Raw genomic sequence first — 56,712 nt, forward strand, 5'->3', positions numbered from 1 at the left:
AGGGCAACTATGAGGGGCCTCGTCGAAAATGCCTCTGCCCGGAGTTCCGTGAAGGATCTTGAGCTCGGTGTAATGCCAGGGCCATGCTGAGCACCGGGAAACGGCGCGGCTCGGCGTGTGGATGGGCGGCAGCCGCAGGTTCTGGTGAGTGTCCCCCGTCGAGTACCCGGGATCGTTTACGGCTGGCGACGCCACAAGCGTAGCCACGCTCGCCGGGCTGGTGTCTCATCGTAGGTGCCAACCTTGAGAGAGGTTCTGGCTGCCTTCAGGAACAGGGCATGCTGGCCGTGGTAGGTCCCGGACAGCCTGGTCCGAGCCGCCATCTGTGGTCCCAGTTCTCTTCGTACCGTGCCAAGCCCGACGGGTTCGGGAGCGTGGTCGTACAGGAGGGACTGCTGAAGCGCAGTGGCCGTCTCGACTACGTCCACCGGAGCGCGAAGTTCGAGTGCAGCGAAGGCCCGTTTCAACCGCTGTGGATCGAACTCCCGGGCCCGGCGCTCCATGTCGTCCCAACGCCCCTGGAACGCATCCTCGTACATGGCCTGAAAGTCCTGGTAGACCTGCTCGGCTTGGAGGAGAAACTCTGCGCAGAGGGAGGGCAGGAGGTCTCTGATCCAGGGGGCATCTGCTTGGTAGCGGGCTGCACTTGCCTGGCTGCGTCCGGCTATGACTGCCCCACCGGCACCAAGGAGAGCTCCGCCGAACGCCGCTCCCGCAGCGATCAGTCCGAGCAGAAACTCGCTGTTCACGGGCCCCCTAACTCGTCATGACGGAGCGGAAGTGACCACGGACGGCAGTGCTGATCATTTGGGTTTCGGGCAGATGCGGTTTGCCGCAGTAGACCGACAACGGATCAGGCGATGCCGAACGCATGCGCCCGTGTCCTGTCTCAACGAACCCAGTCGTTCTGGCTTTCGTACCAGCGAACCTTCGTCTCCGCCCTCATCGCCGGCGGAGCAAGCGTCAAGCAGGTCCAGCTGGTCCTCGGCCACGCGTCCGCCGTCATCGCGCTGCGGATCTACGCGCACCTTTGGCCGGGCGAAGAAGACCGCACCCGGACCGTCATGGACGCCGTTCTCGGCGGCCTGCGGGCCGGGTGCGGACGGGTAGGCGATGCGACCCGCGAAACCGCAGGTCAGACGGCCTAGCCATAGATCAAGCCTTCTTCGTCTCCCAGAAGATCTTGTCGATCTGGGCGATGTAGTCCAGGGCCTTCTGGCCCGTGGCCGGGTCCTTCGAGCCCTTCGCGGTCGACAGCGCCTTCAGGGTGTCGTTGACCAACTGGTGCAGCTCCGGGTACTTCTCGAAGTGCGGGGGCTTGAAGTAGTCGCTCCAGAGCACCGAGACATGGTGCTTCGCGAGCTCGGCGCGCTGCTCCTTGATGACCGTCGCGCGCGCCTGGAAGTGGGCGTCGTCGTTGCCCTGCATCTTCTCCTGGACGGCCTTGACCGACTCGGCCTCGATGCGGGCCTGGGCCGGGTCGTACACGCCGCAGGGGAGGTCGCAGTGGGCGCTGACCTTCACCTTGGGGGCAAACAGGCGGGAAAGCATGGAGCTGTCCTTCCTCGTGATCGTCTTCTCAGGTGGGACATTACTCCGTGAGAAGCCTGTTTTCGCGGGTGCCCCCTAGGGCTTAGGACAAAAGTCCGGGGTCAGTATGGGACGCGTGGCGGAACGTACCGTGGGACCGGGAGGTGCCGAATGGAGGAGCACGGGCGTGAGCCGAGGGTGTCGTTGGGGATCGCTGAGGTGATGGGTCCGTCCATGTATCCGACGCTCAGGCATGGCGATCAGCTCCTCGTGCACTATCGCGCTCCCCTCAAGCCGGGCGATGTGGCGGTGCTGAAACATCCGCTGCAACAGGACTTGCTGATCGTGAAGCGGCTGGTGGAGCGGCGCGACGGTGGGTGGTGGGTGCTCGGGGACAATCCGGGGGCCGAGGGGGACAGCCGGGTGTTCGGCGCGGTGCCCGAGGAGCTGCTGCTGGGGCGGGTCCGGGCGCGGTACCGGCCGCTGGGGGATCAGCGGTCGGCGCGCGCCGTGGTGTCCTGGCTGGTGTCCGCGGTGCGGCCGGTGCTGGCCGAGCGCTCGGTCTCCAGGCGTTTGCGGGCCCGGTAGGCGGCCACGTTGGCGCGGGTCGCGCAGCGGTCCGAGCAGTAGCGGCGCGAGCGGTTGGTGGACGTGTCCAGATAGGCGTTGCGGCACGGCGCCGCCTGGCACAGGCCGAGCCGGTCGACGCCGTACTCCGTCAGATGGAACGCGAGCCCCATCGCGGCCGTCGCCGCGAAGCCCGCGGTCGCGTTGGAGGGGTGGTCCGCGAGATGCATGTGCCAGCGCGGATGGCCTTCGTCGTCCAGGAAGTCATGGCCGGAGATCTGCGGGCTGACCGGGAATTCGAGCAGCAGTGAGTTGAGCAGGTCCACCGCCTGGGTGGCCTCGCCCTCGTCGGCGGCGGTGAAGACGGCGCGCAGCCGGGCCCTCACCGACCGGAAGCGGGTGACGTCCGCGTCGGTGGCGCGGCGGGCCGCCTGGGAGCTGGGGCCGAAGAGGGCGCGGACGGCCTCGACCGAGGTCAGGGTGTCCGTACCGCGGGCCGGTTCCTCGGTGTTGACCAGTCGTACGGCGGAGTCCGAGTAAGAGGCCAGTTCCACTTGTAGTCCTTACGGAAGCGGTCTAAGGTCTGGAGGGAAATCGGTGTAATGGCTGGTTGTGCTTCTAGGGTATTACAGAGGGGGCTTTCCATGACGGAGACGGGAACCGCTAGTACGGGAACCGCGAGTACGGGGACCGCGAGTACGGGAACCGCGAGTACGGGAACCACCGGTACGGGGACCGCCGAGTCGGCGGCGACCGACTGGCGCGGCTGGCAGGAGAGCTGGGACCGCCAGCAGGAGTGGTACATGCCCGACCGCGAGGAGCGCTTCCGGGTCATGCTGGACATGGTCGAGGCCGCCGTGGGCCCCGAACCGAGGGTGCTCGACCTCGCCTGCGGTACGGGAAGCATCACGGACAGGCTGCTCCGCCGGTTCCCGGGAGCGACCAGTACCGGAGTCGACCTCGATCCCGCGCTTCTCGCCATCGCCCGCGGCTACTTCGCCGGCGACGGGCGCGTGAGCTTCGTGACCGCCGACCTGAAGGACCCGGACTGGACGGCGCTCCTGCCGTACGGCTCGTACGACGCCGTCCTCACCGCGACCGCCCTCCACTGGCTGCGCGCCGAACCGCTCGCGGTGCTGTACGGGCAGCTCGCCGGCGTGGTCAGGGACGGCGGCGTCTTTATGAACGCCGACCATATGACGGACGGGTCCACCCCCAGGATCAACGCGATCGAGCGCGCCCACCGGCACGCCGGAATGGACCGCGCCAAGGCCGCGGGCGCCGTCGACTGGGCGGACTGGTGGGAGCTGGCCGACCGGGACCCGGTCCTCGCGGAACCGACGGCCGAGCGCTTCAGGATCTACGGCGAACACGCGGAAGGCGATACTCCATCCGTGGACTGGCACGCGCGGAAGCTGCGTGACGCGGGCTTCGACGAGGTACGGGCGGTCTGGTCCTCGCCGTCCGACTCCCTCGTCCTCGCGCTCAAGTAGGGGTGAACCGAGGCCGGGTTACGGGTGAGGGCGGTACGGGCGGATCCGTACCGCCCTCACCCGTTCCGCACCACCTTCTACCGCACCTTCTACAGCACCTTCGACAGGAACGACTTCGTCCGGTCGTGCTGAGGATTCGTCAGTACATCGCGCGGATGGCCCGATTCGACGACCACGCCGTCGTCCATGAAGACCAGCGCGTCACCGACCTCGCGCGCGAAACCCATCTCATGGGTGACCACGATCATCGTCATGCCGTCCTGTGCCAGATCGCGCATCACATCGAGCACATCGCCCACCAGCTCCGGGTCGAGCGCCGATGTGGGCTCGTCGAAGAGCATCAGCTTGGGCTCCATCGCCAGCGCGCGGGCGATCGCCACCCGCTGCTGCTGGCCGCCGGAGAGCTGCGAGGGATAGCTGCCCGCCTTGTCGGAGAGCCCGACCCGGTCCAGCAGCCGCTCGGCGCGGGCGCGGGCCACGGCCTTCGCCTCGCCGCGCACCTGGATCGGCGCCTCCATGATGTTCTCGACCGCCGTCATATGCGGAAAGAGGTTGAAGCGCTGGAAGACCATGCCGATGTCCCGGCGCTTCCTGGCGACCTCGCTGTCCTTCAGCTCATACAGCTTGTCGCCCTTCTGGCGGTAGCCGACCAGCTCGCCGTCGACCGACAGCCGGCCCGCGTTGATCTTCTCCAGATGGTTGATGCACCGCAGGAAGGTCGACTTGCCTGAGCCGGACGGGCCGATCAGACAGAAGACCTCGCGCGGGGCGACCTCCAGATCGATGCCCTTGAGGATATGGGCGGCGCCGAAGGACTTGTGTACGCCCTCGGCCTTCACCATCTGGGTCATGCCATGCCTCCCTTGGGCCGGCCGAGGGACAGCAGGTTGACGCGGACGCGCTGGAACGGGGTCATCGGCAGGCTGCGGCTCGAACCACGCGCGTAGTACCGCTCCAGGTAGTACTGGCCGATGCTGAGCACCGAGGTCAGGATCATGTACCAGGCCGCCGCCAGGAACAGCATCTCCACCGTGGCGCCCGAGGTCTGCGCCACGTTCTGGGTCGAGCGCAGCAGCTCGGTGTACTGCACCGCCACCGCCAGCGAGGAGGTCTTCAGCATGTTGATGACCTCGTTGCCCGTGGGCGGCACGATCACGCGCATCGCCTGGGGCACCACGATCCGGCGCAGCGTCTTGAAGTGGCTCATGCCCAGCGCGTGCGCGGCCTCGGTCTGGCCCTCGTCGACCGCCTGGAGGCCCGCCCGGCAGATCTCCGCCATGTACGCCGCCTCATTGAGCCCGAGGCCCAGCAGCGCGCACAGGAACGGCGTCATGAACGAGGACCACTCGTCCTTGTAGATCGGCCCGAGGTTGATGTACTCGAAGACGATGCCCAGGTTGAACCAGACGAGCAGCTGTACGTAGACCGGTGTGCCGCGGAAGAACCAGATGTAGAACCACGCGATGGCGGACGTCACCGGGTTCTTGGAGAGCCGCATCACCGCCAGGACGATGCCGAGGACCACTCCGAGGAGCATCGCGAGCACCGTGATGATCACGGTGTTCTTGACGCCGGTCAGGATCTGGCCGTCGAAGAAGTAGTCCGGGATGGCGCCCCAGTTCACATCCCCCTGGGCGAACGCGTACACGAGCGCGACCAGCACGCCGATCGCGACGACCGCGGACACGTACCGCCCGTAATGCCGCACCGGAATCGCCTTGATGGATTCCGGTGCGGTGGACGACACGGCCCGTGGGCCTTCCTTGGGGTCGTCCGACTTGTCGATGTCAACCGTCACGGATGATGCCTCTGCCTTTCAGAGCCTTCGGAGCGAACGCGAATCAGGAGCCGCCGTTGAGCTTGGCTTCCTTGACCGCGCCGTCCCCGACACCCCACTTGGCGATGACCTTGTCGTACTCGCCGTTCTTGATGATCGCCTCCAGCGCGGACTGGAGCGCCTTCGTCAGCGGGTTGTTCTTGGCGACGGCGATCCCGTACGGTGCCGCCTCGACCTGCTCGCCGACCAGCTGGAAGTCATTGCCGCCGCCCGAGGTCTTCACCGCGTACGCCGCGACCGGGAAGTCACTGGAACCGGCGTCCGCGCCGCCTCCGCGCAGCCGGGTCTGCGCCTCCAGGTCGTTGTCGAAGGCCTCCAGCGTGATCGCGCCCTTGCCGCCGTCCGTGCACTTCTTGCTCTCGGACTTGGCCAGATCGTGCGAGACGGTGCCGCGCTGGACGACCATCTTCTTGCCGCAGAGGTCGGACCAGGTGGTGATTCCCTTGTCGTCGCCCTTCTTGGTGTAGATCGAGACACCCGCGGTGAAGTAGTCGACGAAGTCCACGCCCTCGCCGACCTTCTTGCCGGTGTCGCCGTCCACACCGTTCTGCCGGTCCTTGGTGTCCGTCATGGCCGACATGGCGATGTCGTACCGCTTCGACCGCAGACCGGTCAGCAGCGTGTCGAAGGTGCCGTTCTCGAACTCGAACTTCACGCCGAGCTGCTTACCGAGCGCGTCGGCGAGATCCGGGTCGATGCCGACGGTCTTGCCCGACTTGTCCTTGAATTCCACCGGCGGGTACGCGATGTCCGAGCCGACCTTGATGACGCCCTTGTCCTGGATCGCCTTCGGCAGCTCGTCGAAGAGCGGCGCCTTGGCCTCGCTGGAGGAGCCGCTGTCCTTCTTGGCGCCCTCCGTCTGGTCGCCGCAGGCGGTCAGCAGCAGGGTGCTCGCGACCGCGAGCGCGCCGACCGCGGCGATCCTGGACTTCGCGACGGTCGTCCGGCGGGTGGTGCTTGCGGTCATGATCAGGATCCTCCGGCGGATGAGGGAGCTGCCAAATGGCCGAGCACGCGTCTTCGAGTGTCGCGACCGAGTGTGATTAGGGCATCTTGCCATTCGGACTGGCCCATTCAGGGGACCGGTCATGTCAAAATCGGGTAACGGGAGACCCCCTGACCCCGGCATGGCGGAACATCAAGACCGGACCATCTGCTGGAATACCTTCTTCCGGCCGGACAATCTCCGGTCCGTCTCCTTTTTAGGGCGTGATTCATGCCGCTTACCGGAAGTGTCCGAATATTCGGCTATGAGTCATCTCACCGCGGATATATGGACTCGTGGACGACGCGGTCCGTCCGGTAAGAAGAACGATTACACCCCTCATCCGGGGCTCGGGGCGCGTGTGCGGCGCGCCCGCGCGTACGTATCACCTTCCGGGCCGAGCGGACCAACCGCCGGCGCGGTCGCGTACGCGGTGCCCACCCACCCCTCCTCAACCAGGAGCGGCAACCCTCAACTGATGAAGACTTAAGGGGTCATCCACATGGCAGCGGAGATTTTCAATCCTCGCAGCGACAGCGACAGCGACAGCGCCACCGACAGCGCCACCGACAACGGCAGCGGCACCGAGAGTGCTCCGGACGAGCCCTTCGATCCGGCCTTCGCGCTGCACCGCGGCGGCAAGATGGCCATCCGGGCCACCGTGCCGGTGCGGGACAAGGACGATCTGTCCCTCGCGTACACCCCCGGCGTGGCGAAGGTGTGCAGCGCGATCGCCGAACGGCCCGAGCTGGTCCATGACTACACCTGGAAGTCGCAGGTCGTCGCCGTCGTGACGGACGGTACGGCGGTGCTCGGACTCGGCGACATCGGACCGGAGGCCTCGCTCCCCGTGATGGAGGGCAAGGCGATCCTGTTCAAGCAGTTCGGCGGGGTCGACGCGGTGCCGCTGGCGCTCGCGACCACCGACACGGACGAGATCATCGACACCGTCGTGCGGCTCGCGCCCTCCTTCGGCGGCGTCAACCTCGAAGACATCTCGGCGCCGCGCTGCTTCGAGATCGAGCGCAGGCTCCAGGAACGGCTTGACATCCCCGTCTTCCACGACGACCAGCACGGCACGGCCGTCGTGACGCTCGCCGCCCTGCGCAACGCGGCGAAGCTGACGAAGCGTGAGCTGGGCGACCTGCGCGCCGTCATCTCCGGCGCGGGGGCCGCCGGGGTCGCCATCGCCAAGTTCCTGCTGGAGGCGGGCATCGGCGATGTCGCCGTCGCCGACCGCAGGGGCGTCGTCAGCCGCGACCGCGACGACCTCACCGACGTCAAGCGCGAACTGGCCGAGATCACCAACCGCGCCGGGCTCTCCGGCTCGCTGGAGTCCGCCCTCTCCGGCGCGGACGTCTTCATCGGCGTCTCCGGCGGTACGGTCCCGGAGCCGGCGGTCGCGTCGATGGCGCCGGGCGCGTTCGTCTTCGCGATGGCCAACCCGAACCCGGAGGTCCACCCCGACATCGCGCACCAGTACGCGTCCGTCGTGGCCACCGGGCGCTCCGACTACCCGAACCAGATCAACAACGTGCTCGCCTTCCCCGGCATCTTCGCGGGCGCGCTCCAGGTCCGGGCGTCCCGGATCACGGAGGGCATGAAGATCGCGGCGGCGAACGCGCTGGCCGACGTGGTCGGCGATGAGCTGGCGGCGGACTATGTGATCCCGTCGCCGTTCGACGAGCGGGTGGCGCCGGCGGTGACGGCGGCGGTGGCGTCGGCGGCGCGATCGGAGGGCGTGGCCCGTCGTTAGCCTCCCGGTCGGGGGTCGTGGTCACGGTTCGTCCCGGCCGGGGCCGGTGGTCGTGTGCGGGCTGTCGCCGGGTGGCGCTCCGGGGCCACCCACCGCGCGCCGAACCACGGCCCGAACCACGGCCCGAACCACGGCCCCGCCCGGGAAGTTTGGTCACGGGCCGCCCCTGGTTCACGCCCGCCTGTTGTGATGCCCTGGGACAGCAACCGACACAGGAGGCGCTTGTGAACCTGCTCGTCAACGGTGACGCCGAGCGTGGGCCCGGAGGGAGCGCCGAGCCCGTGCCCGCCGTGCACGGATGGGTCGTACGGGACGGCGCTCCCGCGCTCATCGGGTACGACGTCGGCAACGGCTACCCCACCCCCGCCGACCCGGGCCCCGCCCCCGCGCACCGTGGCAGCCGGTTCTTCTCCGGCGGGAACAGCCCGCGCACCGCGCTCGTCCAGGACGTCACGCTGCCCGTCGGCGGGCCGGTCGGCCACGCCGCCGTGGATGCCGGGCGGGTGCGGTACGCCGTGTCCGGGTGGCTCGGTGGGTATGCCACGCAGGAGGACGGCGCCAGGCTGTCGGTCGAGTTCCGCGACGGCCGGGGCACACCCGTCGCGCTGTCCGTGCTCGGCCCGGTCACCGCGGCCGAACGCGGTGGCCGTACCGCGCTCGTCGAACGCACCGCCGAGGCCGCCGTACCGCCCGGCGCGCGCTCCGCGCGGGTGCTGCTCGTCTTCACCCGGGCCGGCTCCGGGGTCTCCAACGACGGTTACGCCGACGCGATATCGCTGACTCTGGGGACCTCGGGGGGACGGGCATGAAACTGAACCGACGCGATCTGCTCAAGGCCGCCGGAGCCGCCGGAGCGCTCAATGTGGTCTGGCCGCTGAGCGCCGGGCTCTCGCCCGCGCAGGCCCGTGAGGCCGCCGAGGCGCTCGGCTCGTCGTACGACGCCGCGCCGTTCACGCTCGGCGTCGGCTCGGGCGATCCGGGGCCCACGAGCGTCGTGCTGTGGACCCGCCTCGCGCCGGAGCCGTTCGCCGAGCCCGGCGAACAGCCGCTGCCGGAGGTCGTCGAGGTGCGCTGGGTCGTGGCCGAGGACCGGGCGCTGCGCCGGGTCGTCGCCCGGGGCACGGCTCCCGCCTCCGCGACGCTCGGGCACAGCGTGCACGTACCGGTCCATGGCCTGCGTCCGGGCCGCGAGTACTGGTACGCGTTCACCGCGCTGGGCCGTACCAGCAGGCTCGGCAGGACCAGGACCGCGCCCTCGGGCCGCGTACGGAGCGCCCGCTTCGCCACGGCCAACTGCCAGAACTACCCGCAGGGTTACTACGCGGCGCTGCGCGGGATCGCCCGCGAGCGGCTGGACTTCGTCATCCATCTGGGCGACTACATCTACGAGTACGGGCCCGAGGGCGGCGATGTCGTCCGTGACAACAACGGCCCGATGATCTACACGCTCGCCGACTACCGCAAGCGCCACGCGCTCTACAAGGGCGACCCCTCGCTGCGGGAGGCGCACGCCGCCCACCCCTGGTTCCTGACCTGGGACGACCACGAGGTCGCCAACGACTACAGCGGTACGGGCGGCGGGGCACCGTTCCTCCAGCGCCGGGCCGCCGCCTACCAGGCGTGGTACGAGCATCTGCCGCACCGCGACGCCGGGGACTCCGCCCTGCCCGACCCGGACATCCACCGGGTACGCCGCTGGGGCGATCTGCTGGAGCTGGCCGTGCTGGATCTGCGGCAGTACCGCTCGGCGCAGAACCTCCCGGACGGCACGATCCTCGGCGCCGACCAGAAGGCATGGCTCAAGCGGACCGTCGACCGCGCCCCCGACTCCTGGCACATCTGGGCCAACTCGATCATGCTCAGCCAGCTGCGCGGCAGGCCCGGCGGTTCGTATATGTTCACCGACCAGTGGGACGGCTTCCTCACCGAGCGCAGGGAAGTGCTCGAACACGTCCGTACGAGCGGCCTTGAGGACCTCGTCGTCCTCACGGGTGACTGGCACTCCGCGTTCGTGGACGACATCAGGCCGGACTACGACAACACGGAATCGCCCGTCATCGGTACGGAGTTCACGGCGCACTCGGTGACCTCCAGCGCGTACGACCCCGGGTGGAACGCGACCAATGGGCCGCTCATGGGCCAGGCCAATCCGCACCTCCAGTACTTCGAGGGGAACCGTTACGGCTACGACGTGTACGAGGTGACACCGGAGCGCTTCACCACCCATATGCGGGTCATCGAGGACCGCCGGGATCCGGTCTCGGCCGTCTCCACGCTGACCACCTTCCATGTGGACCGGGGGACGGCGGGCGCGTACGAGGACCCGGCGACCAGGAACTCGCCCGCGCAGTACCGCAGGGACTGATCCGGGGCGCGGGACGCGTGTCACACGCGTGTACGGTTCCTCCGCGTCCCGCTCCCGCCCTATCGTCAAGGTCATGTTCGCCGCCTACGCAGCCCGCATTGACCGCGACCACCCCCTCAACGGCCTTGAGCTGGGCGAACGCCCCGCGCCCGAGGTGCGCCCCGGCTGGACCACCGTCAGGGTGAAGGCCGCCTCGCTCAACCACCACGATCTGTGGTCGCTGCGCGGGGTCGGCCTGCCCGAGGGCAACCTGCCGATGATCCTCGGCTGCGACGCCGCCGGTCTGGACCCGGACGGCAACGAGGTCGTGGTGCACGCGGTGATCGGCGGCGGCGATCACGGCACCGAGCCGCGGTCGATCCTCACCGAGCACTACCAGGGCACGTTCGCCGAGCAGGTCACCGTGCCCGTCGGGAACGTACTGCCCAAGCCGCCGCAGCTCACCTTCGAGCAGGCCGCCTGTCTGCCGACCGCCTGGCTGACCGCGTACCGCATGCTCTTCACCAACGCCGGTGTACGGCCAGGTGATTCGGTCCTCGTCCAGGGCGCGGGCGGCGGGGTCGCCACGGCGGCCATCGTGCTCGGCAGCGCCGCGGGTCTGCGGATGTACGCGACCAGTCGCGACGAGGCCAAGCGGGCGCGCGCGGTCGAACTGGGCGCGCTGGAGGCGTACGAGCCGGGCGCGCGGCTGCCGCACCGGGTGGACGCCGTCATCGAGACGGTGGGCGCCGCGACCTGGTCGCACTCCATCAAGTGCCTCCGGCGCGGCGGCACGCTGGTGATCTCGGGCGCGACGAGCGGTGACCGTCCGGCGCACGCCGAGCTGACCCGGATCTTCTTCCTGGAGCTGAGGGTCGTCGGCTCGACGATGGGGTCCAGGGACGAACTGGAGGACCTGCTCGCCTTCTGCGCGGTGAAGGGCGTACGGCCGGTGATCGAAGAGGTGCTTCCGCTGGAGCGGGCGCGGGAGGGCTTCGAGCGGATGGCGGCGGGCGAGCTGTTCGGCAAGGTCGTGCTGACTCCCTGAGACTGTCAACTTCTATTGACATCATCTCCTCTGTCAACGTACGTTGACGTCATGACCGAAGCAACGGATCTCGCCGAGCGGGCGGGTGACCGCGACCCCCGGGTCGGGCTGAGGGCGGTCGCCGCGCTGCGGCGGCTGCTGGAGCGGCTCGAAGCCGTACAGGTACGCGGCGCCCGCGATCAGGGCTGGTCGTGGCAGGAGATCGCGGACGAGCTGGGCGTCAGCCGGCAGGCCGCGCACAAGAAGCACGGGAGGCAGTGATGTTCGAACGGTTCACCAAGGGCGCTCGCGGTGTGGTCACCGGCGCCGTCGGACACTCCGAGCGCACGGGCGCCGACACGGTCACCGACGAGCACCTTCTACTGGCGCTGCTCGACCAGCGGGGCACCCGCGCGTCCTTCGCGCTGGCCGCGCTCGGTGTCACCGGCCGGCGGGAGTCCCTGGAGCGCGCGTTCGCGGAGGCGCGCAGGCGGGGCGGCCTGACGAAGGCGGACGCGGACGCGCTGGCCGGGATCGGGATCGACGTCGGGGAAATCGTCTCGAAGGTCGAGGAGGCGCACGGAGAAGGCGTGATGCGGGTCGGGAGGGGGCCGAAGCGATGGTGGTCGGGGCACCGGGGGTTCGCCCCGACGGCGAAGGCCACGCTGGAGAAGTCGCTGCGGATCGCGATCGGCCGCGGCGACCGGCACATCGGCGATGAACATCTCCTGCTCGCGCTGACGGCCCGGCCGGGGCTGGTGGCGGAGGTCCTGGCGGACCACGGGGCGACATACGCGACGGTGGAACGCGCGATGTTCGGCGGCCTGTCGGAAGCGAGCTGAGGCCCGACCCCGGGCCCCAGCCGAACGCGCCCCGGACACGCACCTCAGACACGCATCTCGGACACGCACCCCGGACGCGCCCCCGCCGGAGGGCGCACGTCAGCCGTCGTGCGTGCGCAACACCTCGCCGATACGCTTCGCCGCCGCCGACAAGTGCCCCCGGGCCTCGGTCAGTTGCGCTTCCGTCACCCCGTTGTCCCGCGCCGCGTCGCGGATGTCGTCGCGGAAGCGGTCCAGCAGCCGGTCCAGATCGCGTGCCGGGTCGCCCGTCCGCGGGGTGTCCTCCGCCCAGACCGGTTCGGGCTCCGGCTGCGGGGCCGGGGCCGGGGCGGGCGGCGGTTTGCGGGTGGACCATGCCGTGCCGGCCAGGCCGCTCAGCTGGTCGGCCAGCTCCGACATGCCCTCGCGCAGACCGCTCGGCCAGTCGCCCCGTACGAAGTGGTCCTGCACCTGGTCCTGGACCTGCTTCGCGATGCGCTGCACCGTCTCACGGGTCTGCTGCGCGTCCTCGCGGGCCCGGCGGGACTCGTCCTTCGCCCGGCGGGCCTGCTCCTTCCACTCCTGCTGGGCGCGCTTGAGCTCTTCCTTGGCCGCGCGCCAGGAGTCATGGTCCCCGAAGGCCGATTCCCAGCCCGTCCGCGTACCGCCCGTGCGGGTCTCGGAGGCAGCCGCGCGCATCTCGCTGCGCAGCCGGCCCGCCGCGCCCTGTACGTCGTCACGTATCTCCGCGGCCAGCTCGGCCACGGACTCACGGATCTCCAGCTCCAGATCGGCCAGCTCGCCGCCTCGTCCCGCCAGTTCGGCGCGGCCCGCGTCGGTGATCGAGTAGACCTTGCGGCCACCCTCGGTGGCATGCGTGACAAGGCCCTCGGCCTCCAGCTTGGCCAGCCGGGGGTAGACCGTGCCGGCGGACGGCGCGTACAGGCCCTGGAAGCGTTCCTCCAGGAGGCGGATCACCTCGTAGCCGTGGCGCGGCGCCTCGTCGAGGAGCTTGAGCAGATAGAGGCGGAGGCGGCCGTGGGCGAAGACCGGAGGCATGGTCAGAACTCCTTCGTGTCGGTCGGCGCCGTGCCGGCCGTGGAGGGGGCGGGGGAGTCGTACGGGCCGTCCTCCGCCGGCGGCCTGCGCAGCAGCGCGATCGAGCCGGACACCGTGGTCGCCTTGAGCGTGCCCGTGCCCGCCCCCAGCGTGCCGGTGATCTTGTGTGCGCCCCAATGGCCGCTGACCCGCAGATCGTCGAAGGCGTTGGAGACGGCGCCGCTCGCCGTGTTCACCTCGACCCGCGCGTCCGCGGGGTGCGGCAGCCGGATCGCGATCTCGCCCGAGACCGAGGTCAGCTTGATGTCGGTGGGCGCGCCCGCCGGGTCGAGGTCCACGACCATGTCCCCGCTGACCGAGTCGGCCCGTACGGAAGATCCCGCGCCCTCGACGACCGTCAGATCGCCCGAGACGGAGTGGAAGCGGAGGCCGCCGGTGACCGCCTGGGCCTCCACATTGCCGGAGACCGTGTCGGCGCGTACCTCGCCCGACAGCCCCACGAGTGTCGTGTCGCCGCTGACGCCCCGTACGTCCGTACGCCCCCGTACCCCCGAGACCACGGCTCCCGCGCCGACCACCCCGACCTCGACCTCGGTCCCGGCGGGGACCGCGACGGAGACGACGGCGCTGCGGTGCCTGCCTTTGGGGTCAAGCCACTTGAGGAAGTCCTTCCAGGGCAGGTCCTCGTAGGCGACCGTGAGCGTGGAACCGCTTCTGGTCACGATCAGCGGCGGGCCCTCGATCCGCGAGATCTCCAGATGGGCGCCGCCCTGTTCGTTCAGTACGGCCTCGTCCGTGCCGACGACGTTCACGGTCCCGTTGACCACGCGCACATTGAGCGAGGTCACCGGGTCGTCGAAGGTGAGCTTTCTCGGCTCGGCGACTTCCCACGTCGACTCTGCCATGGTGCTGACCTCCTGAGGCCCGGCTTAACGCAACATATCGCGTCTCTTGAAGGACACGATATATCGCGGATAACGGAAGTCAAGGCCGGGTGGCCGAACCCGCCCGGCCCCCGATGGTCACAGCGCCCAAATCCGGGCAAAGTGCCCTAGCGTAAGGCTATGAACGCGACTTCCGTGGGGGCTGTGCTGCTCTGCCGGGCCGAGCCGGTGGTGGTACGGCCCGCCGCCCATCTGCTCCGCGAACGGCTGCTGCTCGCCCCGGCCGGTGCGGGCTGGACCGTGCTCGTCCCCGAGGGCAAGCCCTGGCTGCACGGCGGCGAACCGGTCGACCGGGTGGTCGTGAGCTGGGCCACCGCGCTCGCCGTCGGCTCCAACTGGCCCGTTCTCGCCCTGTGGTGGGACGCGGGCCGGGCCGGCTACACCCTGGCGGCCGGCTTCCGGCGCACCGTCGGCTATGTCTGGCTCGCGGACGGCACGCCCGCCGGGGAGGACGAGGCGATGCGTACGTTCGCGGCCCGCCTCGGCCTCGATCCCGTACTGGATCTCCAGGCGCTGGAGCGGCTCACCCACCAGGACCCGGAGGCCGATTCCAGGACCAGACTCCGGGCGCTGGCCGCGTTCCTCGCTCGTACGGGCCTCATGCTTCCGGCCGGTCTCACCCCGGGCGAACCGGCCGACCGGCTGCGCGAGGTCGCGCGCGTCCAGCCGGGCGCCGAGCAGCTCGAATGGGGTGGCTGGCGCGACACCGTACGGGCCGAGCTGGATGTGGTCGAGGACGGGCCGCTGGGCCCCTGGCTGCGCGGCCCCAAGGCCCGGCTGCTCGCCACCGTCCAACTCGCGACGGGCGTACCGCTGGTCCTCTGGGGTGCCCGCCGGCGGAGCGCGGGCTGGGCCTTCGCCGGCACGCTGCTCGTCACACACGGCGTGCTGGGACTCGCGTACGACCGGTTCCGCGCCCAGGAATGAGACCGGGGCCTTACGGGTCCTGGTAGGCCGGGCGAGCCGGGTGGGCCGGGCAGGCCGGGTGAGCCGGGTGAGCCGGGTAAGCCGGGTGGGTCGGCTAACGGGGCGAGAGGGGCGCCGTACGGGCTATTCCTCGCCGTCCTCGTCGTCCAGCCGCGCCAGCCAGGTCGCGAGACGTTCGACCGGAACCTCGAAATCGGGATTGAGGTCGACAAACGTACGCAGCTGTTCGGCCAGCCACTCGAAAGTGACCTCCTCCTCGCCGCGCCGTTTCTCCAGTTCCTCGATACCGCGGTCGGTGAAGTACATGGAATCAGCCTAATGCCTGGTGAGAGGGGTGGGGAGAGCGGGAGCGAGGTCCTCTCCGCCGCCGAGAACCGGCCGGGTGCGCCCTGCCGTCCTTTCCCATGACCCTCGCGCCGGCTCTCTACTGCCGTTAACCTGCGGGGAATTGGGGGAACGGGGGAAGTCATGGGTGATGACGAGGCGAATGTCACGCGCATCGAAATGCCGGACGGTACGCCCGTATGGGCCCGGATCTCCGGGGCCGAGGAACTGCGCCGGCCATCGGGGGGCCTGACGTACGCGGACACCGGGTTCGCGGACCAGGTGCAGGCGCGGGTGGAGAGCCTTCAGTCCGTCGTGACCAGCGTCGCGCGGTCTCTGGCCGGGCCTCTACGCGCGGTGCGTCCCGACGAGGTGAGTGTCGAGTTCGGCATCGAACTCACCGCCAAGTCCGGCAAGGTCGTCGGACTGCTCGCCGACGGTGAGGCCAAGGGGGGCATCAAAGTCACCCTCACCTGGAACGACGGCGGTCCGCCCGCCGATCTCGCCGCGCCACGGCCGACGGTGCCGCCGCAGACCGCGCCGCCGCCACGGCCCACCGCGCCGCCGACCGTCCCGTCCGCCGCGCCATCCGCCGTCCCACCCGCTGTCCCGCCCGCCGTTCCGCCCGCCGGGGGCACGCCCGGCGCATCCACCGGCGCACCGGCGCATCCCGGCGGTCCCACGCCCCCGGCCGGGAGCGGAGCATGATCGACGGGCTCGGCCGGGGTGTGCCCGGGGCCTTCGGCGACGGCGGACTCGCCCTCCGCGACCTCGTCATGGCCGCCACCGTGCGCATCCATGGCCCGGAGGGCGGGTATGACCCTGATGGGCCAGGCGGAAGCTTCCTGGGGAGCGGCTTCTTCATCGCCCCGAGCTGGGTTCTCACATGTGCGCATGTGGCGTTGCAGGGGGAGGGGCGGGACGTGACCGTGGTCTTCGAAACCGGTCCCCGAAGCGGCGAGACGGCGGTCGCGGGGGCCGTCGTGGCGGCGCTTCCCGAGGCGCCCCCCGGCGGTCCCGGCGTGGGCTGGCCGGCGCCCGATCTCGCGCTCGTCCGGCTCGGCAGGCCCGTCGACCACGCCTGTGTGTACGTCAGCGAGCGCCCCGCGAAGTTCTTCGGCGGCGAGCAGGTGCTCTACTCGGGCTGGACCGAGGTGGGCGGCCGGCTGAAGCGGCTCAGCGGGCAGTGCGCCGTGCAGGGCACGGTCGGCGGCTGGGCCGACTCCGACGAGCAGATGCGGCTCGGCGGGGATGTGCTGCCGCCCGGGGTCTCCGGCGGGCCAGCCGTCGATCTGCGCCGCGGCGAGGTGGTCGGGGTGCTGAAGTCCCAGCTCCTCGGCGCCATGGGCGGGACGTCCATCGCCATCGACCGGCTGCGTTCGCTGCCGGTGCCCGCCGCGATGGCCGGGGCGGAGTCGGACGACGACTACCAGGCGGTGTTCCACGCCCATGACCGCTACCACTCCGACCGGCACTTCAGCCGGGTGGGCACCGGCCCCACGTGGACCGATGTGCAGAGCTCCCTCGCCACCGGCGCCGCCACCGGTGCCGACCGCGCGCTGACCCCGCAGCAGCGCGTCACGCTGCTCGGCAGGCTCGCCGAGCTGCCGCCGCCGGTCTCCACCCACAGCCTGCTCGATCTGCTCATCCGGCTGCCCAATGTGCACTCCGTGGACCGCTATCCGGCGCCGCGCAGCTGGCGGGACGGGCTCGGCGCGCTCTACGAGACCCGCGGCGGGGAGGCCGCGCTCGAACTCGTCCTGCGCTACTGCATGAGCGTCATCTCCGCCGAGCGCCCCTATGTCACACAGACCACCGCGGCGGCCGAGCAGGCGCTCTGGGACTGGGTGAAGGTGCTCGCCGACGGCCAGCTCTCACGGGAGTTCCGCAACGAGATCACCCGGCTGTGGTCGGCCGGACGCCACCGCACGGACCGCGAGCAGCGGCGCGCGTCCCCGGCCTACGGGGAGCGGCCCAGGGAGGGCGAGCGCCCCTTCGTCCTGCTGGAGCTGGAGCCGCGCGGCTGGGAGCGGGACAGCTATGACTGGCGGGTGGGTGTCGCCCGCCACAGCGGAGAGGTGGTGCCGGTCGCGGAGGACAGCAGAGGCACCCCCGGCCACTCCCTGCACGCGCGCCTCACCGCCGCGCTCACCGAGGCGTTCCGCCGCTGCGACGAGCCGGACAGCCCCGCCATGCTCCAGGTCGCCGTCGTACAGGCGCTGCTCGGCCTTGAGGTGGACGGCTGGCAGCTGTCGCCCGACGAACCGCCGCTCGGGGTCACGCGTCCGGTGGTCGTGCGCTGTTCGGACCAGGAGCCACCGCTCTCGGAGGACGAGGCCCGGGAGCGCAGGGCGCGCTGGAACCGTACGTGGAGCGCGGCGATGCAGGCCGAGATCATCGACTGCGAGGACGGATTGCGGGTACCCGTTCCGACGGAGGAGGAACTGCGCTCTCTGGCGTACGAGACGGTGCCCGTGCTCTGTCGCTACGGCGACCGGCCCGACGGCGAGACCGCCGCGGGACTGACCCGGGTGGTGCGCGGCGGCTTCCATGTCGCCCTGCTGCGGCGCGGCATGGACCGTCCCGACGTGGTCTGCGCGGACTTCCACCGGCGCGCGGTGGCCACGGTCGCGGAGGCGGGCACGGCCGACCAGCTGCCGTGGAAGATCCAGGAACTGAGACGGGGAGTGCGCGCGGGTCGCACGGAGATGTTCTGGTCGGACGGCGTGGCGCTCTTCTACGACGATCCGCACCACCCGCTGCCCGGATCCGGCCAGTTGCTGGAGGCGCCGTGAACCGCCCCGGCCGTCGGCCTCTTACGGGGTCGGCGGCGGATCGCTACCGTGTGGCACGTTCGGCGGTTGCTGCCCCTGGCGGACGAGTGATGACGAGGAACACGCAATGAGTGAACCCAGCGAGTGGCTCATCTATCGAGGGGCCGGCGAGCCGCACGGAGGCATCACCCAACTGCCTCCGCCGCCTCCCTGGCGGGACTTCGCGGGACGCGGCGACAACTCCCCGGACGGCGAGGGCGTTACGGGCGACGGCAGGGACGGCTCGGCCGACCGGCGGCTCGGCGGCTACCGGCACGAGGCGGAGCTGCACCGGCCCGGCGCCGAGGAGCTCGAAATGATCAACGCGGCCCTCTACTTGAGGCGTCCGCTGCTGGTCACCGGCAGCCCCGGCGCGGGCAAGAGCACCCTGGCCCACTCCGTCGCGCACGAACTGGGGCTCGGCCGGGTGCTGCGCTGGCCCATCGTCAGCAGGTCCGCCCTCCAGGACGGGCTGTACCACTACGACGCGATCGCCCGGCTCCAGGACGTGCAGCTGGCCGCACACAGCGCCACGGGACGTAACGGCGCGAACGGTACGGACGGTGCGGACGGTGCGTACCGCCACGACCCCTCGGCGGACATCGGCAGCTATATCCGGCTCGGCCCCCTCGGCACCGCGCTGCTGCCCTCGGAGCAGCCCCGCGTCCTGCTCATCGACGAGCTGGACAAGAGCGACATCGATCTGCCGAACGACCTCCTGAATGTGCTGGAGGAAGGGGAGTTCGGCATTCCGGAGCTGGAGCGGATCGCCGACCGGCTGCCCGACGGCGAGGCCGAGGTCCTGACCGACGACGGCAAGAAGGTCCGGATCAAGGGCGGCCGGGTGCAGTGCCGTGCCTTCCCGTTCGTCGTCCTCACCAGCAACGGCGAACGGGACTTCCCGGCGCCCCTGATGCGCCGCTGTATCCATCTGGAGCTCGGCCGCCCCGACCACCAGCGGCTCGCCACGTTCGTACGGGCACATCTCGGCGACGAGGCCGCGCGCGCCGGCGACGATCTGATCAGCCACTTCCTGGAGCGCTCGCGCAGCGAACTCATCTCCACCGACCAGCTGCTGAACGCCATCTATCTCACCGACGCCGCCGCCCCGGCGGGTCGCGACCGCCTCGCCGATCTGCTCATCCAGCGACTCGACCGGCCGAGGTGATGCGCTGATGGCGGGCGGTGCGGCGGACCGTACGACGGACGGCCCGGCCGGCGGGCGCGCGCCGTACGACGGCGCTCTGCTGACCGCGCTCGTCGCCCGGCTGCGTGAGGCCGGTCTCGACCCCGATGCCGAACAGCTCTGTGACGCCCTCTGGCTGGCCGAACAGACCGGAGGCGGCCGGACGCGGCAGGCGCCGGGCGAGCACGGCGAGGAGACGACGGACAGCGCCGAACGGCCCGCCGTCACCGGCGCGACGGCCGTCGCGCCTGCGGTCCTCGCCGACTCCGTCCAGGAGACCGAGCCTGAGGACGGTCCCGAACCGCGGCCGGATCCCGGCGAGGAGGACGACCGCCGGATCTCCCTCTATCCCGTACCGAGCCACGGCGGACCGCGCACCCGGCACGGGCGCGGCGCCACCGCGCTCACCCTCGGGGTGCCCGCCGCTCCCGCGCTGCCCGCCCCCCTCGAACTCCAGCGCGCGTTGCGGCCACTTCAGCGTTACCGGCCCGCCGCCCCGCCGTTGCGCCGTACCCTTGACGAGGTGGCGACAGTGGAACTCAGCGCTCGGGCCGGCGGGCTGATCATCCCGGTATTCCGCGGGGTCTCGCGGGCTGACGCGCTGCTCCAGTTCGTCATGGACGCCTCGTCCTCGATGCGCGTCTGGGAACGGCTCTTCGGCGAACTCCAGCAGATATTCGGACAGTTGGGCGCCTTCCGTGATGTGCAGGTGCGCTATCTGCACCAAGGCCCCGACGGCGCGCCCGCCGTCAGCAGAAGCCCCGACCCGGCCGCCGCGCCGCTCAGCTCCGCCGACCGGCTGAGCGATCCGACCGGCCGCCGCGTCACCGTCGTCGTCAGCGACTGCGCGGGCCCGCTCTGGCACAGCGGACGCGCCCACCGGCTGCTCCACCAGCTCGCCCGCCAGGCACCCACCGCCGTACTGCAACCGCTGCCGCAGCGTATGTGGAACCGCACCCGGCTGCCCGTCACCTACGGCGCGCTGTCCCGGGGCGAGGGGCCGGGCGGCGCGGCCGTGCTGAAGGTCGGCGGCGGCGCCGCCACGGCACCCGCCGCGCATCCGGGAGCCCTCGCGATCCCCGTACTGCCGCCGGTCGCGGGCGCGCTCGACGCCTGGGCACGGCTGCTGTCGGGCACCGGCGCCGGCCGGATCTCCGGCGCGGTCGGCTGGGTGCGCGCCGACCATCCCGCCGCGCCCGCGCCCCGAGGGGGCGACCGGATGTCCTCGCTCCAGCTGGTCAGCCGGTTCCGCTCGGCCGCCTCGCCGGCCGCCGGGCAACTGGCCGTCTATCTCGCCGCGGCCCCGCTCTATCTGCCGGTGATGCAGCTGGTGCAGCGCACGATGCTGCCCGACTCAGGACCGTCGGAACTGGCCGAGGTGCTGCTCAGCGGGCTGCTCTCGCGCAGCAAGGGCGACGGCGCGGACGACGGGCAGTGGTACGAGTTCGCGCCGGGCGTCCAGGACGCGCTGCTCGGACCGCTGGGCCGGGACGAGGCGCTGCTCGTGCTGAAGCACTGCTCGGAGTACATCGAGCAGCGATTCGGCAGGGGCGGCCCCAACTTCCCGGCCCTGGCCCTGGCCCAGCTGGGCGACAGCAGCCCCGGCCCGTTCCTCCCGCGCGGCGGTCTCGACGACGGCGCGTTCCGCGGCGAGGGCGAGACGGAGATCGAACCGGACGGCGAGAACGGCGACGCCGGGGAGAGCGGCGGGCCTGAGGGCGGCGCCCGACGCGCCCCGGATCCCTTCGCCGAGGTCGCGGCCCGGGTGCTGGAGCGGTTCATGCCGCTGCCGGACCAGTTCGCGCCGTACGGCGGCGGCCAGGTCCTCGACCCGCCCACCAATGACGCGGTGGAGAGCGCCCGCGGGCTGCTGCGCCAGTTCGAGTCGGACAGCATGGTGCAGTATCTGATCGACGCCGTACAGCTGCTGCGTGGCGCCACCGAGCGCGAGGAACCGGCGTCCGGCTCCGACCCCGAGCTGTGGGCGGAGTTCGCCCGCTGTCTGCTGCGGCTGTGGGAGGTCCAGGGCGGCGGCGGACTGCTGCGCGAGGCCGAGCGAGCCGCCGAGAAGGCCGCCGCGCACCCCCGGGCGGTACGGGAACGGGCCGTGCTCGCCAAGGTGCTGCACGCCGCGGCCGACGACCGGCGGCGGCGCGGTGACCGGCGCGCCGCGCTGGAGCTGCTGCGCCGCGCCGACCGCGAGTACACCGTCGCCTGCGCGGCCCCGGGACTGGAGCCGGGCGAGGCGCTGCGGCTGACCCTGGAACGGGTGCGCGCCCTGGAGGCGCAGTGGCGGCTGGGCGGCGACAGCGCGCTGCTCCAGGGTGCGATCGGCATGCTGGAGGCGTTCGCCGATGTCTGGCCCGACCAGGAGAACCGGCCGCCCGGCCTGCCGCTGGCGCACGGCCGGACGCTGCTGCGGCTGTCCGGCGCGACCGGCGACCCCGAACAGGCCCAGGTGTACGCGGGCCAGGCGGCGCGCTCGCTGCGCAGGGCGCTCGCCCCCGGCGGCCACACCGTCGGCACCCAGGCCCGGATCCTGCTCGATCTGGTGGACGCGCTGCTGCGGTCGGGCGACGGCCTGGACGAGGCGGGGACGCTCGTCGACCAGTCGCTGGTGACCGTACGGGACGAACGGCTGCTCGCCTCGCTCAGGACCAGGGCGGGCCGGGTGCGGGCCGCCCGGTACGAACGCTCAGGCGACCCGGGCGATCTGGAGGAGGCCGCGGAGTACTTCTCCCGTGCCGCGCGCGGAGTCCCCCGTGACTCCCGGGCCCACGCGGATCTGCTCGCCGAGTGGGGCACGACCCTGCTGAGGCGCGCGGAACTGCCGGACGGCAGCCGGTACATCGGCGCGGCGGTACGGGTCCTGCGTGACTGCCGTACGGAAACGGTGCCCGGCATCCGGCAGGCCGACCGGCTGCTGATGCTGGGAAAGGCCCTGATGCTCCGTCATCGGCTCGGCGGCGACCGAGTGGATCTGCGGGAGGCGGAGCATCTCTTCGGGCTCGCGGCGCAGGAGGCGCGCGATCCGCTGACCGCCGCGCGCTGCTGGCTGGAACTGGGCCGCTCCCACTTCGACGCACACCGGATCCTGCACCGGCCGGCCCGTCTCGACGAGGCGGCCGAGGCGTTCCGGGGCGCGGCGGACTCGGCAAGGATGGCGGAAGCGGAGCTGGACAATCCGCGGCAGCGGCTGGAAGCCGTGGCCCTGCGCGCCGAGGCCAGTCACTGGCGGGGGATGACCTACGAGGAAGCCGGCCGGCCCCGGGCCGCGCGCGAGGCGTACCGCGCGGCGCGTACGGAGTGGGGCAGGCTGCCGGCCGGCGGCGGCGACCGGGCGCGTGCGACATCGGACAGGCTGGCCGAACTGGAGCGGTGAGGAACGGGCTCGTACGGGGTACGGGAAGGGGGACAACCGATACGACGCACGCGCACGGCAACGGGGAGGCGTGATGGACGACTTGACGCGGACGGCGCACACGACACGGCCGACGGACGGGGGAGCGCCGGACGGATCCGGCGGTCTGCCGGATCTGCTGGCGCTGGACCTGGCGGAGCTGCGCACCCTCGACCACCCGGTCCTCGCCGAGGTGGTGGCGGATCTGCGCGGCCGGGCCCTTCAACCGCGCGAGATGCTGTGGGGATTCACCAACGCGTTCTGACGGATCCCGGACCCTGCCGGGGATCCGCGGGCGTTTTCGGCCCGGGGCGCTTTTGAACAGGACAACCTGTCGCGCCCCGCGTTTGCCCGCCCGGTCATCCAGGGAACCAGGCTCGGTGTCCTTGGCTCTGTCCGGGCGATCCCCGGCCGTCCCGGACGCCGTACAGCATCGGGGGTGTGGAGTGTCTCGACAGGCGGTGCCGCGCGGGCCGACGCCCGTGGTGGCACCGGTGGTCCGGGGGGCGTCCGCCGCAACCCCCGTTCCCGTCCCCATGCCCGTACACGTTCCGGCCCCCGTCCCCGCTCACCCACCCGCTGTCCCCGCTCACTCACCCGTTCCCTTCGGGCAGTTCATCGTCAAGGTGCACGGCCGCTGCAACCTCGCCTGCCGCTACTGCTACCTCTACGAGGGCCCCGACCGCACCTGGCGCGAGCGCCCGGCCGCCGTCGCGCCCGCCGTCCTGGACCGCGCCGCGTCCCGGATCGCCGAGCACGCCACCACGCACGCGCTGCGCGACCTCTCGCTCGTCCTGCACGGCGGTGAACCACTGCTCGCGGGCGCCGGCCGACTGGCCGCCTTCGCCGGGCTCGTACGCGAACGGGTACCGCGCGGCTGCACCGTCCACGCCACCGTGCAGACCAACGCCACCCTGCTCACCGAGGAACGGATCGCCACCCTCGCCCGGCACGGGATACGCGTCGGCATCAGCCTCGACGGCGGTCTGGCCGCCCACAACACCCTGCGCGTCGACCACGCGGGCCGCCCCTCCTGGCCCGCGGCCTCGCGCGGCGCCCGGCTGCTCGCCGAGCACCACCCCGAGGCGTACGCGGGCATCCTCACGGTCGTCGACCCGCGTACCGACCCCGCCGAGGTGTACGCGTCGCTGCTGGCGCTGCGCCCGCCCGCCCTCGATCTGCTGCTCCCGCACGGCAATTGGTCCGCACCGCCGCCCGGTCTGCCCGCCGCCGATCCCGGTGACCCCGGTGGCGCGGCCGGCCCCGGTGGCCCCGGTGGCCCCGCCGGCCCCGACCGCCCCACCCCGTACGGCGACTGGCTGAGCGTGGTCTTCGACCGCTGGTGGTCGGCCGGGCGCAGGGAGACCCGGATCCGGCTCTTCGAGGAGTGTCTCGCCCTGCTGCTCGGCCTGCCCGGCGCCACCGAGTCCCTGGGACTCGACCCCGTCAACGCCATCGTGATCGAGACGGACGGCGCCATCGAACAGGTCGACTCCCTGAAGTCCGCCTACGACACGGCCGCCGCCACCGGACTCGATATCTTCCGGCACACCTTCGACGACGCCACCCGCCATCCCGGCATCGCCGCCCGCCAGTCCGGCGCCGCGTCCCTCGCCGCCGGCTGCCGCGCCTGCCCACTGCTCACCGTCTGCGGCGGCGGCCACTACGCCCACCGCTACCGCGCGGGCCACGGCTTCACCAACCCCTCCGTCTACTGCGCGGACCTCCAGCGGCTGATCGTCCATGTGGCGGCCAGGCTCGCCGAAGCGACGACACCCCGGTCGGCGAGCCAGGGAGGCCCCGGGTGAGCCCCGTCGTACCGGAGCCGCTGCTGCGTGAACTCGGCCGTACCGAAGGCGGATCCGAAGCCCTCGGGCTGCTCGTGCGCGACCAGCACACGCGCCGGCTCGTACTGCTGCGGGCCCTGCTCGACGCGGCGTCCGCCGCCCCCGCGGCCGTCTGTCCGCCCGGCCGGCTCGACCGGCTGCGCCAGGACTGGGCGCTGCTTGAGGCCGCCGAGCGCGCCGACCGGGCCGCCGCGCGCTCCGTCCTGCTCCATCCGCTGACGGGCCCCTGGGCACAGCGCTGTCTGCGTGGTCTCACCGCCGCCGCGCCGACCCCCGAACTCGCCGCCGATCTCGCCCACTTCAGCGCACTCGCCGCCGCGGCGGCGAGCCGCGCCGGGCTGTCCTTCGAGGCGCGTCTCACCGCCCCCGACGGGCTGCTCGTGCTGCCCACGCTGGGCGCGCTCCGTACCGGCCCGAGGACGCGTACGGCGGTCGATATCGCCCAGTCGGAGGGGCACGTGACGCTGCGTCAGGAGGGCGCGGACGTCATCACCGTACGGCTCGGCGAGGACGGCGCGCGCTCGGCCGACCCGCGCTGGCTGCCCGTGCTCACCCTCCCCGGCGTCCTGCCCGGCACCGCGCCCGTACCGCTGGACGACCTCGATCCGTACCGCACCGCCGGCAGCGGTCTCCAGCGGTTCGGGCTCTCCTCCGTCGCCGGCCTCGACGCGGGCGAACGCGCGGCATGGCGGGAGCTGTGGGCCGGGGTGGCGCCCATGCTGCGGATCGGCGGCGCCCACCGCACCGCCGAGACGGTGGCCCTGCTGCGCTGTCTGGTCCCGCTCTCCCCGCCGCCCGGCTCCACCACCGTGGGCACGACCGCCGCCGGCTCCCCGTCCCCCGGCGAGGGCGCCGCGCAGTGCAGCGGGACCCGGCGCGAGGCGTTCGGCGCGATCCTGAGCAGCAGGCCCGCCACGGCCGCCCACTTCGCGTCGACCCTCGTCCATGAACTCCAGCACACCAAACTCGCCGCGCTCGCGGACCTCACCCCGCTGCACCACGAGGACGCCACACCACGGCACTTCGCGCCCTGGCGCCCCGACGCCCGGCCCTTCGACGGGCTTCTCCAAGGCGCCTACTCGCATATCGCGCTCGCCGACTACTGGCAGCGCTGCGCCCTCGGCACGGACCGCCCCTCCGCCCGCGATCTGGCCTGGGCCGAGCACGCCCGCTGCCAGGAGCAGGTCGGCGCCGTCCTGCCGGTGCTCGCGGCGTCCGGCGCGCTGACCCCGGCGGGCCGCGTACTCGTCAACGAGATGATCTCCACACACCACCGGCTGGCCGACACCCCTCCGCCGCCCGGACATCTCGCCCGAGCGGTGGCGTACGTACGCACCACGCGCATGATCTGGCGCCAAAGGAACGCAAGTTAATGCGGCGCGCACCCGGATGGATTCAGCCGCCCCGGGGGTATGTTAAAAGGGCGTATGACGAAGCAGGGAGACGGTCGAATGCCCGGAGCGCGTAAGCCAGTTGGAGCAACCGGGACGCAGGCTGTCACCATCAGTTTCGCCGGTTTCAACCGGGCCTGGGCGGCCTGGATCGGGGACCGGCTCCAGCGCCGCGGGCTCACGGTCGTCTACCAGCGGTGGGACCCGCCGGTGGAGACGTCGCTGGAGGAGTCGCTCCAGGATCTGCTGCTGGCGCCCGGCCCCGTTCTCGTGATCCTCAGCGACTGGTACTTCCAGCTCGGCCCGCGCAGCCACGACGAGTGGAACCGCGCCCTGCGCCAGGTGGTCGCGGCCCAGCCCGACCGGTTCGCGGCCGTCACGGTCACCACGTCCGCGCTGCCGGGCGCCACCGCCGTCTTCGCCGCCGCCGATCTGACCACCGTCGGGGAGTCGGAGGCCGAGCGGCGCGTGCTGACGCGCCTCGGACTGCCCACCGACCCGCTGCCCGATCTCGGCGAGGCGCGGTCCGGCCCGCGCTATCCCGCCGACACCCCCGATGTGTGGGGTGGCGTCCCCCGTCGCAATACGCGCTTCACCGGCCGCGAGACGCTGCTCAGCAACGCGTACGAAGCGCTTCAGGAGGCCGCGGGCGGCGCCGGCGTGGTGACGCTGCACGGCATGTCGGGCGTGGGCAAGACCCAGCTGGCCGCCGAGTACGTGTACCGCTTCGGCGCCGAGTACGACGTGGTGTGGTGGGTCTCCGCCGACAAACGGGTCACCTGCCGGCAGAAACTCGCCGAACTCGCCCCGGCGCTCGGCCTGTCCACCGGTGTGGAGTACGGCGAGCGGCTGCGCGCCGCCCGGGACGCGCTGCGCCGCGGCGATCCGTACCGGCGCTGGCTGCTCGTGCTCGACGGGGCCGACGAACCCGACCAGATCTGGGACCTGGTGCCGACCGGGCCCGGCCATGTGCTGATCACGGCGCGCAACCCGGAGTGGGGCGAGCACAACAGCGCCCTGATGGAGGTGCCGGTCTACGACCGCGACGAGTCGATCGCGTTCATCCGCCGCCGCGCCCAGCGGCTGACCCATGGCGAGGCCGACCATCTCGCGGAGGCGCTGGAGGACCTGCCGCTGCTGCTCGACCAGACCGCCGGCTGGCTCAATGACTCGGACATGTCGGTCGACGAGTACATCGCGCTGCTGGAGGACGGCATCGACCAGGATGTCGTGCGGGTCTCCGCCGACTTCCCGCTCGCCTTCCAGACCGGCTGGTCGATACTGCTCAACAAACTCCGCGAGACCGTCCCCGAGTCCATCGATCTGCTCCGGCTGTGCACGTTCTTCGCGCCGGGCGCCATCCCCGTACGGCTCGTGCGCGATCTGCCCGTGGACACGCTCCCGGAGAAGCTGCGCGGGCTGGTGGACGACCCGGTGCGCTGGGCGCGGGCGATCAACAAGCTGCGGCAGTACGCCGTCGTGCGGGCCGCGGGGGTCGGTGAGCGCGAGGTCTACGACTCGGCGCCCGACGCCGGTTTCTCCGGTGCCGCGGGCGACACCCTCTATATGCACCGTATGGTCCACCAGATCGTCCGCCAGGACATGCCCGAGCGGGATCAGCGGGAATTCATCGAGGTGGTGCGCCGGGCGCTGGTGGCGGCCGATCCGGGCCGGCCGACCGACACCCGGCTGTGGCCCAGGTACGCGGAGATCACCCCGCACCTCAAGTGGGCCGATGTCCTCAAGAGCACCGACGCGGGGATGCACAGCCTGGTCCTCAACTGCCTGCGCTACATGTATCTCTCCGGGGAGTACCGGGCGGGCATCAACCTCGGCCGGCGCGCGCTGGCGGCGTGGCGGCGGCTCCTCGGCGAGACGCACCCGAGGATCTGGGACGTGAGCTACCACTACGCCAACCTGATGCGCGCGGTGGGCGACTACGCGGGCACGGAAGCCATTGAGCGCGCCGCCGTGGAGCATCTGCGCGCCGAGCGCGGCCCGAAGGACCTGGAGCATCTGCGGGCCTCCGGAGGGCTCGCCGCCGATCTGCGCGGACTCGGCCGGTACGAGGAGGCCCTGGAGGTCTCCTCCTGGATCCTGACCTGCTACCGCGAGCTGCTGGGCGAACAGGACTCCCGTACCCTCAACGCCCAGAACAATCTGGCCGTCTCGCTGCGGCTGCTCGGCCGGTACAAGGAGTCCCTGGACCTCAACCGGCGGACGCTGGAGGCCCGTCGGCAGACCTTGCGCCTGCGGCACAACTGGACCCTCTTCTCCGAGATCAACTACGCCACCGACCTGCGCCTGCTCGGCCGCTACAACGAGGCCGAATCGCTCCAGTCGCAGAGCGTGCGCGTCCACCGGAGGGTGCTGGGCAGGGACAACCCCCAGACGCTGCGCGCCGAGCACAATCTCGCGCTCTGCCTGTACCGCTCGGGCGAACGCGGCAAGGCGGCCGTGCTGTTCACCCAGGTCCTGGAGAACTGCGAGCGGGTCCTCGGCGAACACGACCCGCTCACCATGATGTTCGCCGCCGGCCAGAGCTGCTTCGCCCGTGAGCACGGCGACATCGACCAGGCCATGGGCATAAGCGACAAGGTCGTCCACGGCTATCTGGGGATGCTCGGGGAAGGCCATCCGTTCGTCGCGGGAACCCGCGCCAACCACGCGCTGATCCTGCGCAATGTGGGGGAGCGGGAGCAGTCGCACGCACTGATCGAGGACTCCCTCGCCGATCTGACCCGGGCCGTCGGCGAGCGGCATCCCTGGACCCTGGGGTGTGCCATCAACGCCTCGGCGCTGCGCAATCTGGTGGGCGACCCGGAGGGCGCGGCGGCGCTGACCGCTGACGCGGTCACCCACGCCACCGAGACGCTCGGCAGGACCCATCCGCTCACGCTCTCGGCCAGGATCGCGCACGCGGCGGATCTGCGGGCCCTGCGGGAGGGGCAGCGCGCCGAGAAGACCGAGGGGGAGGCGCTGGACGATCTGGCGGCCACCCTGGGCGCGCAGCATGTCCACACCGTCGCGGCCCGCTCCCGTAACCGCCCCTACTGGGACTTCGAGCCGCCGGGCGTCTGACCACCCGGGCGTCTGATCACCCGGGCCGTGTGCACGGCCCGGAAAAGCCGGAGGGCCGGCCCCGCGCGGATCGCGGGGCCGGGCCCTCCGGTCGGTACGGCGGGTCCGTCAGGCGTCGAAGACCTCGTTGACCAGCTGCTGCTGCTCGGCCTGGTGGCGCTTGGCCGAGCCGACCGCCGGGGACGAGGAGTGCGGACGCGAGATACGGCGCAGCCGCTCGCCGTGCGGCACATCCGCGCCGACCGCCAGGTCCAGGTGGTCGATCAGATTGAGCGCGATGAACGGCCAGGCACCCTGGTTCGCCGGCTCCTCCTGGGCCCACAGGTACTTCTCGGCGTTCGGGAACTTGGCGATCTCGGCCTGGAGTTCGGCACCCGGCAGCGGGTACAGGCGCTCCAGACGCAGGATCGCGGTGTCCGTCACGCCGCGCTTCTGCCGCTCGGCGTCGAGGTCGTAGTAGACCTTGCCCGCGGTGAAGACGACCTTGCGCACGGCGCTCGGGTCCACGCTCGGGTCGCCGATCACCGGGCGGAAGCCGCCGGTGGTGAACTCCTCGGCCTTGGACGCCGCGGCCTTCAGCCGCAGCATCGACTTCGGGGTGAAGACGACGAGCGGCTTGTGGTGCGGGTTGTGGACCTGCCAGCGCAGCAGGTGGAAGTAGTTCGACGGCAGGGTCGGCATGGCGACCGTCATGTTGTTCTGCGCGCACATCTGGAGGAAGCGCTCCGGGCGGGCGGACGAGTGGTCCGGGCCCTGGCCCTCGTAGCCGTGCGGCAGCAGCAGCGTGACGCCGGAGGTCTGGCCCCACTTCTGCTCGGCCGACGAGACGAACTCGTCCACGACGGTCTGCGCGCCGTTGACGAAGTCACCGAACTGGGCCTCCCACATGACCAGCGCGTCCGGCCTGGCCAGGGAGTAGCCGTACTCGAAGCCCATCGCCGCGTACTCGCTGAGCAGCGAGTCGTAGACGTTGTAACGGGCCTGCTCGTCGGTGAGGTACTGGAGCGGGGTGTAGTCCTCGCCCGTGCCCTGGTCGACCAGGACCGCGTGGCGCTGGCCGAACGTACCGCGGCGGGTGTCCTGGCCGGAGAGCCGGACCGGTGTGCCCTCCATCAGCAGCGAGCCGATGGCGAGGGTCTCGCCCATGCCCCAGTCGATCGTGCCGTCCTCCACCGAGGCGGCCCGGCGCTGCATCTGCGGCATCAGGCGCGGGTGGACGGTGACCGTGTCGGGGATGTTGACCTGCGACTCGGCGATCCGCTTGACGACCTCCTGGGAGACCGCGGTGGTGACGGAGACCGGGAACTCCGCCTGGGCGTCCGGGACCTGGGCCGTGGCCCGGTGCGAGGTGGCCTCACGGACCTCAGCGAAGACCTTCTCCAGCTGGCCCTGGAAGTCCTGGAGCGCCTGCTCCGCCTCTTCCAGCGTGATGTCGCCGCGGCCGATCAGCGACTCGGTGTAGAGCTTGCGCACCGAGCGCTTCTTGTCGATCAGCCGGACCATCTGCGGGTTGGTGAACTGCGGGTTGTCGCCCTCGTTGTGACCGCGGCGGCGGTAGCAGATGAGGTCGATCACGACGTCCTTGTTGAACGTCTGGCGGAACTCGAAGGCGAGCCGACCGACGCGGACCACGGCCTCCGGGTCGTCACCGTTCACATGGATGATCGGCGCCTCGATCATGCGGGCGACATCGGTCGCGTACATGGAGGACCGCGACGCCTCGGGCGCGGCGGTGAAGCCGACCTGGTTGTTGATCACGATATGGACCGTGCCGCCGGTGCGGTAGCCGCGCAGCTGCGACATGTTGAGCGTCTCGGCGACCACACCCTGGCCCGCGAAGGCCGCGTCGCCGTGCAGCGCGAGCGGCAGGACCGTGAAGTCCGTACCGCCCTTGTTGATGATGTCCTGCTTGGCGCGGACGACGCCCTCCAGGACCGGGTCCACCGCCTCCAGGTGCGAGGGGTTGGCGGTCAGCGAGACCTTGATCTGCTCGCCGTCCAGACCGGTGAAGGTGCCCTCGGCGCCCAGGTGGTACTTCACATCGCCGGAGCCGTGCATCGACTTCGGGTCGAGGTTGCCCTCGAACTCCCGGAAGATCTGGGCGTACGACTTGCCCACGATGTTCGCGAGGACGTTCAGCCGGCCGCGGTGGGCCATGCCGATGACGACCTCGTCGAGCCGCGACTCGGCGGCGGAGTCGATGACCGCGTCGAGCAGCGGGATGACGGACTCGCCGCCCTCCAGCGAGAACCGCTTCTGGCCGACGTACTTCGTCTGCAGGAAGGTCTCGAACGCCTCGGCGGCGTTGAGCCTGCGCAGGATCCGCAGCTGCTCCTCGCGCTCCGGCTTGGCGTGCGCCCCGCGCTCGATACGGTCCTGGATCCACTTGCGCTGCTTCGGGTCCTGGATGTGCATGAACTCGATGCCGGTGGTGCGGCAGTACGAGTCGCGCAGCACGCCCAGGATGTCGCGCAGCTTCATCATGGACTTGCCGGCGAAGCCGCCGACCGCGAACTCCCGCTCCAGGTCCCACAGCGTGAGCCCGTGCTCGGTGATGTCCAGGTCGGGGTGCTTGCGCTGGAGGTAGTCCAACGGGTCGGTGTCGGCCATGACATGGCCGCGGACCCGGTAGGAGTGGATCAGCTCGAAGACCCGGGCGGGCTTCGTGACGTCCTCGTCGTGCGAGGCGTCGATGTCCTTGAGCCAGCGCACCGGCTCGTAGGGGATGCGCAGCGACTTGAAGATCTCGTCGTAGAAGTCGTTCTCGCCGAGGAGCAGTTGGCTGACGATCCGCAGGAACTCGCCCGAGGCGGCGCCCTGGATGACCCGGTGGTCGTAGGTCGAGGTCAGCGTCATGACCTTGGAGATGCCCAGCTTGTTCAGGGTGTCCTGCGAGGTGCCCTGGAACTCCGCCGGGTAGTCCATCGAACCGACGCCCATGATGACCGACTGACCGGGCATCAGACGCGGCACGGAGTGGACCGTGCCGAGACCGCCCGGGTTGGTCAGGGAGACGGTGACGCCCGTGAAGTCGTCCATCGTCAGCTTGTTGTTCCTGGCGCGGCGGACGATGTCCTCGTACGCCTGCCAGAAGTCGAAGAAGTTGAGGGTCTCGGCCTTCTTGATGCCCGCCACGACCAGCTGGCGGTCGCCGTTCGGCTTCACCAGGTCGATGGCCAGACCGAAGTTGATGTGCTCCGGCTTGACCAGGGTCGGCTTGCCGTCCCGCTCCGCGAAGGAGTAATTCATCGACGGCATGGCCTTGATGGCCTGCACCATCGCGTATCCGATGAGGTGCGTGAAGGAGATCTTGCCGCCACGCGCGCGCTTCAGATGGTTGTTGATGACGATGCGGTTGTCGAAGAGCAGCTTCACCGGGACCGCGCGCACGGACGTGGCCGTCGGCAGCTCAAGCGAGGCGTTCATGTTCTTCGCGACGGCGGCGGACGGGCCACGCAGCGTCACATACTCCGGGCCCTCGGGCGCCGTGGTGGCCTCGCCGCCGTTCGCGGCGGGCTTGGCCTTCGCCGGGGCGGGGGCCACCGCGGGCTTCGCCGGAGCGGCGGGCCGCACGGGCGCCGGGGCGGCGGCAGCGGGCTTGGCCGGTGCGGCGGGGGCCGCGGCCGGGACGGCGGGCGCGGCGGGGGCAGGGGCGGTCGCCTGGGGCGCGGGCACCGCAGCCCCCGCGGCTGCGGTCGCCGTGGCCTCGTCGGACCTGTCGGACCTGTCCGCCGTACCGGGGGTGCCCGGCTTGTAGTCGGCGAAGAAGTCCCACCAGGCACGGTCGACCGAATTCGGATCCTGGAGGTACTGCTGGTAGATCTCGTCGACAAGCCACTCATTGGCACCGAAGGCCGCGGCAGGGTTCTTGCCCTGCCCGTCTTCGTCGGTCGAGATGCTCGCGTTACTGGGGGACTGAGACGACACGGCGTGAACCGCCCTCTTCCGCTTCACAAGGTGATGGACAGCGGGAATCAAGGCTACGCCTACCAGGCCAGGAGGTGCAGGCCGGGCGTGCCATCGTCGTGCAAGTCACATCGGACGGCGAGTTTCAGCGTAACAATTGGCGGGAAACAAGCCAGGTTCCGACTGTGCCGGGAACGCGTGACGCTCCGGGTACGGCCGGTACACGGCTGGTTGCTCGCCCGTCCCCGACTCCGTGTCCGGAGATCGTGCGCTTTCGCTTCGAACTCTACGTCAATGGCGGGGGCGCGGTGTTCCCGGCAGAGTGACCCGTATCAAGCATCCGCGGGCGGATTCGGCCACGCCTATCCGCCCGCCGTGCAGCTCCACGGCCCAGCGGGCGATCGCCAGGCCCAGGCCCGTACCGCCGTCGCTGCCGGGACCGTGCGGGTACTGCGCGGTGCCCCGGTTGAACCGTTCGAAGACGCGGTGCCGCTCCTGCTCCGGGATCCCGGGACCCTCGTCCTGCACCTCCAGGTCGAGCGACTCGGGGCCGGCCCCGCGCCGGGCCCGTACGGTGACCCGGCCGTGCGGCGGGCTGTGCTTGACCGCGTTGTCGATGAGGTTGGCGACGACCTGGTGCAGCCGCTCCGCGTCCGCGTGCGCGGTCAGCTCGGGCGGTGAGACATCCAGGTGGAGATGTACGTCCGTACGGGTGTGATGGCCGGAGCCGGAGATCGGCCCGCGCCGGGAGGAGGCCAGATTGGCCTCCTTGAGCACCCCGGAGAGATACGGCCAGACCTCGAAGCGCTGTGACCGAAGCGGTACAACCCCGTTGTCCAACCGGGACAGATCGAGCAGCGTCTCCGTCAGCCGGCCCAGCCGCTCGGTCTGCCGCAGGGCCGTGAGCATGGTCTCGGGGTCGGCGGGCGAGACCCCGTCCACGACGTTCTCCAGCACGGCGCGCAGAGCCGCGATGGGCGTGCGCAGCTCGTGCGAGACATTGGCGATCAGCTCCTTGCGGTGCCGGTCCTCGGCCTCCAGATCGTCGGCCATGCGATTGATCGTGGAGGCGAGGTCGCCCAGCTCGTCCCGGCGGTCCGCACCGCTGACCCGGCGCGTGTAGTCGCCGTGCGAGATGCCCTTCGCGACCGTGTTCATCTCGTCGAGGGGCGCGGTCAGACCGTGCGCCACGAACTGGGTGATGAGCAGGGTGGCGATCATCGAGAAGACCGTGATGAAGCGGAGCTCGGTCTCGGTGCGCAGGGCCACCATCAGCAGCCCGGTGGTGATGAAGACGGAGATGACGACGAGGGTGCCGAGCTTGGCCTTGATGGAGAAGGGCCGCAGCCCCGAGCCGTCGAGGCCGCGGGGTCCCGGGCGGAATTCCAGGGCCGGCGGGCGTCGGGCGCCGCGGGTGTCGCGGCCTCCGCCGGTCCCGGGCCGCCGGGGGGAGGCGGCGGCGGACGACGGAGTGCCTCCTGCGGCGCCGCGGCCAGCCGCGGCTCTGTCCCCGTCGGCGGCGCGGCCCTCACCCGGCGGGGTCATGGCGCCGGGGTCTCCAGCGCGTAGCCGACGCCATGGACGGTACGGATCCGCTCGGCGCCGATCTTCCGGCGCAGCGCCTTGATGTGGCTGTCGACCGTACGGGTGCCCGACGCGTCCGCCCAGTCCCACACCTCGGCGAGCAGCTGTTCCCGGGAGAGCACCGCACGCGGTGTGTTCGCCAGACAGACCAGCAGATCGAACTCGGTGGGGGTCAGATGGACATCGTCACCGCGCACCCGCACCCGGCGCTGCGCGTGGTCGATCTCCAGCTCGCCCAGCCGCAGGATGCCGCTGCGCGGCGTCACCGCGGCGAGCGCCGCCCGCTCCACCCGGCGCAGCAGCACATGCACCCGCGCGGCCAGTTCCCGCATCGAGAACGGCTTGGTCATGTAGTCGTCGGCACCGACCCCGAGTCCGACCAGCATGTCGGTCTCGTCGTCGCGCGCCGTCAGCATCAGCACCGGGACCGGCCGTTGCGCCTGGACGCGACGGCAGACCTCCAGGCCGTCGAAGCCCGGCAGCATGACGTCGAGGACCATCAGGTCCGGCTGCCAGGCCTCGGCCGCGTCCACCGCCGCCGGTCCGTCCAGCGCCGTCTGCACCAGAAAGCCCTCGGCCCGCAGCCGTGCGGCGATGGCGTCGACGATCGTGGCGTCGTCCTCGACGACCAGCACCCGGCGCTGGGCGCCGGGCGTCGCCGCGACTCCGTTGTGGCTGGTGTGTGTCTGCTCCATCGCCCCGCCCCTGGTACGCGTTCCGCGATCCTTGATCCGCGATCTGCATGAAGTATGCAGATCCGTGTGTGTGGAGCAGCGTAGAGGCAGCGGGAGCCTTCCGGCTACGCAGTGCGAACAGCGAGATGGACCACGTCGGGTACGCCTCGGGCAACTTGGATCTCTTCCGCCCTTACCCCGCTGAATCCGGCATTCCCCAACGCTTCGGCAAAGGCGGGGGACGGATTCGCCGACCATACGGCGAGGACACCGCCCGGATTCAGCCGCGCACGGCAGGCGGCCAGTCCGTCCGGCGAGTACAGGCTTTCGTTGTCCTCGGTGACCGTCCACTCGGGTCCGTTGTCGATGTCCAGACAGAGGGCGTCGTAACGGTCCGTGGTCGTCCGCAGATACCCCACAAGATCGGTGTGCAGGATCACAGCACGCGGATCGGCCAGCGCCGCGCCGGAGATCCGCCGCAGCGGCCCGTCCCGGTGCCAGTCGATGACGGCCCGCTCGCGCTCGACCACCACGATCCGGCCCCAGCGGGGATCGGCGGCGGCGTGCGCGAGCGAGAACCCCACCCCCAGGCCACCGACCAGAACGGCGGGCCGGTGCCGCTCCTCGGGGAGTGCCGCGAGGGCGGCGTCGATGAGCAGCCGCTCGGAGCGGCCGTCCGAGGTGTCCATCAGGAAGCACCCGTTGGCGATGATTTCCAGCCGTTCACCGCGCCGACGCAGCACGATCTCGCCGTAGGGTCCGTCACGCCGGTCGAGCGTGACGGGACCGAGGTCGGATGCGGACGCGGAGCCGGGTGAGAGTACGGACATGCTGGGCCTCTCCGTCGGGTGGCCGATACCGCTGACATCCTGCTCGCAGGGGGCGGACCAGGACAATCCGTTTCCACCGCACCCCCCTGCGGTCCGGTCCCGCCCCCGCCCCGGTTCAGCGCCCGTCGGGCCGCGCGCCGCGCGCCGCGTACACCGCCGCGCCGACCCCGTACGCCGCGACCGCGCTCACCCACGCGCCGGCCTGCGGCCCTGGCTGTACGGGCCAGGCCCAGAAGGCCGCCGCGCCGCCCGGCGCTCTCGGCGCCGACAGATAGACGGCGCTCAGCTGGACCGTCATCGGCAGCCAGCTCAGCCGTGCCCCGAGCAGGGCCGCCGACGCCGCCGCGATCCCCGTCGCGCCGAGCACATTGCGTGTCATCGCCTGGGCCCCGAACTCGTCCGGACGGCCGGGGACGGCGAGCGCGAGCAGCGCCGCGGCGAGCCCGGTCAGCACCAGCAGATGAGCCAGCCGCCGGGGCCACCAGGGGCGCACGGCCGTACGGTCGAGCTCGTCGCTGTGTGTGTACAGACCGGTCCCGATCACTCCGGCGGCGAGCAGCGGGGCGAGCACCACCACCGGGACCCGGGCGGTGTGATCGAAGTACGGCTGTGCCTGGAGCCACCACGCCGCCCAGGCGGCCACCAGCGCGGTGCCGGTGAGCGCGCCCAGGGTGGCGGGGAGGACCCGGGAGCGGGCATACAGGCGCGGAGCGAGGGTCACGGGACGGGCACCTCGTCGGGGTCACAGCGGTCGGCGGCGAGATATCGGGTGAGATAGGCGCGGCCTTGGTCATGATCCATCGCTTCCAGGTGCTTGAGCTCGGATGACGCGGCGGGCCATGGGAACTCGTCGAAGTCCGGGCGGGGGGCGAGCCATTGCTGTACGGCGTCGTTGACGGCGGTGGCGCGCTCCGAGCCGGGGGCCTCGGAGTCGAGCGGATCGCAGGTCTCCGAGAAGAAGTATCCGACCGCCCAGGTGGCGTAGAGAGCCGGATCGGGGAGTCGGCCGCGTACGGCGATACCGGCGGGGCTGGGCAGTTGTGCCTCGCCGCGCCCCAGCTCCCTCGGCTCGTCCTGCCCGCGCACGACCGCGCCGGGCGCGGCGGTCAGCTGCTCCCGTCCAGGTCCGGGAGCACGCGGGCCGTCGATCCAGCGGCCGGGCGCCCCGGGGACGCCGCGCAGCTTGGCGTTGAGACCGGTGAGCGCGGCCGACACCTCCGGCAGCAGTTTTCGGTCGATCGCGGTGACGCACACCTGGGGTGTGCCGTCGTCGCAGACCAGCCGGGCCGCCTCCGGGTCCGGGCGCCACAGGTCGTCACCGGTCCGCGCGATCGGTACGGCGACGGCGACGGCGAGGGCGAGCGGCAGCAGCGCGACGACGCGGTGCCTGGCGGCGTACGCGAGCAGCGCGGCGGCTGCGAGACCGCCGGTCCACAGGGCGCTCGCCGGCCCGAACCACCACACCGGCCGGTCCCAGAGATAGAAGTGATCAATGGCGGGATCCAGCCAGCGGGCACCGGACTCGCCGTACGTAGGAGTGGCGAGCCCGGCGTAGATTACCACGGCGAGCAGGGGCGCGGTCAGCCGCCACCCGACGAGCCGGCCGACGACGTAACCGATCGTGCCGAGGGACGCGAGGGCCACGGCGTCCGCGGCGATCAACGACACGAAGGGATGCCCTCCGCTCGTATACGGCCACGTGGCCAGCAGACAGCCGGCCGCGCCGACGAGATACCCGGCGGGCGGCCAGAGCGCGGCGGGTGCGACGGCGTGCAGCGACCGGCGCAGCTGGGTGCGGGGGAGCGAGGCCAGCAACTCCCCGGTGCGTCGCCGTCGTTCACGTCCCCCCTGCCAGCAGCCGGTGGCGACGGCGAGAGGCCCGCAGAGCAGCAGCGCCGTGACCCGCAGCAGATCAGTGGCCTCCACCCAGCGTCCCTGCCAGCCGGGGGCCTTGCTGTACAGGGTGACCGCGATGACCACGGCGGTCGCGAGCCCGGTCCATGGCCCGACGCCACGGAGCAGTTCCGTACGGAGAGGATGGGCGGACGGCCGGGTCCGGGACGGACGACGGACCGGGCGGACCAGGCGGACCGGGCGGAACCGGCGGACCAGGCGGACCGGGCGGAACCGGCGGAACCGGCGGATCCGGCCCGTACGGCTGCCTCCGGGGTGGTCGTCGCGGAGACGGTCGTCCCGCAGACGGAGGGCGCTCATCGGGGCCCTCCCGCCGCGGTCCCGGAAGGGGCCGCCCCCGACGTCCCCGCGCGGTGGGCCCGCAGCGCCGCCGTGTAGCCGCGTTCGATCGGGTTGTCGCCCGATCCGCCCGTGTCCCCGCCGAGCCTCGTCAGCTCCGTCGTCGTCCCCCGGAACGCGACCCGGCCCGATTCCAGCAGGGTCACCTCCGAGCAGGCCGCCGCGACGTCCTCCACCAGATGGGTCGAGACGATCACCGTGGCGGCGCTGCCGACATCGCGGAGCAGCGCTCTGAATTCGACCCGCTGCTCCGGATCGAGACCGGCCGTCGGCTCGTCGAGCAGCAGCAGTTCCGGCTCGTTCACGATCGCCTGCGCGATACCGACCCGTCGCACCATCCCGCCCGACAGCGTCTTCACCTTCGCGTCGATACGATCCGCCAGCCCCACCCGCTCCACCGCGTGCTCCACGGCCTCGGGCACCCCCGCCGCGGGCATCTCTTTCAGCCACGCCACGTACGAGACGAACTCGCGCACCGTGAAACCGGGGTAGTAGCCGAACTCCTGCGGGAGATAGCCCAGTCGCCGCCGTACCGCCGCGCGGGCGCGGTGCTCCGCGACGTCCTGGCCGAGCAGCTCCACCCGCCCTCCGGCCGGCGCGGCGACCGTGGCCAGCACCCGGATCAGGGAGGTCTTGCCCGCGCCGTTCGGACCCAGCAGACCGTGTACGCCGGTGCCGAAGCCGAGATCCACCGCGTCGAGCGCGACCGTCCTGCGATGTCTGACCGTCAGACCGTGTACCGCGGCTGTCATGCCGCTCGCCCCCTCTTCCTTCTTCTCTTCTTCTGTGCTGACTCTTCTGTGTCGACCGTTGTCTCTCGTCGTCGCGCGCTTCGCCGTCACGCGCGCGCCGTCAGCCGTGCTCCCACGCCCGCCCCCGGCCGTCGAAGGCCGGCCGGTCGAACGCGCGCCGCCGCAGGATCAGCAGCCCCGCGCACACCGCCGCCGCCGTGGCCCAGCCGCTCTGCGCCGCCGTCCCGGAGAGGAACCGCGTGAGGTGCTCGGACAGCTCGGCCGCCGACAGCGGCGGGTACCCGGCGCCGTCCGGGCGCGGCGTCCCCAGTGCCGGTACCGCCAGGGCCACCGTCCAGACCGCGCCCATCGCGCCCGCCGCCGTACGGCAGCCGACGTACGAGCCCAGCGCCAGCGCGGCCAGCGTCAGCGCCAGGCCCGGCAGCAGCCAGGCCGCCGCCCCCGGCGCCCCCGCCGACGCCGGCAGCAGCGCCCCGGCCAGCGTCAGCACGGGAAGGCTCGCCGCCAGCACGGCAGCCGTACGTGTCAGCAGGAGTCGCAGTCCGCCGCCCGGGGTGGACGCGCCGATCTCGTACATCGGGTCGGCGTACCGCCCGTACGACACCGCCACCCCGGCCAGTGGCACCACCGGCGCCAGCGCCAGCAGTACCGGGCGCGCCCCCGCGAACCCCGCGCCGTACGCGAGACCGACCGCGGCGGCGGCCACCAGCACCAGCGCCACCAGCCAGGAGCCGCGCAGCGCGGGCCCGGCCGCCCACAGGACACGGGATGTGAACCCGACCCGGCGTGCCGACCCCGGCCCGGCGGACGGGGCAGGGGCCACCGCCGCCAGCACCGCCCCCCTTATCTCCGCGAGTACCGGGCCGGCGGCGGACCCCTGTACCGCCGCCGACACCCGTACCGCGCAGGCTCCGCACGCCTCGATGTGTCTCTCCAACGACCAGGCGTCCGGCTCGGGCGCGGAACCGGCCGCGTACCGGTCCGCCAACGCCTCGCTCACATGCCAGCTCCGCCGCTCGGTCCGCCGCCAGGTCCGCCGCCCGGGGTGGTGGCTCATGCCTCTCATGCCGTACCTCCCAGCGGCGCGCTCCGGCCCAGTGCGGCTCGCAGCTCCTTGCGGGCCCGCATCGCGCGGGTCTTGACCGTGCCCTCCGGTATCCCGAGGAGCTGTGCGGCCTCACGGGTAGTCAGTCCGTCGACGACCGTGGCGCGCAGCACCTCGCGCAGCTCGGGCGAGATCCGGTCGAGGGCGGCGCCGACATCCCCGTACTCCAGCCCGGCCAGCACCCGTTCCTCGGCGGAGGGGGCGGCGGGGCGGGGCTCGTACCGCACCTGGTCCGTGCGCTCGGCCCGCGCCCGTACCCGCTGCGCGTCGACCAGCCGCCGCGCGGCGATCACCCACAGCCAGCCCCCGGCCTCCCCGCCGCGATGGGTCGCGGCCGAGCGCCACACGGTCACGAAGGTGTCCTGGAGGACTTCCCGTACGGTCTCGGGGTCCGCGCACCGGCGGCCCAGCCGGGCGAGCAGCCAGCCGGCGTGCCGGTCGTAGAGCACGGCCAGCGCCTCCGCGTCCCCTTTGGCGACGGCGCGCAGCAGAGCGCCGTCGTCTCGGTCTGCCCCCACGGGGCGGAACAGTCTCACGCCCTCTTTATCGACGGCGCCGAGGTCACCGGTTCACCGGCGGCGCCGTTTCGCTCCGGTAGGTGTGGCCGCGCTCCGGGCCGAGGCCGAAGTAGTGGCGGAAGTTGTAGATGAGCGGACTCCATGCGCCGGGATCGACGTGATCGGTGCCCGGCACGACGATGTCCGGGGCCGCGTGCACCTTCCTCACGACCGCCTCGACGATCAGGAAGTCTCCCGAGACGTCGGGTCGTACCCGGTCGGCATACGCCTCCAGCTGGAGGGGGCACTCGGCGACGCGCGGCGGCCCGACCAGATGGGAGGGCGTGGGGCTGAGGCCGGACGCGGCGAACTTGTCCGGTTCGAAGCGGCAGCCGCGCGGCTTGCTCGCCGGGACGGGATCGCGTCCGGTGAGCGGAGCCAGCCGTTCCACCGCGGGCCACTGGTCCGGGGCCGGCAGGCTGATCACCAGCTCGCGGCGGGGGCCGGGCCCGGCGCTGAGATTGTGCGCGGTCTGCCCGTCGGCACCGAGCCCCAGCACCACCACCTGCCCGAGCGCCCAGGCCGAGGAGATCGGGGCGAGATTGGCCGAGCCGTCGTCGTTCTCGGTGGTGAGCAGGACGACGGGGGTCCCGAAGTAGAGAATGCTCGGTTCGATGACCACATGGCGGGTTCCGGCCGCCGCCGGGGACTCCGTCCCGTGGTCGGTCGGGGAAACCGTCGGGGAGACAGCCGGGGAATCCGTCAGGGTGTCCGTCGAGTTGTTCATACGTCGACGCTAGGACGCGGACGGTTCGGCGACGGCCGAAGGATCGGTGGAGGTCAGCGCTTCGAGCCCGGTGATCGCTCAGAGCGAACGGAGCCGGGGGAACATCCTGGGACTCAGCTGCATTGAGTCGGTATAGCTCAACTTGACTGCCGAAGGGGAGATCATGGCTGACACGTCCACACCGCTCACGCTTCCCGTGCTGCCGCTCGACGACGAGGTCGTCCTGCCCGGCATGGTGGTGCCTCTGGACCTGTCCGACGCCGAAGTCCGCGCCGCGGTGGAGGCCGCGCAGGCGGCTGCCCGCGATGGGGGCGACGGCGGCGGCAAGCCCAAGGTGCTGCTGGTGCCGCGCATCGACGGGACGTACGCCGGGACCGGTGTGCTGGGAACCGTCGAGCAGGTCGGCCGGCTCTCCGACGGAGATCCTGGCGCGCTGATCCGCGGCCGGGGCCGGGTGCGCATCGGCGCCGGTACGACCGGCCCCGGCGCGGCCCTCTGGATCGAGGGCATCGCCGTCGACGAGACGGCGCCCGATCCGCTTCCCGGATCCGTGACCGAACTGATCAAGGAATACAAGGCGCTCGCCACCGACTGGCTCAAGAAGCGCGGCGCCTGGCAGGTGGTGGACCGCGTCCAGCAGATCGATGATGTGTCCACGCTCGCCGACAATTCCGGTTACTCACCGTTCCTGACCACCGCGCAGAAGGTGGCGCTGCTGGAGACCGCCGATCCGGTGGCCCGGCTCAAGCTCGCCACCGAGCAGCTGCGCGAACACCTCGCGGAACAGGACGTCGCCGAGTCCATCGCGAAGGACGTCCAGGAAGGCGTCGACAAGCAGCAGCGCGAGTTCCTGCTCCGGCGCCAGCTCGACGCCGTGCGCAAGGAGCTGCGCGAGATCAACGGCGAGGGCGACGACGACGAGTCCGCCGACTACCGGACCCGTGTCGAGAACGCCGATCTCCCCCAGAAGGTGCGGGAAGCCGCGCTGAAGGAGGTCGACAAGCTGGAGCGCTCGTCCGACCAGAGCCCCGAGGGTTCCTGGATCCGCACCTGGCTGGACACCGTCCTCGAACTGCCCTGGAACGAGCGCACGGAGGACGAGTACGACATCAGGGGCGCCCAGGCCGTGCTCGACGCCGAGCACTCCGGTCTGGAGGATGTGAAGGAACGCATCACCGAGTACCTGGCCGTGCGCAAGCGGCGCGCGGACCGCGGCCTGGGTGTGGTCGGCGGCCGTCGCGGCGGCGCCGTACTGGCCCTCGTCGGCCCGCCGGGCGTCGGGAAGACCTCGCTCGGCGAGAGCGTCGCGCACGCCATGGGCCGGAAGTTCGTCCGGGTCGCGCTGGGCGGCGTACGGGACGAGGCGGAGATCCGCGGCCACCGGCGCACGTACGTCGGCGCGCTGCCCGGCCGTATCGTCCGGGCCATCAAGGAGGCCGGTTCGATGAACCCGGTCGTCCTGCTCGACGAGATCGACAAGGTCGGCTCCGACTTCCGCGGCGATCCCGCCGCGGCGCTCCTCGAAGTCCTGGACCCGGCGCAGAACCACACGTTCCGCGATCACTACCTGGAGGTCGAACTCGACCTGTCCGACGTGGTGTTCCTCGCCACGGCGAACGTTCTGGAAGCGATCCCGGAGGCGCTGCTCGACCGTATGGAGCTGGTCAGGCTCGACGGTTACACGGAGGACGAGAAGGTCGTCATCGCCAAGGACCACCTGCTGCCCCGGCAGCTGGAGCGCGCGGGCCTGGAGCCCGGTGAGGTCACGCTGGAGGAGGACGCGCTGCGCAGGCTGGCGGGCGAGTACACCCGTGAGGCGGGCGTACGAAACCTGGAACGCGCCATAGCGCGGCTGCTCCGCAAGGTCGCGGCCGAACACGAACTGGGCGAGCGGGAGCTGCCGTTCACCCTCGGCGCCGAGCATCTGCGCAAGCTGATCGGCCGGCCGCACCACGTACCCGAGTCCGCCCAGGACCCGGCCGAGCGCCGCACGGCGGTGCCGGGCGTGGCCACGGGCCTCGCGGTCACCGGCGCGGGCGGTGACGTCCTCTATGTCGAGGCGTCGCTCGCCGACCCGGAGACGGGTGGCTCCGGTCTGACCCTGACCGGACAGCTCGGTGATGTGATGAAGGAGTCGGCACAGATCGCGCTCTCCTTCCTCCGTTCGCGCGGCGCCGAACTGGAGCTGCCGGTGGCGGATCTGAAGGACCGGGGCGTACACATCCACTTCCCGGCGGGCGCGGTGCCGAAGGACGGCCCGAGCGCGGGCATCACGATGACGACGGCACTGGCCTCGCTGCTCAGCGGCCGGCTGGTCCGCACGGACGTCGCGATGACCGGTGAGGTCTCGCTGACCGGACGTGTCCTGCCCATCGGCGGCCTCAAGCAGAAGCTGCTGGCGGCGCACCGCGCGGGCATCACGACGGTCGTGATCCCGAAGCGCAACGAACCGGACCTGGACGATGTCCCGGCCGAGATCCTCGACAAGCTGGAGGTCCACCCGGTGACGGATGTCCGCCAGGTGCTGGATATCGCGCTGGCCCCGGCGGAGGTCCTGGTCTCAGCGGCGGCGTGACACACACGCCTCCGCGCAGGCACCTCCACACAGACGGGCTTCGCATGACAACGAGCCGACGCATGACAACGAGCCCATGACAACGCGGTCCCGACCGGCCCTCCGTTCCGGTCGGGACCGCGCGGTGTCCTGGGGCGTCGCGGGGGTCTCGCGGGATGGTGCGGTCAGCCGTTCGCCAGGGCCTGGACCCGGTCCAGGGCCCCGTTGAACCTGTTGTGGTCGCCGACGATGGGGCCCGTCGAGGTGTACTGCCAGATCGTCTGGAAGCCCCAGCCCGCCGGCAGCTCGCCGACCGTGGTGTTGTAGCGGGCGATCCAGAGCGGGTTCGTGGAGCCGAAGCCCGCGTAGTTGCCGGTGCAGGTCTTCCACCAGCTCGTGGCCGTGTAGATCACGGCGTCGCGGCTGGTCCGGGCCTTGTACGTGGTCAGGAAGTCCCGGATCCAGGCGACCATCTGGGCCGGCGTCTTGCCGTAGCACTGCTCGCCGTACGGGTTCCACTCGATGTCCAGCACGCCCGGCAGGGTCTTGCCGTCGCGCGACCAGCCGCCGCCGCCGTCCACGAAGTAGTTGGCCTGGTTGGCGCCGCTGGAGTCGTTCGGCGTACCGAAGTGGTACGCGCCCCGGATCATGCCGATGTTGTACGAGCCGTTGTACTGCTGTGCGAAGGAGGGGTTCTTGTAGTAGTTCCCCTCGGTGGCCTTGACGTAGGCCCACTTCACGCCGCTGTTCCACAGGGACGCCCAGTCGACGTTCCCCTGATGGCCGGAGACGTCCACGCCTTCCGTCTGGACGACGCGGTCCGCGCGGGGCAGCGGGCCCTGGCCGTCGTGCTCGATGACGCCCATGCCCATGTGGGCCGAGCCGCGTACGGGGGTGCCGGCCGGTGGGTCGGCCGGGGTGGTGGCGCCCGCCGCACCCGGGAGGGTGAGCAGGAGCGCGAGACTTGCGAGGAGAGCGCCGGCCGCGGCGGCGAATGAACGGCCGGTCGTTCCGGATCTGTGCACGGGCATTGCGTGCCTCCGAAGACCTCGGTGGGGGGGATCTCATGATGGGTCCGACACGTCGACATGTAGTGCAATGGACATGCCAGCATTGACGCTACGCACGTAGAGCCCGGTGACGGAAGAGCGCCACGCTGCTTCCGTTGGTATAAACCTGCGAAATACTGACGGAGCTGCGGCAACGGTCGTCGGCGAAAGAAACTTTCAGGGGCGGAAAAGCGCGCGATGGGTGCTGACGTGCACGGAAATGATACGGCGGAAGGTCCCGGACTCGCCGGAGGCAGTGGTGTGGACCACGAATTCCTCGCGCTGGAACGGGAACTGGCGGTGTTTCTGCGCCGTGCTCGGGCCAGCTCCGGCGAAATGGCGCGGGAGGTCCACCCCGAGCTGGAGCCCGCCGCCTATGGACTGCTCGTACGGCTGGACGAGAACAGTTGCCAGCGGGCCACCGAACTCGCCGCCTATTTCGGGGTCGGTAAGGCGACGATAAGCCGTCAGCTGCGTGCGCTGGAGGAACTGGGGCTGGTGACGCGCGAGCCCGATCCGGCCGATGGACGCGCCTCGCTCGTCCGGATCACCGATGAGGGCCGTGCTCGTTTCCGGCGGGTCCGTGACGCGCGCCGCGAGCGGTACGTACAGAAGCTCGCCGACTGGGACCGCGCCGAGATCGCCGAACTGGCCAGGCTGCTCCACCATCTGAACGCCCGCGCCGAGAGCTGACCGGGGAGGGGGGCGCCCGCACCCGATGGGCGAGCCCCCCCCGCCCGCGTCCCCGTACAACTACAGCCCCATACAGCTATGGCCGGGACGGGACTAGAGCTCCACGTACGTCACCGTCGCGTCGTCGCTCGCCTTCCCCCGCCGGAACGCCACCCCGTCCGGGTCCGCCGACTCCGACGCCCGCACCCGGTCGATCAGCTCCTGCGCGCCGTTCTTGCGCACCAGCGCCAGACAGTCCGCCCAGCCGCCCTCCCGGAAGACCTCCACCCAGCGGGCCGCGCCGTCGGTCAGCGCCAGCAGGGCGCGTACCTCCGAAGCCTGCGTACGGCCCGTCACCGCCTTCGCCGCGACCGCCGGGTCCGCCGCCGCCGTGAAGAAGCCGCCCTCCGCGTTGCGCAGCGCGTCCGCCGTGGCCACCGAGCGCAGCGCCTCGCGCGGGACCCGGTCCAGACGGTCGTCCAGCACCGCGCGCACCTCGCCGTCGGGCGACTCCAGCAGCAGCGTCGAGTCGGAGAGCACCAGATGTTCGACGGTGTCCGAACCCCAGCGCGCGAGGACGACGGTCGCCTGAGGCGTGCGTACGTGAGAAAGGTCACAGGTCTCGCGGTGGGCGTCCGCCGTACGCGCGATCGATACCGCGAGGATCTCTGCCAGTGGCATATCCCGTCGTGAACCGGACAGTTCGGCGAGCGCGCCTCCCAGTCTGGCGGTGAACCAGGGCACGCCGTGTACACATCCGTCGTCCCCGGCCGGGGGCGTCACTCCGTCCAGCACGACCAGCACGCCGCCCTCGCCCTCGGCGGGCAGGACCACGGAAGTCCAGTCCTCATTGGGCCGTACGGCGGCGCCGGGTGTGGTGGCGAGTTCGATACGCATGCGCACCAGTGTGCATGACGTTTCAGGCTATCCGCATGAACTCTTCACGGTGTCTGCACGTCGTGCCGATCGGTCCGTTCTGCCAGGTCAACCGCTCTCATTCGGTCAGAATGAGTCCCGGACGAAGCCGGACGGAGGCCCGAAGGAGGCCGGTTTGAGGGGGTGGGGGAAGCTGCGGGCGCGCATCCTGCCAAAGCACGCGCGTAAGGTCCACCCGGCACGCCATGTTCACGACGGGACTGGAGTGGGAAGAGTTGTTCGTCAACTCCTTCTTGCTGTTCACTCGTTCAGGTGGCGGAGCGGCCGATGCGCGCCTTCCTCCCAAGGGCGCTGGAATGGTCGACAGCCGTGCCAGGGGTGGGGGTTCTCACGTAGTGACCGGTCGTCACCTCTGCTTCATGGGCGGACGAGTCAAGAATGCGAGCACCGGTGCAGAAGAAGCGGCCTCGGGGTAACGGTGTCGGGCGGGACGAGGCCACCTCGGTCACCACGCCCGGGACCAGTTCGGCCACTTCGGCCACGAAAGCCGGGAACACTAAGGCCGGGAACACCAAGGCCGGTAAGAAGAAGGCCGACAGGACGACGGCCGGGAACGCCATGGCCGGGAGTGTCACGACCGATACCGGCAAGGCTCAGGAAGGACGCCGAGTGCGGGTACGCAACCGGCTGGTAGCCGGTGTCGCGGTCCTGGGGGTCACCGTCATCGCGGCAGGCACCCCCGCCGTACTCACCGCCTCCACCGAGCTGAACGATGCCCAGAACCTGGTCGTCCTCGCCGAATTGAACCGGCAGGCCGTGGTCCTCAGCCACTCCCTCGCGGACGAGCGCGACGAGGTCATCGTCTATATCGCCGCCGGCCGCGCCGAGCAGCCCGACGGCTCCGATGGCAAGGGCGACAAGGACAAGTACACGATCTCGGACACCCGCAGCACCCGGGTCGACCGCCAGATCGACGAGATGCGGGCCACCGCGTCGGCCTCGCCCGGCCTGCTGCGCGACCTCTCCACCGTCCCCTCCATCCGCCGCACCGCCCTGACCGGCGAGGGCTCCGCGCTGGAGGCGTACCGCGCGTACTCCGAGGTCATCGCCAAGCTCCAGGCCCTCGCCGACGAGCTGGCCGAGCGGACCCCCGCCGAGGCCGCCGACGGCACCCGCGCCCCCGCCGCGCTCTCCCGCGCCGTCGAGCAGGCCTCCGCCACCCGGGGACTGCTGCTCGCCGCGCTCGCCGTGCCCGGCCCCACCGACACCGCGCCGCAGTACGACCCGATCACGGGCCTCCCCGTCGAGTCGGGGACCGACGCGGACAGCAAGAAGAACGACCAGCTCCGCGACGACCTCAGCGCCGACGCGCAGAAGGCGCACGTACGCGAACTCGGCGCGCTCGCCGACTTCGACCAGAGCGCGGACACCGAGGCGCGCGAGTCGCTCACCGGCACCGTCACCGGGCCCGAGATCAAGACCGCCGAGGGATATCTGACCCGGCTCACCGACCGGCCCCAGCTCTCCGACTCCGACCGCGAGGCCGACCAGGAGAAGGTCGAATCCGCGCTCTCCGCCAGGATCGACCAGATGCGCGGCGTCGAGTCCGGCCTCGGCACCAGCCAGCTGGAGCGGCTGGAGGGCCTGCGCGACGACGCCGTCACCGGTCTCGAACTGCGGATCGCGCTGCTCGGCGGCTGTCTGCTGATCGCTGTCGGGGTCTCGACCGCCGTCGCCCGTACGCTCACCCGGCCGCTCGCGGTCGTACGGATCGGAGCGGCCCGCCTCTCGGCGGCGCCGGAGACCGAGGACCCGGTTCGGTTCACCGGCCGCAACGATGAGTTCGCGCAGGTCGTACGGTCCCTCAACAGCCTGCACAGCAAGCTGCTCGATCTCTCCACCCGCGCCGGGGAGCTGGACAGGGAGCGGCTCGGTCTGATCGGCGCGCGCGAGAAGATCGTCGCCCAGCGCGCCGAACTCCAGGAGCGTACGGCCGAACTCGCCGCCCAGCTCCAGCGGCTGCGCCACACCGTGCACCACACCTTCGTCAACCTCTCGCTGCGCAACCTCGGCCTCGTGGAGCGCCAGCTCGGTGTGATCGAGGGCCTGGAGGAGCGCGAGCAGGACCCCGAGCAGCTGGCCACCCTCTTCAAGCTCGACCACATGGCCACCGTCATGCGCCGGCACAGCGAGAATCTGCTCGTGCTCGCCGGCCATGAGCACGGCCATGGCTCGACCGGGCCCGTACCGCTCGTGGACGTCCTGCGCGCGGCCGTCAGCGAGATCGAGCGGTACGAGCGGGTCACGATCCAGTCCCTCCCGCCGCACGCGCAGGTGGCCGGGTTCGCCGCGGACGACCTCAGCCATCTCGTCGCCGAGCTGCTGGAGAACGCCACCGCCTTCTCGCCGCCGGACGCGGAGGTCCAGCTCTCCGGCTGGCTGCTGGAGACCGGCGAGGTGATGCTCTCCGTACAGGACCAGGGCATCGGCATGTCCGCTGACCGGCTCGGCGCGCTCAACGCGCGACTCGCCGGACCGGAAGGCCCCGAGGGGCTCGACGACGCTCCGCGCAAGCCGTTCGTGAGCGACCCGGAGGGCGAGGGACTCGGTCTGCGCGTCGCCGGGCTGCTCGCGGCGCGTCATGGCGTACGGGTCGAGCTGCGCGAGCACCAGCAGGGCGGCGTGGCCGCGGTCGTCGTACTGCCGCAGGCGCTGCTGCCGACGTCCCCGCCGGCCGCCTCACCGCACCGGGCACGGGCGGCGGGCGCGGCCCCCACGCTCCAGCTGCCGGGCTCGACGGCGGAGGCCAACTCCAATACCCTCCCCGGCCGTTCCGAGCCGGGCAGGCCGACGGCGGACGCCGGGACTCCGGCGGAGCCCGCGGGTCCCGCCGAAGCCGCTGCCCCGGAAGTCGACCCGCTGGTGGTGGCCGCCGAGGCGGCGATCCGCCGGGCCGAGGCCGAAGAGGCCCATGGAGCGGGCCCGGCCGAGCGCGAACGTACGACCGAGCGGGGACGTACGGCGGACACCGGCGGCCTCGCCGCGTACGGGACGACCACCCCGGACCCGGACACGGCCGTCGGCCCGTACACCATCGGCCCCGATTCCCATGAACGTGTCCATGACGGTGAGCCGCTGACCACCGGCCCCGACCAGGACACTTTCGCGATGCGGCTGCCCCGGCAGCCCGAATCCGCCGAGGCGGAGCCGGCCGCGACGACCGACGCGGCCGGACCGGAACGCATCACCGACAAGGGGCTGCCCAAGCGCACCCCGAAGATCGTCAAGCCGGCCTCCGCGCCCACCGGGCGTACCGGCAGTGTGGACGCCGAAGCGCTGCGCCGCAGACTCGGCGGTTTCCACCGGGGGGCCAAGGAAGGCCGGCGCGATGTCGAGGCCGAACTGACGGAGCAGTCGGAACAGTCTGACCGGACCGAGCACGCGGAGCCCATGGCCTCCGCGGCACGGACCGAGGTACATCCCGGAGAGACGGGGGAGACAGTCGAGGAGGCACGCAGTTGACTGCGACCGGCACATTCGGACTGAGCAGCGAGGCCCGCAACCTGCACTGGCTGTTGAGCAACCTCGTCGAGGAGGTGCCAGGGGTGCACTCGGTCGCCGTCGTCTCGTCCGACGGACTCCTGTTGCTCTCCTCCGACCCGGGGCTGAACACCGAGGCGGCCACACCCGTGCGCAGGGAGGGCCCCCGCGGCTCCAGCGCCGATCTGGCCACCATCGTCTCGGGCATCGGCAGCCTCACCGTCGGAGCGGCGAAGCTGATGGACGGCGGCGGGGTCAAACAGACCATGGTCGCCATGGAGGAGGGCAGCGTCTTCGTCATGGCGATCAGCGACGGCTCGCTGCTCGGGGTGCACGCAACCCCCGACTGCGACATGAGCGTGGTGGCCTACCACATGGCGCTGTTCGTGGGCCGCGCCGGACATGTACTGACGCCCGAACTCCGCGAGGAGTTGCGCAAATCGATGGAGAGCGCCACATGACGCCGTCCGCCGATCCCGCCCGGAGGCTGCCCGTGCGCGGCGCCGACCGCAGGCCCGCCCGGGTCCGGCCGTACTCGCTCACCGGCGGACGTACCCGATTCGGCCATGTCCTGCTGGTCGAGACCTTCGTCGCCGCGCTCGAAGCGGCCGACGAGCGCAAGGAACTGACGGACGGCGGGGGCGCGGCCCGCGTCATGCCGGAGATGCTGGCCATCGTCGAGCTGTGCCGGCGCATGCGTACCGTCGCCGAGGTCTCGGCGCTGCTCAAGATGCCGCTGGGGGTGGTGAGGGTGCTGCTCAGCGACCTCGCCGACCAGGGAAAGATCCGTGTGTACGGGACCGGGCACGACACCGGCCAGCCCGACCACGCACTGCTGGAAAGGGTGCTGAGTGGACTCCGCCGCCTCTGACGTCATCGCCGCGTTCGGCGTCGCCGGCTCACCGCCGACCGCCGTCGAACCCGAACGTCAGGTCGAGCCCGAACGTGAAGAGGACCTGCGGCCCTGGCAACTGGACCGTACGCGCGCGCCGATCGCCACCAAGATCGTGGTCGCGGGCGGCTTCGGTGTCGGCAAGACGACCTTCGTCGGGGCGGTCTCGGAGATTCCGCCGCTCCAGACCGAAGCGCTGATGACCCAGGCCAGCGCGGACGTCGACGATCTCAGTGCGACGCCCGACAAGCTCACCACGACCGTGGCGATGGACTACGGGCGTATCACCCTCGATGACGACCTGGTCCTGTACCTCTTCGGCACCCCGGGCCAGAAGCGCTTCTGGTTCATGTGGGACGACCTGGTGCGCGGCGCGATCGGCGCTGTCGTACTGGCCGATACCCGACGGCTCCCTGACTGCTTCCCGGCGCTCGACTACTTCGAGAGCTGTGGACTGCCGTATGTCGTCGCCGTCAACCACTTCGAGGGAACACCGGCGTTCCAGCCGGACGATGTGCGCGAGGCCTTGACGATTCCGCCGGACGTGCCTGTACTGATCATGGACGCACGCAAACGGATCACGGCGGTCGAGTCACTGCTCGCGCTGGTGCGGCATGCGCTGGAAACCTCTCCGGAGTAGCCCCGTCCGGCCGGAGAGGACGTGGCCGGTAGCCTGAGCCGACGTCAGTTATCAGCCACCTCAGGCCACGTCAGTCGTCGCTACGCGCGCAAACGGAGAACCCCGCCATGCGGAAGATACTCATCGTCGGAGCAGGCCAGTCCGGGCTCCAGCTCGCCCTCGGACTCCAGTCGCGGGGGTACGAGATCACCCTGATGTCCAACCGCACGGCGGACGAGATCCGGTCCGGCCGGGTCATGTCCACGCAGTGCATGTTCCACACCGCCCTCCAGCACGAGCGCGAACTCCAGCTGGGCTTCTGGGAGTCCCAGGCGCCGAGGATCGAGGGCCTCGGCGTCTCGGTCGCCGCCCCCGACTCCACCCGGGCCGTGGACTGGGTCGGCACGCTGGACGGCTATGCCCAGTCCGTCGACCAGCGGGTCAAGATGGCCGGCTGGATGGAGACCTTCGCGCAGCGCGGCGGCCAGCTGGTGATCCATGGCGCGGCAGTCTCCGACCTGGACTTCTTCTCCCGTACGTATGACCTGGTCCTGGTCTCCGCGGGCAAGGGCGAACTGGTCTCGATGTTCGGCCGCGACGCCTCGCGCTCCCCATACGACGCGCCGCAGCGCGCGCTCGCCGTCGCGTATGTCCACGGTCTGGGGCCGCGCCCCGAGCACCCCGAGTACGACGCGGTCCGCTGCAATCTGGTGCCGGGCGTCGGCGAGCTGTTCGTGATGCCCACCCTCACCACCTCCGGCCGCGCGGACATCCTCTTCTGGGAGGGCATACCCGGTGGCCCGCTCGATGTCTTCCAGGGCATCAAGGACCCCGCCGAGCATCTCTCGCTGACGTTGGAGCTGATGGAGCGCTTCACGCCCTGGGAGTACGCGCGCGCCACGAAGGTCGAGCTGACGGACGCCAACGGCACGCTGTCCGGGCGCTACGCGCCGACCGTACGCAACCCGGTCGGGCGGCTGCCGGGCGGCGGTCTCGTGCTCGGCGTCGCCGATGTCGTCGTCGCCAACGACCCGATCACCGGGCAGGGTTCGAACTCGGCGTCCAAGTGCGCCGCCTCCTATCTGGACTCGATCGTGAGCCATGGCGACCGGCCGTTCGACGAGGCGTGGATGCGGTCGGCGTTCGACCGCTACTGGGACACCGCGCGGCATGTCACCAAGTGGACGAACGCGATGCTCGGTGTCCCGCCGGAGCATGTCCTCAACCTGATCGGCGCGGCGGGTCAGCTGAAGCCGGTCGCCGACCGGTTCGCGAACGGCTTCAACGACCCGGCGGACTTCGAGAACTTCTTCTACGAGCCCGAGAAGACGAACGCCTTTCTGAAGGAGGCGGCGGACGCGGCCTGACGCCCGTCCGGGCCCCGGCCACGGCTCCGAGCCCCGGCTCCGAGCCCCGGCCTCGACTCCGGGCCCCGGCCTCGACTCCGGGGCGGGGTCGGAGCCGGGGCCGGGTCAGACCTCCGGTGCCGCTTCCTCGCCATAACCGGAGTCCGAGCCGTCCAGGGCACCCGGGGGCAGCGCGGGCGGCTCGTACGCCCCCGGGTCCAGCGCCCCGGCCTCCGGGTCCGGACGTACCGCGCCCAGCAGGGGATTGGCCGCGATGGGCGAGACCTTGACGTTGGTCCCGGGGCGCGGTGCCTGGATCACCATCCCGTCGCCCAGATAGATCGCCACATGCGTGGCCCCCGGGAAGTAGATCACCAGATCGCCGGGGCGCAGCTCGCGCAGCGAGACCTTGGGGAGTTCGCTCCACTGCTCCTGGCTGGTACGGGGGATGGCGAGTCCGGCGCGTGCCCAGGCCTCCGAGGTCAGTCCGGAGCAGTCGAACGAATCGGGCCCCTCGGCACCCCACTCGTACGGCTTGCCGATCTGCTCGACGGCGTACTCCAGGGCCGCCTGGCCCGCCCGTGAGGGTGCCTTACGGACCGCGGTGCCGGCCGGCCCGCCCGCGCCCCTGGCTCCGCCCGCGCCCTGCGGCGCGCCGTCGCCGAGGGCGCCGGAGGCGAGCAGTTCGCGCTGGGCCTTGTCCGTACTGGCCCGTTCGAGATCGTTCAGCGCCGTGATCTGAGCGCGACTGAGGGAGGCGAGCAGCTTCTCGACCTCCAGGAGCCGGGATCTGACCATGTCGCGCTGTCTCCTCTGCTTCGTCGCGAGCGCCTGCTGTCGGTCGAGGGCTTCGCGGGATGCCGTGGCGAGGGCTCGGGCGCGCTGCTCGCCGCCCGTCAGCCGGTTCAGCGTCTCCGCCCTGCCGCGCGCCGCGCGCGCCAGCAAATACGTCTCGTCCAGGGCGCTCTGCGGGTCGCGGGCGAGCAACAGCCGCAGATAGCCGGAGAGTCCGGACTGCCCCTGGTACTGCTCGCGGGCCAGCCGGCCGGCGTTGACGCGGCTGAGGGCCAGCGCGGTGCGGGCGCGGGCGAGTTCGGAGTCCACCCTCTTGGTCTCGGCGCGCTGCCGGGTCAGCTCGGCGGCGGTGGCGTTGTACTCCTCGGTGGCCTTCTCGGCCTCGCGGTAGAGCTGTTGGAGCCGGGTCAGCATCTCCGCGACGGTATTGGGCGGGGCGTCATCGGTGACATCGGTTGCGTCGAGGCCGCCGGGCCCGGCCGAGGCCGAGGCCGAGGGAGCGGGGGCGGGCGCGGGGGAGGGAATCGGCGACGCCGACGCGATCGGCACCGCCGCGAAGACCGTCGCGGTGGCCAGCGCCGCCGTACAGACGGATCGCAACAATTTGCCTGACACGTCATCACCTCCGGTTGTGGAACGGGCGGTCCAGCCCTAGGTGATGATGGCGATGATGAGGTGATATGGGATGTGAAGAGCTCATTAATGGGCTCAGTGGCGGAACAGCATCATCCCTGTGAGGGACGGTCGCCCCGCTCCGTACCGTCACCGGGCTTCGACCAGGGCCACTTCAGCGTGCGCCGCTCGCGGCCCTCGGCCACGTACTCGTACTTCCAGCCGCGCTGGATCCCGAGCCGCTTCGTATAGCCGGCCGGCGCGCGCCGGTAGGTGAGGACGGTGGGCGGCCCGCCGCCCGCGTCCGGCACCGGGACCTCGTACCACTTGGGCGGCTGCCCGGTCGGTCCGGTCAGTACGGGCAGTACGCGCCCGTCCAGCGGCCCGCCGACAAAGGGAGTGTCTTCGCTTCTCACGCCCCCAGTCTCACCTACGGGAGGTGCGCCGCCGCGTTCACCAGGGGCAGCACCCGGCGGGCCAGCGTTCCCACGGGGCCGTCCGGGTGTTCGTACGCCACGAGCGCGCCGGCCGCCGCGGCGGTCTCCTCGTCGGTGGCGGCCGTGACCACCAGCAGCGCGATCAGCTGGTCGACCAGCCAGTCCCGCAGCTCGCCGGCGGGCGGGCTCTTCTCCTCGTCCAGCCATATCAGTGAGGCGGATTCGACGGCCGCGATCCAGGTGCGCACCAGCATCCGCAGACGCCCGCCGGGGGCCGCCGGGGCACCCGCGCCGGCCGTCCCGCCCGTCCGGAGGTGCAGCAGGATCTGCTCGGCCGCGGCGCGCCGTACCTCGTCGACGATCGCGGTCGTCCGGGACGTCTCACAGACGCTGCCGCCCCGGAGCAGCGCGCTGAACCCGGTGTCGTGCTCGTCGACGAAGGCGAGATAGCGGTCGAGGACCCGCCCGAGCCGCTCGGTCGGCGGCCCCACCGGCGGCTCGGTGAAGCACAGTTCCAGCTCGTCGGCGGCGGAGCGCAGCGCGTCCTCGTACAACTGCTGCTTGCCGCCGCTGAAGTAGCGGTAGACGAGCGGCCGGGACACTCCGGCGGCGGCGGCGACATCGTCGAGCGAGACATCCTCGGGCGCCCGGTGGGCGAAGAGGCCGAGGGCCGCGTCGAGGAGTTGCGTACGGCGCTCCTCGACACTGAGCCTTCGGTACGCGGGCGTTGCGGGCGCGGTCATGTCCGCAGCGTAACCGCCGGGCGGCGGCCGGGGTGCGGGTCAGGCGAGGAGGCCGGAGGACTTCCAGAGCCTGCGCCCCGTCCCGCGCAGGACACCGATGTCGTCCAGGAAGTCGGTGAGCCGCTCGGCGCCCGACCGCATCACCTCCCGGCGGTGGCCGCTCTCCCGCACCTGGGCGACGGCCTGCCCGCGGTCCAGGCCGACGTTCTCGTACACCTGTGGATTGATGAAGCAGACCGAGAAGACCCGGGCGGCCTCACCGCAGCTGAGCCGGGTCAACTCCCGCTCCCAGCGCGGCGCGGTCACCATCTGGCGGCGCAGTTCCTCGCGGGCGTACCGGACATGACGCGCCTCCTCGATGACATGGATACGGGTCACCCCGCGCACGAGGGGCTGGATCCGTTCGTCCGGGAAGGTCAGCCGCTGCATCCAGTCGAGGATCTCCTCACCGAGGAGCGTGGCGGCGAAGGACCCCGGGGTGGTGGAGGCGGTCTTCAGCACGCGCGCGAGATTGTGGTAGAGCCGTGGCACGGGGTACTCCGGGGCCCCGCCCTTCCGGATCAGCCGCGCGAACATCATCGAGTGCCGGCACTCGTCGGCGATCTCGGTCAGGGCGTAGCGGACGTGACTGCTGGTCACGGGCTTGTCGTAGATGTGCCGGACCAGCAGCTGCATCAGGATGATCTCGAACCAGATACCGAGCGAGGCGAGCGACGCGGCCTCGTGCCTGGCCAGCTCCATCCGGCGCTCCTCGGACATCGTCCGCCAGAGCGGGGTGTCGTAGAGCGAGACCAGTTCCGGCGGCCAGAACCACTTGCCGTCCTCGGCCGGCGCGTCCCAGTCGAGTTCCTTGTCGG

50 protein-coding genes and 1 pseudogene (1 of these 51 cut by a window edge) are annotated in these 56,712 nt (G+C 71.3%); 25 read left to right on the forward strand and 26 right to left on the reverse strand.

Annotation, left to right across the window (positions count from 1 at the left end; translation table 11 throughout):
• Positions 1-176 precede the first annotated feature (176 nt).
• Positions 177-749 (reverse strand): hypothetical protein, encoded by a 573-nt coding sequence (locus AB0M67_RS26825; RefSeq protein WP_365749437.1) that lies wholly within the window; start codon positions 747-749, stop codon positions 177-179.
• Positions 750-935: 186 nt separating this feature from the next.
• Between AB0M67_RS26825 and AB0M67_RS26830 the strand changes: the two are divergent.
• Positions 936-1,148 (forward strand): annotated as a pseudogene (locus AB0M67_RS26830) (site-specific integrase); the annotation flags it as partial.
• A gap of 7 nt (positions 1,149-1,155) precedes the next feature.
• Here the strand turns inward: AB0M67_RS26830 and sodN are convergent.
• A complete protein-coding gene (sodN, locus tag AB0M67_RS26835; protein WP_030352782.1) occupies positions 1,156-1,551 on the reverse strand; it encodes a superoxide dismutase, Ni in 396 nt (131 codons plus the stop codon).
• Positions 1,552-1,701: 150 nt separating this feature from the next.
• On the opposite strand from sodN, the gene sodX reads away from it, so the two are divergent.
• Positions 1,702-2,118: a nickel-type superoxide dismutase maturation protease gene (sodX, locus tag AB0M67_RS26840; RefSeq protein WP_365749439.1), complete on the forward strand. Its 417-nt coding sequence runs from the start codon at positions 1,702-1,704 to the stop codon at positions 2,116-2,118.
• On the opposite strand, the gene AB0M67_RS26845 is transcribed toward sodX, so the two are convergent.
• The gene (locus tag AB0M67_RS26845) at positions 2,022-2,651 is read right to left on the reverse strand and encodes a CGNR zinc finger domain-containing protein (RefSeq protein WP_249953897.1); all 630 of its coding nucleotides are present in this window, start codon (positions 2,649-2,651) and stop codon (positions 2,022-2,024) included. The genes sodX and AB0M67_RS26845 overlap by 97 nt on opposite strands.
• Positions 2,652-2,741: 90 nt before the next feature.
• Here AB0M67_RS26845 and AB0M67_RS26850 point away from each other — a divergent pair, with 90 nt between their 5' ends.
• Positions 2,742-3,590 (forward strand): class I SAM-dependent methyltransferase, encoded by an 849-nt coding sequence (locus AB0M67_RS26850; protein WP_365749441.1) that lies wholly within the window; start codon positions 2,742-2,744, stop codon positions 3,588-3,590.
• A gap of 89 nt (positions 3,591-3,679) precedes the next feature.
• On the opposite strand, the gene AB0M67_RS26855 is transcribed toward AB0M67_RS26850, so the two are convergent.
• The 3 genes from AB0M67_RS26855 to AB0M67_RS26865 are packed head-to-tail and all read right to left on the reverse strand — an operon-like array spanning position 3,680 to position 6,394.
• A complete protein-coding gene (locus AB0M67_RS26855; protein ID WP_106979208.1) occupies positions 3,680-4,432 on the reverse strand; it encodes an amino acid ABC transporter ATP-binding protein in 753 nt (250 codons plus the stop codon).
• A 5-nt stretch (positions 4,433-4,437) separates the two neighbouring features.
• Complete coding sequence (locus AB0M67_RS26860) at positions 4,438-5,388, reverse strand: amino acid ABC transporter permease (protein WP_365749443.1); 951 nt, start codon at positions 5,386-5,388, stop codon at positions 4,438-4,440.
• A 43-nt stretch (positions 5,389-5,431) separates the two neighbouring features.
• The gene (locus tag AB0M67_RS26865; protein ID WP_365749445.1) at positions 5,432-6,394 is read right to left on the reverse strand and encodes an ABC transporter substrate-binding protein; all 963 of its coding nucleotides are present in this window, start codon (positions 6,392-6,394) and stop codon (positions 5,432-5,434) included.
• 520 nt (positions 6,395-6,914) lie between these two features.
• Between AB0M67_RS26865 and AB0M67_RS26870 the strand changes: the two genes are divergently transcribed.
• The 6 genes from AB0M67_RS26870 to AB0M67_RS26895 all read left to right on the forward strand — a co-directional run bounded on the left by AB0M67_RS26870 (position 6,915) and on the right by AB0M67_RS26895 (position 12,381).
• On the forward strand, positions 6,915-8,168 hold the full coding sequence (locus tag AB0M67_RS26870) for an NADP-dependent malic enzyme (RefSeq protein WP_365749447.1): 1,254 nt from the start codon (positions 6,915-6,917) through the stop codon (positions 8,166-8,168).
• A 224-nt stretch (positions 8,169-8,392) separates the two neighbouring features.
• Positions 8,393-8,977, forward strand: a complete 585-nt coding sequence (locus AB0M67_RS26875; RefSeq protein WP_365749449.1) for a phosphoesterase — start codon at positions 8,393-8,395, stop codon at positions 8,975-8,977.
• Positions 8,974-10,533 (forward strand): alkaline phosphatase D family protein, encoded by a 1,560-nt coding sequence (locus AB0M67_RS26880; RefSeq protein WP_365749452.1) that lies wholly within the window; start codon positions 8,974-8,976, stop codon positions 10,531-10,533. Before AB0M67_RS26875 ends, AB0M67_RS26880 begins: the two co-directional genes overlap by 4 nt.
• A 73-nt stretch (positions 10,534-10,606) precedes the next feature.
• Complete coding sequence (locus AB0M67_RS26885) at positions 10,607-11,560, forward strand: zinc-binding dehydrogenase (RefSeq protein ID WP_365749454.1); 954 nt, start codon at positions 10,607-10,609, stop codon at positions 11,558-11,560.
• A 51-nt stretch (positions 11,561-11,611) separates the two neighbouring features.
• On the forward strand, positions 11,612-11,821 hold the full coding sequence (locus tag AB0M67_RS26890) for a helix-turn-helix domain-containing protein (RefSeq protein ID WP_365749455.1): 210 nt from the start codon (positions 11,612-11,614) through the stop codon (positions 11,819-11,821).
• A complete protein-coding gene (locus AB0M67_RS26895; protein ID WP_365749457.1) occupies positions 11,821-12,381 on the forward strand; it encodes a Clp protease N-terminal domain-containing protein in 561 nt (186 codons plus the stop codon). The genes AB0M67_RS26890 and AB0M67_RS26895 overlap by 1 nt, the downstream gene beginning before the upstream one ends.
• 99 nt (positions 12,382-12,480) lie before the next feature.
• On the opposite strand, the gene AB0M67_RS26900 is transcribed toward AB0M67_RS26895, so the two are convergent.
• Together AB0M67_RS26900 and AB0M67_RS26905 are read right to left on the reverse strand one after the other, a co-directional pair.
• Positions 12,481-13,419, reverse strand: a complete 939-nt coding sequence (locus AB0M67_RS26900) for a helix-turn-helix transcriptional regulator (protein WP_365749459.1) — start codon at positions 13,417-13,419, stop codon at positions 12,481-12,483.
• 2 nt (positions 13,420-13,421) lie between these two features.
• Complete coding sequence (locus AB0M67_RS26905) at positions 13,422-14,324, reverse strand: DUF4097 family beta strand repeat-containing protein (RefSeq protein WP_365749461.1); 903 nt, start codon at positions 14,322-14,324, stop codon at positions 13,422-13,424.
• 159 nt (positions 14,325-14,483) lie between these two features.
• Between AB0M67_RS26905 and AB0M67_RS26910 the strand changes: the two genes are divergently transcribed.
• Positions 14,484-15,290 carry a hypothetical protein gene (locus AB0M67_RS26910; protein ID WP_365749463.1) on the forward strand — a complete coding sequence of 269 codons (807 nt, stop codon included), beginning with the start codon at positions 14,484-14,486 and terminating at the stop codon, positions 15,288-15,290.
• Between the two features lie 123 nt (positions 15,291-15,413).
• Here AB0M67_RS26910 and AB0M67_RS26915 read toward each other — a convergent pair whose 3' ends face one another.
• The gene (locus tag AB0M67_RS26915) at positions 15,414-15,596 is read right to left on the reverse strand and encodes a DUF6104 family protein (protein ID WP_365749465.1); all 183 of its coding nucleotides are present in this window, start codon (positions 15,594-15,596) and stop codon (positions 15,414-15,416) included.
• A 162-nt stretch (positions 15,597-15,758) separates the two neighbouring features.
• Between AB0M67_RS26915 and AB0M67_RS26920 the strand changes: the two genes are divergently transcribed.
• From AB0M67_RS26920 to fxsT, 8 genes are all read left to right on the forward strand, one after another.
• A complete protein-coding gene (locus AB0M67_RS26920) occupies positions 15,759-16,322 on the forward strand; it encodes a CU044_2847 family protein (protein ID WP_365749468.1) in 564 nt (187 codons plus the stop codon).
• Positions 16,319-18,409 carry a trypsin-like peptidase domain-containing protein gene (locus tag AB0M67_RS26925; RefSeq protein WP_365749470.1) on the forward strand — a complete coding sequence of 697 codons (2,091 nt, stop codon included), beginning with the start codon at positions 16,319-16,321 and terminating at the stop codon, positions 18,407-18,409. Before AB0M67_RS26920 ends, AB0M67_RS26925 begins: the two co-directional genes overlap by 4 nt.
• A 106-nt stretch (positions 18,410-18,515) precedes the next feature.
• Positions 18,516-19,595, forward strand: coding sequence for a MoxR family ATPase (locus AB0M67_RS26930; RefSeq protein ID WP_365749472.1), 1,080 nt, complete (start codon positions 18,516-18,518; stop codon positions 19,593-19,595).
• 7 nt (positions 19,596-19,602) lie between these two features.
• The gene (locus AB0M67_RS26935; protein WP_365749474.1) at positions 19,603-22,995 is read left to right on the forward strand and encodes an SAV_2336 N-terminal domain-related protein; all 3,393 of its coding nucleotides are present in this window, start codon (positions 19,603-19,605) and stop codon (positions 22,993-22,995) included.
• A 73-nt stretch (positions 22,996-23,068) separates the two neighbouring features.
• A complete protein-coding gene (gene fxsA / locus AB0M67_RS26940; RefSeq protein WP_365749476.1) occupies positions 23,069-23,278 on the forward strand; it encodes an FxSxx-COOH cyclophane-containing RiPP peptide in 210 nt (69 codons plus the stop codon).
• A 271-nt stretch (positions 23,279-23,549) separates the two neighbouring features.
• Positions 23,550-24,821: an FxsB family cyclophane-forming radical SAM/SPASM peptide maturase gene (locus AB0M67_RS26945; protein WP_365749479.1), complete on the forward strand. Its 1,272-nt coding sequence runs from the start codon at positions 23,550-23,552 to the stop codon at positions 24,819-24,821.
• The gene (locus tag AB0M67_RS26950; RefSeq protein ID WP_365749481.1) at positions 24,818-26,233 is read left to right on the forward strand and encodes an HEXXH motif-containing putative peptide modification protein; all 1,416 of its coding nucleotides are present in this window, start codon (positions 24,818-24,820) and stop codon (positions 26,231-26,233) included. Before AB0M67_RS26945 ends, AB0M67_RS26950 begins: the two co-directional genes overlap by 4 nt.
• Before the next feature lie 78 nt (positions 26,234-26,311).
• On the forward strand, positions 26,312-29,332 hold the full coding sequence (gene fxsT / locus AB0M67_RS26955) for an FxSxx-COOH system tetratricopeptide repeat protein (protein ID WP_365749483.1): 3,021 nt from the start codon (positions 26,312-26,314) through the stop codon (positions 29,330-29,332).
• Positions 29,333-29,440: 108 nt separating this feature from the next.
• Here the strand turns inward: fxsT and AB0M67_RS26960 are convergent, their stop codons facing one another.
• From AB0M67_RS26960 to AB0M67_RS27005, 10 genes are all read right to left on the reverse strand, one after another.
• Positions 29,441-33,259 (reverse strand): multifunctional oxoglutarate decarboxylase/oxoglutarate dehydrogenase thiamine pyrophosphate-binding subunit/dihydrolipoyllysine-residue succinyltransferase subunit, encoded by a 3,819-nt coding sequence (locus AB0M67_RS26960; protein ID WP_365749485.1) that lies wholly within the window; start codon positions 33,257-33,259, stop codon positions 29,441-29,443.
• Between the two features lie 270 nt (positions 33,260-33,529).
• Positions 33,530-34,585, reverse strand: a complete 1,056-nt coding sequence (locus tag AB0M67_RS26965; RefSeq protein ID WP_365749577.1) for a HAMP domain-containing sensor histidine kinase — start codon at positions 34,583-34,585, stop codon at positions 33,530-33,532.
• 194 nt (positions 34,586-34,779) lie between these two features.
• A complete protein-coding gene (locus tag AB0M67_RS26970; RefSeq protein WP_030355662.1) occupies positions 34,780-35,517 on the reverse strand; it encodes a response regulator transcription factor in 738 nt (245 codons plus the stop codon).
• 104 nt (positions 35,518-35,621) lie between these two features.
• Positions 35,622-36,326 carry a spermidine synthase gene (locus tag AB0M67_RS26975; RefSeq protein WP_365749487.1) on the reverse strand — a complete coding sequence of 235 codons (705 nt, stop codon included), beginning with the start codon at positions 36,324-36,326 and terminating at the stop codon, positions 35,622-35,624.
• 115 nt (positions 36,327-36,441) lie between these two features.
• Positions 36,442-37,047 (reverse strand): hypothetical protein, encoded by a 606-nt coding sequence (locus AB0M67_RS26980; protein ID WP_365749489.1) that lies wholly within the window; start codon positions 37,045-37,047, stop codon positions 36,442-36,444.
• Positions 37,044-38,540 (reverse strand): hypothetical protein, encoded by a 1,497-nt coding sequence (locus tag AB0M67_RS26985; protein ID WP_365749490.1) that lies wholly within the window; start codon positions 38,538-38,540, stop codon positions 37,044-37,046. The genes AB0M67_RS26980 and AB0M67_RS26985 overlap by 4 nt, the downstream gene beginning before the upstream one ends.
• On the reverse strand, positions 38,537-39,331 hold the full coding sequence (locus tag AB0M67_RS26990; protein WP_365749492.1) for an ABC transporter ATP-binding protein: 795 nt from the start codon (positions 39,329-39,331) through the stop codon (positions 38,537-38,539). Before AB0M67_RS26990 ends, AB0M67_RS26985 begins: the two co-directional genes overlap by 4 nt.
• 100 nt (positions 39,332-39,431) lie before the next feature.
• Positions 39,432-40,388 carry a zf-HC2 domain-containing protein gene (locus tag AB0M67_RS26995; protein WP_365749494.1) on the reverse strand — a complete coding sequence of 319 codons (957 nt, stop codon included), beginning with the start codon at positions 40,386-40,388 and terminating at the stop codon, positions 39,432-39,434.
• A gap of 5 nt (positions 40,389-40,393) precedes the next feature.
• Complete coding sequence (locus AB0M67_RS27000) at positions 40,394-40,972, reverse strand: RNA polymerase sigma factor (RefSeq protein WP_365749496.1); 579 nt, start codon at positions 40,970-40,972, stop codon at positions 40,394-40,396.
• Positions 40,973-40,997: 25 nt separating this feature from the next.
• Positions 40,998-41,720, reverse strand: coding sequence for a flavin reductase family protein (locus AB0M67_RS27005; protein ID WP_365749498.1), 723 nt, complete (start codon positions 41,718-41,720; stop codon positions 40,998-41,000).
• Positions 41,721-41,883: 163 nt separating this feature from the next.
• Here AB0M67_RS27005 and lon point away from each other — a divergent pair, with 163 nt between their 5' ends.
• The gene (gene lon / locus AB0M67_RS27010) at positions 41,884-44,295 is read left to right on the forward strand and encodes an endopeptidase La (RefSeq protein WP_365749499.1); all 2,412 of its coding nucleotides are present in this window, start codon (positions 41,884-41,886) and stop codon (positions 44,293-44,295) included.
• A 164-nt stretch (positions 44,296-44,459) separates the two neighbouring features.
• Here the strand turns inward: lon and AB0M67_RS27015 are convergent, their stop codons facing one another.
• Positions 44,460-45,305 (reverse strand): lysozyme, encoded by an 846-nt coding sequence (locus AB0M67_RS27015; RefSeq protein ID WP_365749501.1) that lies wholly within the window; start codon positions 45,303-45,305, stop codon positions 44,460-44,462.
• A gap of 216 nt (positions 45,306-45,521) precedes the next feature.
• Between AB0M67_RS27015 and AB0M67_RS27020 the strand changes: the two genes are divergently transcribed.
• Positions 45,522-46,016: a MarR family transcriptional regulator gene (locus tag AB0M67_RS27020; protein ID WP_365749503.1), complete on the forward strand. Its 495-nt coding sequence runs from the start codon at positions 45,522-45,524 to the stop codon at positions 46,014-46,016.
• 93 nt (positions 46,017-46,109) lie between these two features.
• Here AB0M67_RS27020 and AB0M67_RS27025 read toward each other — a convergent pair whose 3' ends face one another.
• Together AB0M67_RS27025 and AB0M67_RS27030 are read right to left on the reverse strand one after the other, a co-directional pair.
• A complete protein-coding gene (locus AB0M67_RS27025) occupies positions 46,110-46,892 on the reverse strand; it encodes a protein phosphatase 2C domain-containing protein (RefSeq protein ID WP_365749505.1) in 783 nt (260 codons plus the stop codon).
• Between the two features lie 287 nt (positions 46,893-47,179).
• Positions 47,180-47,491 (reverse strand): hypothetical protein, encoded by a 312-nt coding sequence (locus tag AB0M67_RS27030; protein WP_365749507.1) that lies wholly within the window; start codon positions 47,489-47,491, stop codon positions 47,180-47,182.
• On the opposite strand from AB0M67_RS27030, the gene AB0M67_RS27035 reads away from it, so the two are divergent.
• The 5 genes from AB0M67_RS27035 (at position 47,490) to AB0M67_RS27055 (ending at position 53,289) form a co-directional block, all read left to right on the forward strand.
• On the forward strand, positions 47,490-50,393 hold the full coding sequence (locus AB0M67_RS27035; RefSeq protein ID WP_365749509.1) for a nitrate- and nitrite sensing domain-containing protein: 2,904 nt from the start codon (positions 47,490-47,492) through the stop codon (positions 50,391-50,393). The genes AB0M67_RS27030 and AB0M67_RS27035 overlap by 2 nt on opposite strands.
• Entirely contained in the window at positions 50,390-50,872 is a 483-nt protein-coding gene (locus AB0M67_RS27040; RefSeq protein ID WP_249953533.1) for a roadblock/LC7 domain-containing protein, read from the forward strand. Before AB0M67_RS27035 ends, AB0M67_RS27040 begins: the two co-directional genes overlap by 4 nt.
• Positions 50,869-51,282 carry a DUF742 domain-containing protein gene (locus AB0M67_RS27045; protein ID WP_249953532.1) on the forward strand — a complete coding sequence of 138 codons (414 nt, stop codon included), beginning with the start codon at positions 50,869-50,871 and terminating at the stop codon, positions 51,280-51,282. Before AB0M67_RS27040 ends, AB0M67_RS27045 begins: the two co-directional genes overlap by 4 nt.
• Before the next feature lie 85 nt (positions 51,283-51,367).
• Positions 51,368-51,943, forward strand: coding sequence for an ATP/GTP-binding protein (locus AB0M67_RS27050; RefSeq protein ID WP_365749579.1), 576 nt, complete (start codon positions 51,368-51,370; stop codon positions 51,941-51,943).
• 107 nt (positions 51,944-52,050) lie between these two features.
• Complete coding sequence (locus AB0M67_RS27055; RefSeq protein ID WP_365749512.1) at positions 52,051-53,289, forward strand: styrene monooxygenase/indole monooxygenase family protein; 1,239 nt, start codon at positions 52,051-52,053, stop codon at positions 53,287-53,289.
• 105 nt (positions 53,290-53,394) lie between these two features.
• Here the strand turns inward: AB0M67_RS27055 and AB0M67_RS27060 are convergent, their stop codons facing one another.
• From AB0M67_RS27060 to AB0M67_RS27075, 4 genes are all read right to left on the reverse strand, one after another.
• Entirely contained in the window at positions 53,395-54,678 is a 1,284-nt protein-coding gene (locus AB0M67_RS27060; protein ID WP_365749514.1) for a C40 family peptidase, read from the reverse strand.
• A 110-nt stretch (positions 54,679-54,788) separates the two neighbouring features.
• Positions 54,789-55,091 carry a hypothetical protein gene (locus AB0M67_RS27065; protein ID WP_365749516.1) on the reverse strand — a complete coding sequence of 101 codons (303 nt, stop codon included), beginning with the start codon at positions 55,089-55,091 and terminating at the stop codon, positions 54,789-54,791.
• A gap of 14 nt (positions 55,092-55,105) precedes the next feature.
• Positions 55,106-55,855 carry a TetR/AcrR family transcriptional regulator gene (locus AB0M67_RS27070; protein WP_365749518.1) on the reverse strand — a complete coding sequence of 250 codons (750 nt, stop codon included), beginning with the start codon at positions 55,853-55,855 and terminating at the stop codon, positions 55,106-55,108.
• Positions 55,856-55,894: 39 nt separating this feature from the next.
• Positions 55,895-56,712, reverse strand: the 3' portion of a protein-coding gene (locus tag AB0M67_RS27075; RefSeq protein ID WP_365749520.1) for a diiron oxygenase. It continues 118 nt past the right edge of the window; the window shows 818 of its 936 coding nt (coding positions 119-936); the start codon falls outside the window, past its right edge — the gene reads right to left on this strand; it ends in the stop codon at positions 55,895-55,897.

The organism is Streptomyces sp. NPDC051662 (assembly GCF_040681655.1).
Taxonomy (GTDB): domain Bacteria; phylum Actinomycetota; class Actinomycetes; order Streptomycetales; family Streptomycetaceae; genus Streptomyces.

What these genes read in the sequence shown, in the direction of transcription:
- AB0M67_RS26910 (WP_365749463.1), top strand. Translation starts at nt 14,484, where the DNA reads ATGAACGCGACTTCCGTGGGGGCTGTGCTGCTCTGCCGGGCCGAGCCG.
- AB0M67_RS26890 (WP_365749455.1), top strand. Translation starts at nt 11,612, where the DNA reads ATGACCGAAGCAACGGATCTCGCCGAGCGGGCGGGTGACCGCGACCCC.
- AB0M67_RS27045 (WP_249953532.1), top strand. Translation starts at nt 50,869, where the DNA reads ATGACGCCGTCCGCCGATCCCGCCCGGAGGCTGCCCGTGCGCGGCGCC.
- AB0M67_RS27020 (WP_365749503.1), top strand. Translation starts at nt 45,522, where the DNA reads ATGGGTGCTGACGTGCACGGAAATGATACGGCGGAAGGTCCCGGACTC.
- AB0M67_RS27070 (WP_365749518.1), bottom strand. Translation starts at nt 55,855, where the DNA reads ATGACCGCGCCCGCAACGCCCGCGTACCGAAGGCTCAGTGTCGAGGAG.
- AB0M67_RS26900 (WP_365749459.1), bottom strand. Translation starts at nt 13,419, where the DNA reads ATGCCTCCGGTCTTCGCCCACGGCCGCCTCCGCCTCTATCTGCTCAAG.
- AB0M67_RS26880 (WP_365749452.1), top strand. Translation starts at nt 8,974, where the DNA reads ATGAAACTGAACCGACGCGATCTGCTCAAGGCCGCCGGAGCCGCCGGA.
- AB0M67_RS26945 (WP_365749479.1), top strand. Translation starts at nt 23,550, where the DNA reads ATGCCCGTACACGTTCCGGCCCCCGTCCCCGCTCACCCACCCGCTGTC.
- AB0M67_RS26855 (WP_106979208.1), bottom strand. Translation starts at nt 4,432, where the DNA reads ATGGTGAAGGCCGAGGGCGTACACAAGTCCTTCGGCGCCGCCCATATC.
- AB0M67_RS26975 (WP_365749487.1), bottom strand. Translation starts at nt 36,326, where the DNA reads ATGTCCGTACTCTCACCCGGCTCCGCGTCCGCATCCGACCTCGGTCCC.
- AB0M67_RS26895 (WP_365749457.1), top strand. Translation starts at nt 11,821, where the DNA reads ATGTTCGAACGGTTCACCAAGGGCGCTCGCGGTGTGGTCACCGGCGCC.
- AB0M67_RS27030 (WP_365749507.1), bottom strand. Translation starts at nt 47,491, where the DNA reads ATGGCGTTCCCGGCCGTCGTCCTGTCGGCCTTCTTCTTACCGGCCTTG.
- AB0M67_RS27005 (WP_365749498.1), bottom strand. Translation starts at nt 41,720, where the DNA reads ATGAACAACTCGACGGACACCCTGACGGATTCCCCGGCTGTCTCCCCG.
- fxsA (WP_365749476.1), top strand. Translation starts at nt 23,069, where the DNA reads ATGGACGACTTGACGCGGACGGCGCACACGACACGGCCGACGGACGGG.
- AB0M67_RS26935 (WP_365749474.1), top strand. Translation starts at nt 19,603, where the DNA reads ATGGCGGGCGGTGCGGCGGACCGTACGACGGACGGCCCGGCCGGCGGG.
- AB0M67_RS26985 (WP_365749490.1), bottom strand. Translation starts at nt 38,540, where the DNA reads ATGAGCGCCCTCCGTCTGCGGGACGACCGTCTCCGCGACGACCACCCC.
- AB0M67_RS27015 (WP_365749501.1), bottom strand. Translation starts at nt 45,305, where the DNA reads ATGCCCGTGCACAGATCCGGAACGACCGGCCGTTCATTCGCCGCCGCG.
- AB0M67_RS26930 (WP_365749472.1), top strand. Translation starts at nt 18,516, where the DNA reads ATGAGTGAACCCAGCGAGTGGCTCATCTATCGAGGGGCCGGCGAGCCG.
- sodX (WP_365749439.1), top strand. Translation starts at nt 1,702, where the DNA reads ATGGAGGAGCACGGGCGTGAGCCGAGGGTGTCGTTGGGGATCGCTGAG.
- AB0M67_RS26850 (WP_365749441.1), top strand. Translation starts at nt 2,742, where the DNA reads ATGACGGAGACGGGAACCGCTAGTACGGGAACCGCGAGTACGGGGACC.
- fxsT (WP_365749483.1), top strand. Translation starts at nt 26,312, where the DNA reads ATGCCCGGAGCGCGTAAGCCAGTTGGAGCAACCGGGACGCAGGCTGTC.
- AB0M67_RS26925 (WP_365749470.1), top strand. Translation starts at nt 16,319, where the DNA reads ATGATCGACGGGCTCGGCCGGGGTGTGCCCGGGGCCTTCGGCGACGGC.
- AB0M67_RS26885 (WP_365749454.1), top strand. Translation starts at nt 10,607, where the DNA reads ATGTTCGCCGCCTACGCAGCCCGCATTGACCGCGACCACCCCCTCAAC.
- AB0M67_RS26995 (WP_365749494.1), bottom strand. Translation starts at nt 40,388, where the DNA reads ATGAGCCACCACCCCGGGCGGCGGACCTGGCGGCGGACCGAGCGGCGG.
- AB0M67_RS26970 (WP_030355662.1), bottom strand. Translation starts at nt 35,517, where the DNA reads ATGGAGCAGACACACACCAGCCACAACGGAGTCGCGGCGACGCCCGGC.
- AB0M67_RS26870 (WP_365749447.1), top strand. Translation starts at nt 6,915, where the DNA reads ATGGCAGCGGAGATTTTCAATCCTCGCAGCGACAGCGACAGCGACAGC.
- sodN (WP_030352782.1), bottom strand. Translation starts at nt 1,551, where the DNA reads ATGCTTTCCCGCCTGTTTGCCCCCAAGGTGAAGGTCAGCGCCCACTGC.
- AB0M67_RS26905 (WP_365749461.1), bottom strand. Translation starts at nt 14,324, where the DNA reads ATGGCAGAGTCGACGTGGGAAGTCGCCGAGCCGAGAAAGCTCACCTTC.
- AB0M67_RS27035 (WP_365749509.1), top strand. Translation starts at nt 47,490, where the DNA reads ATGGCCGGGAGTGTCACGACCGATACCGGCAAGGCTCAGGAAGGACGC.
- AB0M67_RS26920 (WP_365749468.1), top strand. Translation starts at nt 15,759, where the DNA reads ATGGGTGATGACGAGGCGAATGTCACGCGCATCGAAATGCCGGACGGT.
- AB0M67_RS27025 (WP_365749505.1), bottom strand. Translation starts at nt 46,892, where the DNA reads ATGCGTATCGAACTCGCCACCACACCCGGCGCCGCCGTACGGCCCAAT.
- AB0M67_RS26865 (WP_365749445.1), bottom strand. Translation starts at nt 6,394, where the DNA reads ATGACCGCAAGCACCACCCGCCGGACGACCGTCGCGAAGTCCAGGATC.
- AB0M67_RS26990 (WP_365749492.1), bottom strand. Translation starts at nt 39,331, where the DNA reads ATGACAGCCGCGGTACACGGTCTGACGGTCAGACATCGCAGGACGGTC.
- lon (WP_365749499.1), top strand. Translation starts at nt 41,884, where the DNA reads ATGGCTGACACGTCCACACCGCTCACGCTTCCCGTGCTGCCGCTCGAC.
- AB0M67_RS27055 (WP_365749512.1), top strand. Translation starts at nt 52,051, where the DNA reads ATGCGGAAGATACTCATCGTCGGAGCAGGCCAGTCCGGGCTCCAGCTC.
- AB0M67_RS26915 (WP_365749465.1), bottom strand. Translation starts at nt 15,596, where the DNA reads ATGTACTTCACCGACCGCGGTATCGAGGAACTGGAGAAACGGCGCGGC.